This window comes from Vibrio sp. 10N.286.51.E5 (assembly GCF_041469125.1).
GTDB lineage: Bacteria > Pseudomonadota > Gammaproteobacteria > Enterobacterales > Vibrionaceae > Vibrio > Vibrio crassostreae_C.
Genome location: NZ_JBFRJZ010000018.1, coordinates 1 through 42,572 on the forward strand (window position 1 = coordinate 1; position 42,572 = coordinate 42,572).

Annotated in this window: 32 protein-coding genes; 20 read left to right on the forward strand and 12 right to left on the reverse strand. The window is 44.6% G+C overall.

Translation table 11 applies throughout. The annotated features are described in order from the left end of the window. Positions 1-155: 155 nt before the first annotated feature. The 4 genes from pstB to AB4161_RS05820 form a co-directional block, all read right to left on the reverse strand. Positions 156-905: a phosphate ABC transporter ATP-binding protein PstB gene (gene pstB, locus AB4161_RS05805; RefSeq protein ID WP_004737715.1), complete on the reverse strand. Its 750-nt coding sequence runs from the start codon at positions 903-905 to the stop codon at positions 156-158. A 90-nt stretch (positions 906-995) separates the two neighbouring features. Next, a complete protein-coding gene (gene pstA / locus AB4161_RS05810; protein ID WP_017064256.1) occupies positions 996-1,859 on the reverse strand; it encodes a phosphate ABC transporter permease PstA in 864 nt (287 codons plus the stop codon). A gap of 15 nt (positions 1,860-1,874) precedes the next feature. Next, positions 1,875-2,804, reverse strand: coding sequence for a phosphate ABC transporter permease subunit PstC (gene pstC, locus AB4161_RS05815; RefSeq protein WP_017064255.1), 930 nt, complete (start codon positions 2,802-2,804; stop codon positions 1,875-1,877). A gap of 111 nt (positions 2,805-2,915) precedes the next feature. Then, the gene (locus AB4161_RS05820; protein ID WP_017064254.1) at positions 2,916-3,737 is read right to left on the reverse strand and encodes a phosphate ABC transporter substrate-binding protein; all 822 of its coding nucleotides are present in this window, start codon (positions 3,735-3,737) and stop codon (positions 2,916-2,918) included. 479 nt (positions 3,738-4,216) lie between these two features. On the opposite strand from AB4161_RS05820, the gene AB4161_RS05825 reads away from it, so the two are divergent. Further along, on the forward strand, positions 4,217-5,860 hold the full coding sequence (locus tag AB4161_RS05825) for a methyl-accepting chemotaxis protein (RefSeq protein ID WP_372082996.1): 1,644 nt from the start codon (positions 4,217-4,219) through the stop codon (positions 5,858-5,860). Between the two features lie 107 nt (positions 5,861-5,967). Here the strand turns inward: AB4161_RS05825 and AB4161_RS05830 are convergent, their stop codons facing one another. Both AB4161_RS05830 and AB4161_RS05835 read right to left on the reverse strand, forming a co-directional pair. Beyond that, entirely contained in the window at positions 5,968-6,855 is an 888-nt protein-coding gene (locus AB4161_RS05830; RefSeq protein ID WP_372082997.1) for a lipase secretion chaperone, read from the reverse strand. A gap of 38 nt (positions 6,856-6,893) precedes the next feature. Continuing rightward, positions 6,894-7,835, reverse strand: coding sequence for a triacylglycerol lipase (locus AB4161_RS05835; RefSeq protein WP_137001439.1), 942 nt, complete (start codon positions 7,833-7,835; stop codon positions 6,894-6,896). A 482-nt stretch (positions 7,836-8,317) separates the two neighbouring features. Between AB4161_RS05835 and AB4161_RS05840 the strand changes: the two genes are divergently transcribed. Continuing rightward, positions 8,318-9,565 (forward strand): SGNH/GDSL hydrolase family protein, encoded by a 1,248-nt coding sequence (locus AB4161_RS05840; protein WP_372083027.1) that lies wholly within the window; start codon positions 8,318-8,320, stop codon positions 9,563-9,565. Positions 9,566-9,680: 115 nt separating this feature from the next. Here the strand turns inward: AB4161_RS05840 and AB4161_RS05845 are convergent, their stop codons facing one another. Further along, the gene (locus AB4161_RS05845; RefSeq protein ID WP_017061883.1) at positions 9,681-11,012 is read right to left on the reverse strand and encodes a DEAD/DEAH box helicase; all 1,332 of its coding nucleotides are present in this window, start codon (positions 11,010-11,012) and stop codon (positions 9,681-9,683) included. 361 nt (positions 11,013-11,373) lie between these two features. Here AB4161_RS05845 and AB4161_RS05850 point away from each other — a divergent pair, with 361 nt between their 5' ends. After that, complete coding sequence (locus AB4161_RS05850; RefSeq protein ID WP_017061882.1) at positions 11,374-11,640, forward strand: Lpp/OprI family alanine-zipper lipoprotein; 267 nt, start codon at positions 11,374-11,376, stop codon at positions 11,638-11,640. Positions 11,641-11,797: 157 nt separating this feature from the next. On the opposite strand, the gene AB4161_RS05855 is transcribed toward AB4161_RS05850, so the two are convergent. Next, positions 11,798-12,772 (reverse strand): L,D-transpeptidase family protein, encoded by a 975-nt coding sequence (locus AB4161_RS05855; RefSeq protein ID WP_029235199.1) that lies wholly within the window; start codon positions 12,770-12,772, stop codon positions 11,798-11,800. Positions 12,773-13,118: 346 nt separating this feature from the next. Here AB4161_RS05855 and deoD point away from each other — a divergent pair, with 346 nt between their 5' ends. The 4 genes from deoD to AB4161_RS05875 all read left to right on the forward strand — a co-directional run bounded on the left by deoD (position 13,119) and on the right by AB4161_RS05875 (position 18,617). After that, a complete protein-coding gene (gene deoD / locus AB4161_RS05860; RefSeq protein ID WP_017061880.1) occupies positions 13,119-13,829 on the forward strand; it encodes a purine-nucleoside phosphorylase in 711 nt (236 codons plus the stop codon). 82 nt (positions 13,830-13,911) lie between these two features. Next, a complete protein-coding gene (locus tag AB4161_RS05865) occupies positions 13,912-15,381 on the forward strand; it encodes a lactate dehydrogenase (RefSeq protein WP_372082998.1) in 1,470 nt (489 codons plus the stop codon). 186 nt (positions 15,382-15,567) lie between these two features. After that, the gene (locus AB4161_RS05870; protein ID WP_102321116.1) at positions 15,568-17,037 is read left to right on the forward strand and encodes a hypothetical protein; all 1,470 of its coding nucleotides are present in this window, start codon (positions 15,568-15,570) and stop codon (positions 17,035-17,037) included. Continuing rightward, positions 17,037-18,617: a GGDEF domain-containing protein gene (locus AB4161_RS05875; protein ID WP_017072413.1), complete on the forward strand. Its 1,581-nt coding sequence runs from the start codon at positions 17,037-17,039 to the stop codon at positions 18,615-18,617. Before AB4161_RS05870 ends, AB4161_RS05875 begins: the two co-directional genes overlap by 1 nt. A gap of 32 nt (positions 18,618-18,649) precedes the next feature. Here the strand turns inward: AB4161_RS05875 and AB4161_RS05880 are convergent, their stop codons facing one another. Next, entirely contained in the window at positions 18,650-19,552 is a 903-nt protein-coding gene (locus tag AB4161_RS05880; RefSeq protein WP_017061876.1) for a DMT family transporter, read from the reverse strand. 250 nt (positions 19,553-19,802) lie between these two features. On the opposite strand from AB4161_RS05880, the gene AB4161_RS05885 reads away from it, so the two are divergent. The 6 genes from AB4161_RS05885 (at position 19,803) to AB4161_RS05910 (ending at position 25,410) form a co-directional block, all read left to right on the forward strand. Then, positions 19,803-20,198 carry a DUF3302 domain-containing protein gene (locus AB4161_RS05885; RefSeq protein WP_017061875.1) on the forward strand — a complete coding sequence of 132 codons (396 nt, stop codon included), beginning with the start codon at positions 19,803-19,805 and terminating at the stop codon, positions 20,196-20,198. Continuing rightward, positions 20,198-21,328, forward strand: coding sequence for an HlyD family secretion protein (locus AB4161_RS05890; protein ID WP_017061874.1), 1,131 nt, complete (start codon positions 20,198-20,200; stop codon positions 21,326-21,328). Before AB4161_RS05885 ends, AB4161_RS05890 begins: the two co-directional genes overlap by 1 nt. A 302-nt stretch (positions 21,329-21,630) precedes the next feature. After that, the gene (locus AB4161_RS05895; protein WP_372082999.1) at positions 21,631-22,179 is read left to right on the forward strand and encodes an ECF-type riboflavin transporter substrate-binding protein; all 549 of its coding nucleotides are present in this window, start codon (positions 21,631-21,633) and stop codon (positions 22,177-22,179) included. 6 nt (positions 22,180-22,185) lie between these two features. Beyond that, positions 22,186-23,880 carry an ABC transporter ATP-binding protein gene (locus AB4161_RS05900; RefSeq protein ID WP_017064242.1) on the forward strand — a complete coding sequence of 565 codons (1,695 nt, stop codon included), beginning with the start codon at positions 22,186-22,188 and terminating at the stop codon, positions 23,878-23,880. Next, entirely contained in the window at positions 23,877-24,716 is an 840-nt protein-coding gene (locus AB4161_RS05905; protein ID WP_017064241.1) for an energy-coupling factor transporter transmembrane protein EcfT, read from the forward strand. Before AB4161_RS05900 ends, AB4161_RS05905 begins: the two co-directional genes overlap by 4 nt. 223 nt (positions 24,717-24,939) lie before the next feature. After that, a complete protein-coding gene (locus AB4161_RS05910; RefSeq protein ID WP_372083000.1) occupies positions 24,940-25,410 on the forward strand; it encodes a TetR/AcrR family transcriptional regulator in 471 nt (156 codons plus the stop codon). Positions 25,411-25,490: 80 nt separating this feature from the next. Here AB4161_RS05910 and glgB read toward each other — a convergent pair whose 3' ends face one another. From glgB to AB4161_RS05925, 3 genes are all read right to left on the reverse strand, one after another. Further along, complete coding sequence (gene glgB, locus AB4161_RS05915; protein WP_017064240.1) at positions 25,491-27,671, reverse strand: 1,4-alpha-glucan branching protein GlgB; 2,181 nt, start codon at positions 27,669-27,671, stop codon at positions 25,491-25,493. Positions 27,672-27,845: 174 nt separating this feature from the next. After that, the gene (gene malQ, locus AB4161_RS05920; RefSeq protein WP_017067441.1) at positions 27,846-30,026 is read right to left on the reverse strand and encodes a 4-alpha-glucanotransferase; all 2,181 of its coding nucleotides are present in this window, start codon (positions 30,024-30,026) and stop codon (positions 27,846-27,848) included. A gap of 185 nt (positions 30,027-30,211) precedes the next feature. After that, on the reverse strand, positions 30,212-32,665 hold the full coding sequence (locus AB4161_RS05925; protein WP_102394044.1) for a glycogen/starch/alpha-glucan phosphorylase: 2,454 nt from the start codon (positions 32,663-32,665) through the stop codon (positions 30,212-30,214). A 567-nt stretch (positions 32,666-33,232) separates the two neighbouring features. Between AB4161_RS05925 and malT the strand changes: the two genes are divergently transcribed. The 7 genes from malT to sstT all read left to right on the forward strand — a co-directional run bounded on the left by malT (position 33,233) and on the right by sstT (position 42,531). Beyond that, positions 33,233-35,941 (forward strand): HTH-type transcriptional regulator MalT, encoded by a 2,709-nt coding sequence (gene malT / locus AB4161_RS05930; protein WP_017061867.1) that lies wholly within the window; start codon positions 33,233-33,235, stop codon positions 35,939-35,941. A 625-nt stretch (positions 35,942-36,566) separates the two neighbouring features. Next, a complete protein-coding gene (locus AB4161_RS05935) occupies positions 36,567-37,487 on the forward strand; it encodes a DUF368 domain-containing protein (RefSeq protein ID WP_372083001.1) in 921 nt (306 codons plus the stop codon). Between the two features lie 203 nt (positions 37,488-37,690). Further along, the gene (locus AB4161_RS05940) at positions 37,691-38,131 is read left to right on the forward strand and encodes a hypothetical protein (RefSeq protein ID WP_017061864.1); all 441 of its coding nucleotides are present in this window, start codon (positions 37,691-37,693) and stop codon (positions 38,129-38,131) included. Further along, positions 38,128-38,724, forward strand: coding sequence for an SCO family protein (locus AB4161_RS05945; protein WP_004732104.1), 597 nt, complete (start codon positions 38,128-38,130; stop codon positions 38,722-38,724). Before AB4161_RS05940 ends, AB4161_RS05945 begins: the two co-directional genes overlap by 4 nt. Before the next feature lie 83 nt (positions 38,725-38,807). Continuing rightward, a complete protein-coding gene (locus tag AB4161_RS05950) occupies positions 38,808-39,266 on the forward strand; it encodes a copper chaperone PCu(A)C (protein ID WP_017068936.1) in 459 nt (152 codons plus the stop codon). A 507-nt stretch (positions 39,267-39,773) separates the two neighbouring features. Continuing rightward, on the forward strand, positions 39,774-40,838 hold the full coding sequence (gene rsgA / locus AB4161_RS05955; protein WP_372083002.1) for a ribosome small subunit-dependent GTPase A: 1,065 nt from the start codon (positions 39,774-39,776) through the stop codon (positions 40,836-40,838). A 478-nt stretch (positions 40,839-41,316) separates the two neighbouring features. Then, positions 41,317-42,531 (forward strand): serine/threonine transporter SstT, encoded by a 1,215-nt coding sequence (gene sstT / locus AB4161_RS05960; RefSeq protein WP_004732110.1) that lies wholly within the window; start codon positions 41,317-41,319, stop codon positions 42,529-42,531. Positions 42,532-42,572 lie beyond the last annotated feature (41 nt).

Below are 42,572 nucleotides of genomic sequence, written 5' to 3' on the forward strand. Positions count from 1 at the left end.
GGCGCACCATAAAAAAGCCCCACCTATAGTGGGGCAAAACTTCCATCGCTTATAGTTATAGTGATAATTCTGTTGTTCTATTCGATTATCTAACCTGCGTTTCAGTTAGTGTGTAAAGGTATCTAATCGCTTAAATACCACACGTAAATCGTCGATTAACCGAAGTCACCGTTTACGTAACCTTTAGTACGATCATCTTTTGGTTCACTGAAGATAACGCTGGTTTCGTTATGCTCTACAAGCTCTCCCATTAGGAAGAAAGCCGTGCGGTCTGAGATACGACGCGCTTGCTGCATTGAGTGCGTTACGATAACGATAGTGAAGTCTTTCTTCAGATCTTCCATCAATTCTTCAATCTTGTGTGTCGCGATTGGGTCTAGAGCCGATGTTGGTTCATCCATCAGGATTACATCTGGTTCCATTGCAATGGTACGTGCGATACATAGACGCTGTTGTTGACCACCAGACAGACCAAATGCATGCGCTTTAAGACGGTCTTTTACTTCATCCCACAGTGCAGCACTGCGTAGCGAGCGCTCAACCACTTCATCGATGTGTTTTTTGTCTTTGATACCTTGAGCACGTAGGCCGTATGCCACGTTCTCGTAGATGCTCATTGGGAACGGGTTTGGCTTTTGGAATACCATGCCTACGCGGATACGTAGGTCAGCGACATCGATATTACCGTAGATGTCAGTGCCATCCATATCCAGCTTACCCTTAATCGTAACGCCTTCAATTAGGTCATTCATGCGGTTCAAACAACGCAATAGTGTTGATTTACCACAGCCAGACGGGCCAATCAGAGCAGTAACCTGGCGAGTTGGAATTGGCAGGTTGATAGATTTAAGCGCTTGGTTGTCGCCGTAAAACAGATCTAGGTTCTCAATATCAAATTTATTCATGTTCGTAATCTCTAAATTCTTAAATTCGTGTCTAACTTGATGCTTTCTTTATCACGGGGGCTCGCTTTATTTATGAGCCAGCTAATGAGCTTAGTAAGTTGCCGTGTTGAAGCGTCTCGCAATCAGTTTTGTAACCATGTTGATCAAGAGAACCAGTACGATTAGGACTGTCGCCGTGCCGTAGGCTTGGTTCCACTCATCGATAGTAAATAGCTCTGTTGTCAGCTTATATAGGTGAACCGTTAGTGTACGGCCAGAATCGAATACCGACTCAGGAACACGTGCCACCATACCTGCTGTTAAAAATACAGGTGCTGATTCGCCAATTACACGACCAATACTAAGAATGACCGAAGTTAAGATACCTGGCATTGCGCTTGGTAAGATCAAACGCCAGATAGTGTAGATTTTTGAAGCGCCAAGGCCGTATGAGCCTTCGCGGTAAGTTTGTGGCACTGCCATCAATGCTTCTTCTGTAGTACGAATGATTACAGGAAGAATCAGGATACTTAGCGTTAGTGCACCCGACAGAATCGAGAAGCCAAGACCAAGAATCGAAACAAAGAAGGTCATACCGAACAGACCAAAGATGATCGATGGGATACCAGCTAACGACTCAGTACAGAATCGAATCACTTTCACCAATCGGCTACCTACTTTCGCATATTCAGTTAAGTATATCGCCGTCATGATGCCCAGTGGCGCGGCTACCGCAATCGATGCGATTACCATGTAGATCGTGGCAATGATCATTGGGAAAATACCACGTTCTTCACCAGTACGAGTGTAATCGTCAGTGATGAAGTTCCAATCTACGTATTGCAGACCGTTCGATAGGATGTACCAAATAATCCAGAATAAGAAACCAACGGTTACAGCTGCAGCTGCCCAGATAAAACCTTTTAGGATGTTATCTTTGGTTTGACGTGCTTGTTTTAGTTTTACGCGATCCATATTACTTATCCTCGCCTACTTCGCTTTTTCACGGTTAAGATAAAGTAGAGCACCATTTAACATCATGATGAACACTAGAAGTACAACACCTGTTGCGTACAGTGCGTTAGCGTGAACGCCACTTGCGTAAGACATTTCAATTGCAATGTTTGCTGTTAGCGTACGAGCAGAGTCCAAAATGCCTTCTGGCATTGCTGGCGCGTTACCCATAACCATGATGATTGCCATCGTTTCGCCAAGTGCGCGGCCGATACCCAAAATCACACCAGTCATAATGCCTGAACGTGCAGCAGGAACGAGTAGCTTAAAAATCGTGTAGATTTTCGAAGCACCCAGTGCAAGTGAACCTTCTTTGTATGTGCGAGGTACAGCACGAATCGAAGTTTCAGAAACCGTGATAACGGTAGGAAGAATCATGATACCCAGAACAATGATACCCGCCAGGATAGTGTTACCCGCTGGTACTTGGAAAACGTTCTGAATCATTGGAACGATAATTACTAGACCGAAGAAGCCGTAAACTACCGACGGGATACCCGCTAGAAGCTCAACTGCTGGTCGAATAATATCTGCAAGACGCTTTGGAGCAATCTCAGCAATAAAAATAGCGGTTAATACACCAACTGGTACACCAACAACTACAGCTCCAAGTGTCGAAACAATCGATGCAACAATCATAGTTGCAACACCGAATAGAGCTGGAGGTAACCAGTCAACACCCAGAACGATGCCAGAAACACCGGCCTCTTGGAATGCAGGGATACTCTCTGCAACGATAAAGTAAGCGATAACGGCTAGTGATACGATGCCGATTACAGCACTCGATAAGAACAAGCCGTGGAAGATTCTTTCTCTCCAGTCGATGCGCTTCTTAGCACGTAGACTTGGCTTGTTGATTTGAGTCGCTTCAGTATTCATAAGCTTTTCACTATTTGCGATGGTCATATATAAAATCTCAAACTTTGTGGCTCAATAAGAGCTCGAAATAAACAAAGTTGAAAGAAAAGGCTCAGCCTAAAGCAGGCTGAGCAATAATTAAGATTGAGTCAGTTAAGATTAGTTAACTGTGATGTAGCCTTTCTTACCAGCGATAGCTTGAGCTTCATCTGCAACCATCCAATCTAGGAATTGTTGAGTTTCAGCTGTTGGAGCGCCTGCTTTGTAAAGAACTAGGAATGGACGAGCAACTTTGTAAGAACCGTTCTTAACGTTGTCTACAGTCGCAGCAGCGCCGTCGATAGTTAGAGCTTGAACAGATTCGTCAACTGTACCTAGAGAGATAAAGCCGATAGCGTATGGGTTGCTTGCTACAGAAACTTTAAGTGCGCCGTTACCGTTTGCAACTTGTGCACGTTGAGAGATAGCCGATACTTTCTTATCGCCAATCTTCTTCTTAAGCTTCATGATGTCTTCGAATGCACCACGTGTACCTGATGCAGTATCACGAGTGATTGCTACGATTGGCTTGTCAGCACCGCCAACATCTTTCCAGTTAGTGATGTCGCCTTTGTAGATTGAAGTGATTTGCTCAGCAGTAAGAGCAGATACTTCGTTGTTCGGGTTAACAACAACTGCGATACCGTCACGAGCGATAACTAGCTCTTTCAGGTCAGCTGTTTTCTCTTCTTCTTTTAGGTCACGAGAAGAGATACCAAGGTCAGCACTTCCATTTTTTGCTGCTTTGATGCCTGCAGAAGAACCTGGTGCTTGAATTTCGATGAACACTGGTTCGCCTTTATTCATGTAGGTTTCTGCAAAAACTTCAACCAGTGGAGAAGCACTGTTAGAGCCAACTACAGAGATAGTTTCTTTAGCTGAAGCTGTATTCACTGTTAGAGCGCCTAGTAGTGCGATTGCACCGATAACTGTCTTTTTCATCACAAATTTCCTTTAGTGGCGTTATTGCCGTAATGTTTTGCTTGAACGAGGCCTACTTTAGAATCCGAATGTGACAGTTGTGTTTCACTTAATTGAAGCCTATATGACAACTACAAATTAATGGATAATTTCTCTCCTACTCGATGAATTGATAGTCGCGCCCCCATCAGATGCAGTTAGTGAATGCAGGTCTCACCATCGTTTGAGCACCAAAAAGCTAGATTTCCTTCCCTATTTATATCGAATACTAACCAATATATTTCTCTATTTATCAATCAATTAGCCCTAACACGATGGATAAAAAGATCCACCTTTATCGCCATTTAGAACAATAAACAACCATCTATATCAAATACCTATCGCATATAACGAAATCAAAGCCGTTATTGATTGAATTGTCAGTCTCATTAGTTAGAATCGCCAATTAATTCTAATAATAATAATTCTCATCTATTTGTTTTATTCAAGAAGGACATTACATGCGCCAACTTCTCAGTGGCTTATCAATCAAAATACAAATTCTTATACCCGTACTATTTTCCGTCGTTTTACTTTTAGCCGGTGTCATTATCGGTAGTGAAAAGCTAGAAAGTGCATTCAAAGATGTATCAGTAGCGACCGACCAATTAATCTTACATAAAGAAGAACTAAGCGAAATCGTCGACAACAGCTATGGCATGCGCATCAAAGCGATTTACAGTCTATTCAATGCTGATGACGTAAAAACACTGGTTGAAACACTAAACCAAAAACGCGACCAAAATACTCGCCTACTGAATTCATTAGACACAGTGCCAGGCATGCAAGATGAAGTGGCCGCGATGAACAAAGCGATGAATCACTATGTCGATTTTTCTCGCACCACCATGCTTCCTCTATTAAGAGCGAAACACGGCGATGCATCACTCTCGTCAGATTTTGAAAACCGCTACCAGATCGCAATCGACCAATACCGACATGCGGGTAATGAAATGGTGCAAGCGATCAACACTCTGTCTAAGAAGCTGAACTTGCTTGCCACTCAAGAAGTCGACATCAACGGCCAGCAACACGCTAGCACACTGACTACTGCGACCATTGCACTGTTGGTGATCCTGTCTGTAGCACTAATTATCAGTTGGACGCTGGCTGGCATCATTGTTAAGCCGATCAGCAACATTCAAGAAACCATGCGAGAAGTAGCAAAAGGTAATTTGTTGGTTAAAGCAGAAGAGTATGGCGACAACGAAATCTCACGCCTAGCGCAAGACGTAAACCAGTCTGTTGAACAATTGCGTGACACGGTAAGCTCGCTGTCTCGAATCAGTATCGAAGTGGCTTCTGCGTCGACAGAATTAGCGGCTGTAATGACACAATCGAGCGTTAACTCAGACCAAGAGAAGCAAGAGGTGGAGCAAGTCGCTTCTGCTGTGAACCAACTTGAAAGTACTGCATCGCACGTTAATGAGAATGCAGTACAAGCTGACTCAGCGTCTAAGCAAGCTGACGAAATGGCAACACACAGCATGAGCTTGTTTAATGAAAGCAACAAAGCAAACGAACAGATGGCGATTCAGCTAAGCGAAGCTGCAAATGTTGTGGGTACGCTAAAAGAGCACTCTGAACAGATTGGTAAAGTGATTGAGGTGATTCAAAGTATCTCTGAACAAACTAACCTGTTGGCGCTTAACGCAGCAATTGAAGCCGCTCGCGCGGGTGAAAGCGGTCGTGGTTTCGCAGTGGTTGCTGATGAAGTTCGAATGCTAGCGGCACGTACACAAGATTCAACCAAAGAGATCCAAACCATCATAGAAGGTTTGCAGGTTCAATCCGGTAACGCGAATGAAAGCATGAGCAGCTCACTGGCTATGCTGGAACACAACCAAACTCTTGCAGGTGAAGTAAGCGCGGCGCTTTCAGGCATTGCTAACTCGGTAACGGACATGACTGAGATTAATACTCAGGTTGCCTCTGCCGCTGAAGAGCAAAGCCAAGTAACCTCAGACATCAACCGTAATATCTCAAATATCTACAGCTTAGTAAGCCAAAACGTAACCGGCATTACTCAAGCCGCTGCAGCAAGCCACGAGCTATCTAACCTAGCAGAACAACAGAAGCAGCAGTTGGATTACTTTAAGGTATAGGCTTCAAGGTACGAAGTTCAAGGCAAACAGATTCAGGCTGTATGCTCTTTAGAACTCGCCGATAAACAAAAAGCCAGCCATCATGGCTGGTTTTTCGCTTTTAGACACTACTGGCGAGATTCAGCCGCTCGAATTCTTTCAATCGCTTCTACCCTTCTAAGCTGTTCTGGTAGGAAATGTTCAGTCCTAAGTTGCGCAATCTTCTCTTGTTGTTCGGTTTTTGATAGGAATGAATCTTTCAAGACATCATTTCGTTCTGCGAAGTAGACCTCTAACGAGTCTTCAAAGGCCGCTCTTTGTTTATCAAGTGCTTCAAGTCTCTGGGTTGCTTCTTCACCGACAAGTTCGCTTCTCTTTAAGTATTTACCCTGTTCATCGAGACCTTCAGAGCTAGAGAGCTGTTGGAGTAACACCTGATTCTGGTGACTCGACTGAACATAATCAGGTTGCTCAGATAGATAGGATTCGAGTCTTTGTTGGTATTCTTCATCCTCTAATCCCTCCTGTTTCAGAAGTAACTTTTCTAAGGCGATTTCTCTCATTCTGTTGTCGTGCGTAAACAGAATACTTATCTCGCTCTCACTGAAAAACTGAGCTTGGAGGTCAAGGAGCGCTTGATTGAGTGCACGTAGATCATCAGCGGAAATGGATGTGGTACCGAACTGCACGTCCAACGATGTCAGTGCCGACTTATACTCAAGATATTTGGCAAACAGTGCTTCATCAACCACGGTTGTTGATGCTTGTTCGTGGTGTTTCGCCACGTTGTCTCGAATATCTTCAAGGGTTAATTCTGCATTACCTGACACGAAATATTCCATCATGTCTTTTGCTGATGCGTTATCGATGTCGGTATCTTGCTGAGAGGTGACTTTCAATGAGGAGACGCGTTGTTCGTCGTCAGTATGTGTATATTGATTATTTAGATATAAAAAGACCGCCGCTGTGCTCATCAGGGCTATCGTGGTTATCGACAAAATGGCGGTCTTTTTCATCATACTTCCCTTGTTTTCTTGTTAAACGGCTTTGCAGACTACAAGCCAGCCAACTTCAATCGATTGGCATGCTGACGATATAGAGTTACAGGATCTGTCTCAAACAAGTGGTGAATTCCCAATAACCCATTAATCTCATCTAGGTGGTTCATTTTGTAATCATCACCAATCACTTTGCCCAAATGCGCGCTGCATGCTCCTACTAAGCCATCATTAGGTTCGTTGAAGGCTAAGCCTAGGATTGTCATCGCTCCGTCGGTAGGATCAAGAAGGTTGGTAAAAGTGGAAGACCCTGTCCATGAATAGTAATAAACGCCGTTACTTGCTTGCCACTCACCATCGCCACACTCAGACGTCGGAACGCCCTCAGGGTAAAACTGGTTGAAGGCTAGCGAGCCTTCTGTGGTCAATGCTTCAAGAGAAGCGAGGCCGTCTTGGTCGAGATCCGTTCCACCAGATAAAAGGTTAATCAGTGTCGTTAATCCACCTGCTAATTTAACCGCGATACCTTCTGTGACAGAGCCTTCAGATACGTTCCCTCGAACGAGATCAGCGACCTTAGAACCTTTATGTACACCGCCAATACTGGTCACTGAAGCAACAAGATCAGGTCGAACTGACGCAACATAACGAGCCGTAGGCCCACCGTGGCTATGACCAACCAGATTCACCTTACTTGCTCCTGTTGCAGCTAACAGCGTTTCAACTTGGCTGAGTAACTGTTCACCACGGACCTCTGAACTGTTGGTTGCAGAGATCTGAGCGACATATACGTTCGCGCCATCTTTGGTTAGGGATTCAGGTACGCCATAGAAATAGTCAACGCCCGCTAATGTATCGAAACCAAACAGACCATGTACCAACATAATGGGGTATTTCGTTTCAGTGTATCCGCTGGCTTCTAATGCTGATGCGCTCGTTCCGGCATATACGCCAAAACTGGATAGGCAGGCTATCGTCCAAATTAATATCTTTTTCAATGCTCTTTCCTTAAACAGATTAGACCTCTGATGAGTAAAAGAACCGTAGATGATGATTTTATAAAACAGAAAGTAACGACTTCATATTTGTGATGGCGAACTTGAATTAAACAGGTGCGATGAACATCAGGCAAACAGAATCAGGAGAAAAAACATAAGCAATTGATTAAATTAACATTTAACTAAGGTTGATGAGATTGTTCTTTCAATATCCCGACTCAAATATCAATTCAACATTCTCAATAAACCAAAATTATTCGACAAATAACCGTTTGGAAACAGGTATTTTTCAACCAAAAACTCGTTGATAACTTGATGCTTATTCCATTAACGACACACCATAACCCTGAATATATTGACGCTAATTATTGATTTTAGATATAGGTCGTACCAGTTATTTACTTATCCACTTATCCACTTATCCACTTATCAAGCAACAGCGTTTCTGTTTGGCTCATCTAAATATAAAAGAGAATACAGTGATGAAAAATACGGCTTTAATACTCACGTTAGCCCTGCCTTTTGGCGCTTATGCCGCTGAAGACTCAATACCAACACCTGAATCGATTACATCTGCACAAGTACTCAGTGCACAAGGCTCAGAGACCTATTCATATGTTAGATGTTGGTATCGAACCGATGCCTCTCATGACTCCCCAGCCACCGACTGGAAGTGGGCAAAGAAAGAGAATGGTGATTACTACACGATCAACGGATATTGGTGGTCTTCCGTTTCATTCAAAAACATGTTCTACAGCGATGCCCCGCAATCGGAAATTAAACAACGTTGCGAACAGACGCTCGACATCCAACATGACGCCGCTGACATCACCTACTTTGCCGCAGATAATCGCTTCTCTTACAACCACTCAATCTGGACCAACGACAACGCTTTTCAAGCCAGTAGCATCAATCGTATTGTCACCTTTGGTGATAGCCTGTCCGACACTGGTAATCTATTTAATAGCTCACAATGGGTTTTTCCGAACGCAGATTCGTGGTTTTTAGGGCACTTTTCGAATGGTTTAGTCTGGACGGAGTATTTAGCAAAAGCGAAAGATGTCCCTCTGTATAACTGGGCTGTGGGTGGCGCCGCAGGTACCAACCAATACGTGGCATTGACTGGTGTTTATGATCAAGTCACCTCTTATCTGACCTACATGAAAGTCGCCAAAAACTATCGTCCGGAAAACTCACTGTTTACTTTAGAGTTTGGCCTCAATGACTTCATGAATTACAACCGAGAAGTCGCCGATGTAAAGGCTGACTTTAGCAGCGCGCTGATCCGCTTAACAGAATCTGGTGCGAACAATATCCTGCTGTTCACCTTACCCGATGCAACCAAAGCCCCTCAATTCAAATACTCTACCGAACAAGAGATAATAAAAGTTCGTGGCAAGATCTTAGAATTCAACCAGTTCATCAAAGCTCAAGCCGAGTATTACCAAGGTATGGGGAAAAACGTGGTGTTGTTCGATGCAAGTGCGTTGTTCGCCAGCATTACCGATAACCCAGAACAACATGGCTTTCGAAACGCGAGTGATGCTTGTCTTAATATCAATCGAAGCTCAGCCGCGGACTACTTGCGAAGCCACAGCTTAACCAATGACTGTGCCACCTATGGTTCAGACAGTTATGTATTTTGGGGCGTGACACACCCAACTACAGCTACTCATAAATACATTGCCGACCACATCTTGGCGTATTCGTTCTCGACGTTCAATTTCTAACTAAATATCGAAAAGTAATGGCTGAGCCAAGGTCGAGATACAAAAAAACCGCCTAATATTGGCGGTTTTTATTTATGTCAGTTTTACTAGCAAACGCTTTAAAACTGGCTGGTGATTACTCGTCGTCCACTTTTGGTGCGACTTTCTTCTTAGGGATAAACACGGTATCACCCACGGCCACATTTTGGTGGAAGCTCTTATCGCGCTTAACTGGTTTCTTCGGCGTTTTCTTCGCTTGAGTGTTGGTCTTCTTCTTAGCAGGACCGCCTTTAGCAAACGCAGGTTTACGTGGCTTAATGCCTTTGAATTTACCTTTTAGGCCTTCAAGTACAGAGAAGGTCAAATCTTGTTGAAGGTAAAGTTCAACACGCTTGAAGCTGTCCCAGTCTTTTGGACCAACCAAAGAAATCGCATCGCCTTTGTTACCCGCACGGCCAGTACGACCTACACGGTGCACGTACTCTTCCGTATGCTTAGGCATATCAAAGTTGATAACGTGGCTCACGTTTGGAATATCAATACCACGTGAAGCAACATCGGTAGTTACCAAGATCTTGTAAACCGCACGCTCGAACTGGCTCATAATAGCATTACGTTGCGTTTGGTTTAGGTTACCACTCAGTGCTACCGCTTTAAGCTTCTTCTCGTTCAACTTATCTGTTAAACGGTCAGTATCAGCGCGTGTTGCTGTGAAGATCATTACCTGACGGTATTCAGCTTCTTCCAGTACACGGTCTAAAATCGCTTCTTTGTGATCTAGGTGATCACATAAGTAGAATTTCTGTGTGATATCTAAGTGTTGCTCGTTAGAAACACCAACAGAGATACGCTTAGGTGCGTCTAGCATTTCATTTGCAATGCCATTTACTTCAGCGTGATCTAACGTTGCAGAGAACATCAACGTTTGACGACGACGGTGTTTAGCTGCATTGGCAATGCGACGAAGTTCTGGAGCGAAACCCAGATCAAGCATACGGTCCGCTTCATCAAGGATTAGCGTTTCAACACCATCTAGGAACAATGAACGATGTTCTAGGTGGTCAGCAAGACGGCCTGGAGTCGCAACGATAAAACGAGGGTACTTACGCAGTGCTTTAACTTGGTCGTTAAAGTTCTCACCACCTAAGATAAGCGCCGCTTCATAAGACAGACCACCAAGCATGCTACGCAGTTCGCCGTAAACTTGCTTCGCTAGCTCACGAGTAGGAGCCAAAATTACACCACGAGGATCTTTAGCAGAAAACGCTTTTGTTTTTAATGCTTTATGTATCATTGGCAACACAAACGCCAATGTTTTTCCTGATCCCGTTTTTGATGAAGCCAATAGATCCTTACCAGCAATAGCAACAGGGATCGCTTTTGATTGGATCTCTGTCGCCTTCTTGAAGTCGTAATGTTTTAAGTTCTTCAGTAAGCGGTTATCTAAGCCTAAATCTTTAAAGTGCAAAGGACTCTCCAGTCATGATGGTATTGAATAAAATTAATTTAACGTGACATGATACCGCGAAAGTACTTTATAAGGATAGAGATCACAGTAAATTTATCCCTTTATCTATCTTTAGCTAGAACAACGTATGCATTGCTAGCAAAGGGATAGCTCTCCAAAAACACCTTCAAGTCGTCTCTAAATCCTTCATCTCATAAATGAGACACAACGTGATACTTAGCTAATTAACTCAAAAATTTAGCAATTTCTTTAGTTATTGTTTTTGCAGTTAAAAAATTAGTCGCTACAATCATTAATGAAGCGACTATATGATAAAGAATGTATAGCGCATCTTTTGATGATAAATAAGCAAGGAGTTCTTATGAATAAGACGTTAATCGCAGCTGCAGCATCAGTTTTCATTTTAGCCGGTTGTTCTTCAGAACCAGAAGAAGCTGCAGTGTCAGAAATGGATCAACTAACTAACCAAGTGGCTCAACTTACAAGCGAAGTTGAAGCACTTAAGAGTGACAAAGCAGCCGCAGAAATGAAGGCTCAAGAAGCAGAAGCAGCCGCTATGGCAGCGAAAGAAGAAGCGGATCGTGCTAACGAACGCATCGACAACATCGCTGAGTCTTACACTAAGTAGTTTGAGATCTAATCGCGATTAAGCTGTAGATTAAATAAGTCGCAAAAAGCAGTATATAGACAGCACCACTTCTTATCGGATGTGGTGCTTTTTTTGGGTGACACTAATGCGAGTAAACAAGATAAAACCGCCCCTTGTTGCAGAAGAGGCAATCGAATTAAAACTCAATCACAGGTGGTGCTATCTCTACAGGTACGCCGTTTTGAGCAAAGATAACCGCTTTCGCCTTTGAATTTGGCAGTTCTGCGTCTTCAAGCCACCATTTTAGTTCCACAGGGATCTGTAATGATTTCTTTGAACCATCACTTCGAGTTAATGGCTCGTGCGCTTCTACAAACACACTTCTATCAGGCTCTAATGACACCTTAATCGGCTCATTGATAATGGTGACCTGTTCACCACGGTTCACTTGCTCAAACAGCCACTCAATGTCTTTAGGTTCCATTCGGATACAACCAGAGCTAACTCGTAAACCTATCCCGAAATCCTTGTTTGTACCATGGATCAAATAGTCGCCAGCGCCATAAGCAAGCCTCAAAGCGTACTCTCCCAATGGATTTTCCGGCCCGGCAGGAACCACTCTCGGTAATTCAATGCCCTTTTCAAGATACTCGTTGCGGATTGAATTTGGTGGCGTCCATGTTGGATTCGGTCTTTTTTGGCTTATCTTGGTGATCATCTCGGGAGTATCACGCCCCACTCGACCAATGCCGACAGGGAAAACATGCACCTGATTTTTCTCAGGCTCAAAGTAATACAACCTTAACTCAGCAAGATTGATGACAATCCCCTTTCTTGGGGTGTCAGGCAAAATCAAGCGGCTTGGAATGCTTAACACATAGCCTTCCGCGGGAAGAAAAGGATCCACCCCTTTGTTGGCTGCCATTAAAGAGAGAAAACCAATATCGTATTGCTTGGCAATGATGGCCAAGGTTTCGCCCGCCGCCACTTCATGCTGCTGGATTCTGCCCACAATGCGGCTTTCCGTTGGTGGCAATTCAAAGGTTGCAGCAGACACCCACGATGAAGCTATCCCGCTGGCAAGCAAAGTAGTTCTTACAACAAGCGACGCCGCCCTGTGGAGTCGTGTTTTCATTGACTGCAAAGGCGTCGAGTTAACGCAATACGACATACAAATCCTTGGTTTGTCTTTTATCAAAGTTTAGATTATCTCTGATCAAACGTCTCTACAACGTATTGTTGTCTCGAAACTAATAGGCAACAAGTTTATATGTAAGCCTTTTCTTCTCATTCACTTGCAATTTACCCATACAAAATCGATTGCCTTTACGCTTTCAACATATTTGGTTATCAATATTAATAAAACTATAATGGCAGACCTATTTTGTGACTAAAGTCTCATGGAGCCACGTTCTAACTCGCTAATATTGCCTCAACAAAACGAATTCAATTCAACAGAATCGGTAATTGATTAAATCCTGTTCCTATAATTACCGTTTAAACTTTGGAGAACGACCATGGCTACACCTCATATTAATGCTCAAGCTGGTGATTTCGCAGAAACAGTACTTATGCCGGGCGACCCGCTTCGCGCAAAATACATTGCAGAAACATTCCTTGATGACGTGAAGCAAGTTTGTGACGTTCGCAACATGTTTGGCTACACAGGCACTTACAAAGGTAAGAAAGTTTCTGTAATGGGCCACGGTATGGGTATCCCATCATGCTGCATCTACGTACACGAGCTAATCGCTGAGTTCGGCGTGAAAAACGTTATTCGTGTAGGTAGCTGTGGCGCGGTACGTGACGACGTTAAACTAATGGACGTTGTTATCGGCATGGGTGCATCTACTGACTCAAAAGTAAACCGCATTCGTTTCAACAACCACGACTTCGCTGCTATCGCTGATTTCGGTCTTCTAGAAGAAGCAGTAAACCAAGCTCGTGCACAAGAAGTTCCAGTTAAAGTTGGTAACGTATTCTCTGCAGACCTTTTCTACACTCCAGAAGCTGACCTTTTCGAAAAAATGGAAAAGCTAGGCATCCTAGGTGTTGATATGGAAGCGGCTGGTATCTACGGCGTTGCTGCAGACCTTGGTGCTAAAGCACTAACTATCCTAACAGTATCTGACCACATCATCCGTGGTGAAAAACTAAGTTCTGAAGAGCGTCAAAAGTCTTTCAACGACATGATGAAAGTTGCTCTAGAGACAGCAATCAACATCTAACGATTTGATAAAAGATACATTGAAAAGCGTTACCCCGCAGCCAGGCTCGCTTGGCTGCTCAAATAATCCCGAGGGGGAGATCGTGTCTAACGACAAGCTGCCAAAAGATGCGGATGGTTTGCAACTCAACTTTTGTAAAACATTGGCGTGTGACAACTTTGGCTTGAGCGATGCGAAACGGTATGTTTTGCAACACGCGAACCCTAAGCGTCCAGCGATGGTTTGTCGTGAATGTGGAGCTTTCCCCCCCTTACTTAACAATCGTGAAGTGTTAAGCGAACTTCATCGCCTAAGACAACTTCACAGCGACGGGCTCCCTGCTTGTCGTAATGATGATTGCGATAACTTCGGCTTATCGGTTCATACCCATAAACATCTTTATCATGCCTTCGGCTACAGTGGCGACAGACAGCGTTATCGATGCAAAGACTGCCAATCAACCTTCGTTGATAAATGGTCTGGATCCAATAAAAAACTCCAATTTCAAGAGAACCTCATGGGCTTACTGTTCATGGGCTATTCCGTACGTGAAATCTGCCGAAAATTAGAGATCAACCCAAAGACTTTCTATGATCATGTTGACCATATCGCGAGCCGTTGTCGTCGTAAATTAGCGATGATCGATGCACGATGGGTTAACCATGCGAAAGATTACGAGTTCGCATCTCACTACCAGCGTCTGCAACCACAAAGTAACAACGGTGTGGTGTGGATAGCGACGGGCGAGGCGCATTCTGGCTATATACTTTGCCAACACGTTAACTACTCTCAAAATGAAGAACCATCAGGAAACGTCGACCATAACCCTTATGATGATGTGGCACGATTTGTATCCAAAGAGCACTCTTCAGAAGCAAATCTCGAACTGCCTCAGCCCTCTGACAAACTAAAAGAGCGCATTGAACAGCAGTACCAAGTGATTCTTGCGAGAGGTAACGTTGAGGACCCTATGGGTAACCTCACCACATTTAGTTACCCTTCAAAAGGCGCTCTCATTCGACCGCCTTATACCTCTTATGCTCACTTCTTACATGTGTTGGATATGTGTAACGAAGACAAGCATGTCGCCATCTATATGCCACAAGATCCATTACTAAGATCTGCCGCTTTAAGTGTATGTTTGCCGCGCATTCAGAGTCAAAATATTGACCTCATGTATGTCGAAGAAGATTCAGGCTGGCAAGACGACCAAAGTTTTGAAAAGATCGACATCGTTCACATGAGTTGGTGGCGAGATCGCTGGGCTATTGCCAATCAGGGTGATAACCAGAAAGGTATCTGCTACCTAACCGGTAACAATCCAGAACCAAAACAGTGGTTTAACACAGCCTCAATTCAACAAACTAAGTTCTATCAACAGCGCTTTCAGTTGTTATTTGATAGCTTTATTAATGAGCCCAGACGTAAGCTTCGTCCTGGGGGCATTCTTCCATTGCTCGACATATTTAGAGCTTGGCACAATCTGTGCTACCAAGATAAGCAAGGGCTCACGGCAGCACAACGCTTAGGCGTAGGGGAGCTGCCATTAACTCTAAAGCAACTACTTTCATAGCAACAAAGCCTCTAGGTAATTATTCGGGAACTCATTGATTTTAAAGCGACAACATGAGGTAACACCCATAATTAGAAAAGATCGATGTTCCTTTGACGCTCTACGAAAGATAATTGGTGCTTATCTCAAATTACACTCTTATAATGATTGTGTTATCAATATGTTCGATAATCATGGATGTAAGTCTTGGACAAAAATCAGTACCTTCTTGAAACAGAATTAGAAAAACTCAAAACTCGTGTCGACTCTGAGCCATCGGTGATCCTAGAGATTGCCCAACAGTGCCTAGTCCGATCAGAGCAAGTTCTGTTTGAAGAGGGTGCCATCCAGTCATTAATGTTAATGGCAAGATGTAGCTGGAACCTGATGGATTACCAAAAAGGTTTAAAATACATCAAGGAAGCCTACAAGCGCCAAAGCCGATTAGATACCGACCTTTTTCTCCCTGAAATCCTCCATTTACACGCGCTCCAGTTCTGGGGACAAGCCAAGTACTATTCCGCCCAACAGTTCTGGATCAATGCTTTAGAGCAGTCCGCGTTGGTTGATGAAGTCGAAATTCAAATTGAATGCCTCATTGGCCTTGGCAATATTTGGCGGATGACCCACGAATATAAACTTGCACGTTCTACCCACCAGCTTGCCGTTAAAGTTGCTAACAACAGCCGCATTGGTTGGTTAGAGGGTAAAGCCAGAATACTGCTTGCGTGGGATTACTACCTGCTCAACAACTATGTTGAAATGCTGTCGGTATTGGACGGTGCAGAAGAAGCATTAAAAGACCATAAAGATAACACTTGGCATGCAGAGGTATGGGACTTTCGAGGCCTTGCCCTACTTGGTCTTGAACGCTTAGATGACGCGGAGCGCGCCACGGCCAAAGCGCACAATCTGGCAGTTGAACACAACCTAGTTTGGATGAAGGCGCACTCATACATCAGCCGAGCTAGATTGGAGCTCCTGAGAAAAAGACCAGAACAAGCGGCGGAATTACTGAGGCTCGCAGAACAATCCGCAAACGAGTTCGATAATGGCGAGTTGCTGAGCCAAATCTGTTACCAACAATCCTTGGTGGCGGAAGAAAACCAAGACTTCCAAGCCGCGCTCGTCGCCTTTAAAAAGTACCGTCAATATTCTATCGGCATGCTCAAAGAGCAAACGACACGTGTCGGTTTGGACAAAGCACGCAGTTCAAAACGCCAACTTGAACAGAGAGCACGAAAACTGATTAATCGTATTCGCGGTCAGCACGAGTACGATCCTGAAAAGCACCTCTCTTACGTTGTCTCTGAAACCTTTTGGTGGGAAAAGTTGGTGCTGTTCAAGACAGAGCTTAAACGTTCAAACCACAGCATCATTATGTTCCATCATGTCGATACTGATTACTTAGATGTCTGTACCGAGATTGCTCATGCTTTATGTAACCAGAATGACTTCATCGCAAGGCTAAGTTCTGAACGTGTGGCCCTTATGCTTTCCGAAAAAGGCGAAGCCGCAGAGAAAACCTTCCAAACTCTCAGCACCATGCTCGATATCTATCCATGGCATAGAAAAGGATTAAAAGGTTCGAAACCAAGCGTCAGCCTCAATGATATTTTGACGTTCCCGTTCACGCTTGAACAACTCGAAGAAGACGATGCTGAGGTAATAGAATAATGGAAACTCTATTAAGCAAGATCACAGACGCCGGTTTAGACCCTTCATCAGTATCAGGTGAAGAAGCGATCATCTTCTGGAACCACATTCGTCAGCACGTTTCGACAACGCAAACAGAGCAAGCGCACTGCTATATCATTAGCTCTGAATACCGTGCCGAGTTACAACAAAATCAAACCAGTATCGAAGAGTTGAGACGAGCACTCGATCTGCTCCACCTTCCTGCCGATATCGAAGATATTCTGACAGTCAAAACCAGTTTAAGTGACCGCTTAGTTGAAACTGGTGATTACACCTCAGCACTCAATGAATTCGTCAGTTCATCGACTATCGCGGTTGAACACGGTCATATCGATGAGTATGTATTAGCTATTTTAGGCATGGGCAACCTGTGTGATTCCTATGGCGATCACAACAGAGCACTTCGTTACTACCAAAAAATCAGCAGCATAGACCATGCGATAAGCAGTCGCTCACTTCGCCTCAAATTCAAGCTGCATATGGTAGCAAGCCTACTTCTACTCAATCGCATTACAGCAGCCAGCGATTTACTGAATGAGTGCGAAGAACTGAGTATTTTGGTCAGTGACAAGTTGCTCACAGCTCAAATACTGCTTTACCAAGCAAAGGTGCTGCGCGCTAAGAAAAAACACCATGAAGCGCTACGCTGTCTGTCTAAGGTTCAATACCCAGCCAACAGCACTCAAGCAAGCTGGCTTGCAACCATGACTCGTCTAGAGCTCGCACATTGCCTAAGTGCAACCGGCAAGCAAGACTACGCGAGCATGATTTTGTCGAGCACAGACAAACGCGTGAAAGCCTACTCGTCGCCAGTACTTGCAAAACGATTCTACGATTCGCTGAGTGATGTGTGTATGAATCAAGGGCGTTTTCAAGAAGCGCTAAGCTATGAGAAAAAAGGCTACCGAATTGAAACCGATCTGATGAAGCAGATCCCGATCAGTGAACTCGGTGCAAGCCAACTACGCCGCCTGTCCCGTTTTGAATTACAACTCAAACTCATTCTCTCTGAACAAGAGAACAAAGAGCTCAAAGAGACAACGGAACAACACAAGAATGCGGTTGCTCAGCTTCAACAAGACGTATTCACCGATCCATTGACAGGGTTACACAACCGCCGCTGGTTAGATGTGAAACTGAAAGACATGCTGCTGCACGATACCTCTTTCGCGCTGATGGTTATTGATATTGACCACTTCAAGTCTATCAATGATGAACTGAGTCACTTAGTGGGCGATAAAGCGATTGTTAGTGTGTCTCAAGAGCTACGTTCATACTTTAAGTTTAGAGGCGCGTCATGTGTCAGATTTGGTGGAGAAGAGTTCCTCGTCATTCTAGAGAACACTGATCTTCCGAAGGCAGAAATGCACTCTGAAAATTATCGAGAGCGCATCTTCCAATTTGGATGGCATGAAATACTTGGGGAGCGTGGTTTGACCGTGAGTATTGGTATCACTTTGCATCGTGACGGAGAGAATACTCAACGCACCTTCTACCGTGCGGATAAAGCGCTATACCGAGCTAAAGCCAACGGCCGGAATCAAGTGTGTACAGAGTAGTGGCATATAGCTCTGTAGCTTAGGCCAACTGCTTATTGATAAAAGAACAGAGAAATACCAGCAAGGGCGGCAAGTGTGCCTATGATACTTTGCTTTGACACCTTCTCCCCTTTCAGCGCATAAATCACCAAAATAAAGACCGGGCTGGTCGCTATCAACGTTTGTGCAATCGCAGGGTTAGCATTCTTCAACGCCACTTGTTGAAGCCATAGAGCGAGAAACGTCCCGACAAAGATTGCTCCTAATAACCACAGTTTATCGAGCTTGGTCATTTCCCATAAATCTCTTTTTATCGATGAATACGGCTTCTTTTCAACAAAAGGGATAATCAGCATCACAGCAAACACGCCAATCGTCAGGCGAATCAAAGCACCTAACAATGGTGGGATATCACCCGCCACTAACGCGTAATGAGAAATAACCACACCAGATGCCTGACAGACACTCGCCACAAGCCCATAACCAATGCCACCCCACTGCGCTTTGTTATTCGATTCACCGCTCGCCGATTTTGATGGCTGGAAGACAACGAAGGTCACCGCTAGTGTTGTAATCACGACACCGAGCCAACTTTGCACTGTCAATACAGCGCCCAGGAACATTAATGCCAGCACACCAGAAAGAGGCGGGGCTAAAGATTCCAGTAACAGCGTCTTATTGGCACCGATTCTTTTCAACGCCGCAAAATAGGCGCTATCTCCAATCGCAATGCCAATCACACCTGAAATTGCCAATATCAGAAAATGGTTGGTACTCAGTTCAAACTCCGGCATCGGAATAAGAGGCATCACCAGCAACATCATCCCTGACGCCACTACACCCTTAACAATGTTCAATTGCATCGCAGAGAAGCGATGACCAAACTGTCCATAAATCCATGTCGCACACGCCCACACAATCGCAGCACCAATAGCCGCCAATTCACCTATATACATCCGTGTTTATCCTTTGTGGTTGTGCACGTCATTTAGAATCGTAGCTGTCATCATTTCAGCTAAAATACCAACCAGAAAGCCGAAATAGCCTCTTCAAACGCGATGAGATTTTATAAGATTCGTCAATGGTTTTGCTCACATTAGAAGCGAATACTCATTATTTATAACTCAGTAAATCATTTTTATAACAATTACTTGGATGATAGCGTACTATATTTATAACTAACATCTAACATTACAAGGATCTGTTATGTTTTTAGACTACTTTGCACTCGGCTTACTCATTTTCGTTGCTCTAGTCATCTTTTACGGCATCATCGTTATTCACGATATCCCTTATGAAATAGCCAAAGAACGTAATCATCCTCACCAAGACGCAATTCACGTCTCAGGCTGGGTTAGCCTATTCACTTTGCACACAATTTGGCCCTTTCTATGGATTTGGGCAACATTATGGCGGAAAGACCGAGGCTGGGGCTTCGAAAAACTCGAAGAAGAGCAGCACGATATTCATCACCGAGTGGATGTTTTAATCGATCAAGTTAGCACCCTTCAAGAAGAGATCGCACAGCTCAAACAAGCAAATACTAAACAAAGCAGCACAAAAAAAGAGTCAAACAACGTTCAAGATCAGGAGGCTAAGTAATGGATTTACTACTGATAATGACCTACGCGGCACTTTGTATCACTATTTTCAAAGTATTTAATATCCCACTAAACAAATGGACAGTGCCTACCGCAGTGCTCGGTGGTGTGGTCATCGTAGGAACATTGATCCTATTAATGAACTACAACCATCCTTTCACACAACTTGGCAACCAAGTTTACTCAACGACTCCAATTGTTTCAGGCGTTAGAGGTAAAGTCATTGAGGTTCCTGTTGAGGCGAATTCTCCTTTAAAGAAAGGAGACATCCTCTTTAAAATTGACCCTATCCCTTTTGAAGCAGAAGTCGCTAAGCTCGAAGCGAAAGTAAAAGAAGCAAGCCAAGGAGCACTTGGGCTTGAATCTCAAGTTGCTGAAGCTGAAGCTGCTAAAATCAAAGCGATTGCAGAAAGAGACAAAGCGCAACGCGAATTTTCTCGTTATAAGCGTGGCTTTGAAAGTGGTGCGTTTACCGAACAACAATTGGATACTCGTAGACAAGCTTATAAGGCATCGGAAGCAGCAGTAAAAGTAGCAGAAGCAAGTCAACAACAAGCTCAGATCGCTCTAAATTCTGAAATTGGTGGCGAGAACACCGCAGTGGCAGGATTACTTGCAGACTTACGTAAGGCTCAATTCAACCTTGACCAAACGGTCGTGAGAGCACCAACGGATGGATATGTTACACAACTAGCACTGCGTCCAGGCGTAATGGCTGTACCGCTACCTCTTGCTCCTGTCATGACATTTGTCCATACGGAAGAAAAATACTACATCGCAGCATTCAGACAAAACTCATTGCAACGACTGCATCCTGGTTTCGAAGCTGAATTTTTATTCAGAGCACTACCAGGCAAGATTTTCAAAGGACGCATTGATGAAATAATCCCAGCTATTGGTGAGAGTCAAATTCAAGCGCGCGGAACACTTATTGGTACCAATGCACTTCGTACTAATGGACGCGTATTTGCTAAAATGACCATCACTGATGACCTGTCTGACTACCATTTACCTATGGGTACCGCGGTTGAAGTTGCCGTTTATTCTGACAGCTTCACCCACGTTTCAATCATGCGCAAGGTCCTTATTCGCATGAAGAGTTGGCAAAACTATCTATACCTAGACCACTAAACGGTCAAAGGTACGTGACGAACCCGCTTAACACATTGTTAAGACGAATGAAAAAGTCAGACTCGCTCTGGCTTTTTTGTTGCTGGATTAACCGTAAAATTACGCTTTTTACACGATATTTAGGTGTTCAGATGGAATTTTAGACATCTAGACACTTACCTTCCCTTATGGAAGGGTTCTACTGTATAATGCGCGCCTTATTTTTTATATTTGCCCAAAAAACGTTCTCATTGAGACGCATATTAATAATGGTGAATATTCGTTCTTTATTAAGCTTTATCTTTCAGTATTCGAGGTTATCTATGAACTTTTCAGCTAAAACAGTGGTCGTTATCGCCATTGGCGCGGCACTGTACGGCATTGGTGGTTTACCTATGTTTGGTGTCCCAGTGTTTGCTAACACGACATTGAAACCAGCAATGGCAGTTCTAGCACTGTTTTCTGTTTTGTTCGGCCCTATTGTTGGCTTCTTAGTTGGCTTTATCGGTCACTGGGTAACGGATCTGTTCGCAGGCTGGGGTGTGTGGTTAACTTGGGTTTTAGGCTCAGGTGTCGTAGGCATGGTTATCGGCTTATTCCCGATGTTGACCAAGAACCGCCTTCAGCAAGGTGAGTTGCCTATGAAGGACTTCGCGCTGTTTGTGGTACTTGCCCTTGCCGGTAATGTGGTTGGTTACGGCTGCTCTGCATTCCTAGATACCATCCTTTATGCAGAACCGTTTACTAAAGTCTTCACTCAACTCTCTATCATTGCTGCGGGTAACACCGTTCTGATCGCTGTTGTTGGCTTACTGATCCTAAAATCAGTCGCTAAACGCAACAAACAAAGCCGTAACCTGACTGAGGCATAAGCGATAATGACTATAGCATTTTCGAACTTCTCTTTTAGATATGAGTCGCTGGATAAACCGACGCTAAAAAATATCAATCTAAGGATAGAGAAAGGAGAGAAAATCGTCATTATTGGACCAAGCGGTAGTGGTAAATCTACCCTAGGTCAATGCCTTAACGGTCTGATTCCTCATGCTATCAAAGGTGAGGTGACTGGCTCTCTAGAGATCAACGGTAAGAACATTTCTGATTTTTCTATGCACGACTATACCGAGCAGGTTGGCACAGTATTACAAGATACTGATAGCCAATTTGTCGGTTTGAGTATTGGCGAAGACATCGCGTTCGCACTGGAAAATCAGTTAGTGTCGAACATTGATATGTACCCTCTGGTTAAGTCGACAGCAAAAATGGTCGACTTAGCAGATATGCTTGATCGCTCGCCACATGATTTATCCGGCGGCCAGAAACAACGCGTGTCATTAGCGGGCATCTTAGTTGATGACGTTGACATCCTGTTGTTTGATGAACCTTTGGCTAGCCTTGACCCGAAAACGGGTAAAGCGACTATCGAAATCATCGACCAACTTCATAAAGAAACCAACAAGACTATAGTCATCATCGAGCATCGCCTTGAAGATGTACTACATCGCGATATCGATCGAGTGATCTTGATGGAGCGCGGTGAAATTGTCGCGGACATGACACCCGATGAAATCTTAGCTTCTGAACTGCTTGAAACACACGGTATTCGTGAACCACTTTATTTATCTGCTCTGAAGGCAGCGAAAGCACCTTTGACCAGTGAAGATAAGCTATCAAACCTCAAAGCTCTCGATTACAAAAGATTCCGCCCTGCGGTTCAGGCTTGGTTTGCAGAGCGCCCGACTCCAGTTGCCGAGAAGCAGTACCAACCTTTGCTTGAGGTCCACGGCCTGACTTACTCTTACGATGGTGAAAAGAACGCTCTCGAAGATGTCAGCTTTAAGATTGGTAAGGGTGAGTTCGTTTCAATCTTAGGCAAAAACGGTTCAGGCAAATCTACCATCACTAAACTCATCATGGGTGTGATCGATGCCGATTCAGGCTCTTCCTATCTAAATGGTGAAGACCTATCTGAGCTTTCTATCTTTGAAAGAAGCCAGAAAGTCGGTGTCGTGATGCAGAACCCAAATCATATGATCTCTCATCATATGATTTTTGATGAAGTTGCATTCGGTCTGCGTAATCGTGGGGTTGCAGAGCAGGAAATCAAAGAGAAGGTGGAAAACGTTCTTGAGCTGTGTGGCTTGAGCAAGTTCCGCCACTGGCCAATCGAAGCGCTAAGCTACGGTCAGAAAAAACGCGTAACGATCGCTTCTATCTTAGTATTGGAGCCAGAGCTTCTGATCTTGGATGAACCAACAGCGGGTCAAGATTACCGCAACTACACCTCAATGCTGGCGTTTATCCAAAAGCTTAACCGCGAGTTAGGTATCACCGTCGTGATCATTTCACACGACATGCACCTTGTTCTAGAGTACACCACACGCTCAATTGTCATTGCTGACAGCAAGCTGATTGCCAATGCCGCGATGACGGAAGTATTCAGTCAGCCATCGCTGTTAGAACGCGCAAATCTTTGTACCACCAGCATTTATGAACTCGCGACTATGATGAAAATCGACGACACCAACGCATTCATGCAGTACTTCATCGACTACGAGAGAAGCGCTCAATGAACGTATCAAAAGTAAAATTCGGCATCAATTACATTGATACAAAATCACCGCTTCATGCACTTAACGGCATCACCAAATTTGCGCTCTTCTTAGCTTGGGTAACCGTGGTCTTAACTACGTTCGACCTAAGATTGATTGCACTGCTTATTGTGACTGGTTTATACCTGCTAAAGCTGACCAATGTGCCTGTACGCGTATATAAGCCTCTGTTATTGGGTACGGCGAGTGTATTGAGCCTAAATGCTTTGTTCATGTATCTGCTGGCTCCACAGCAAGGTACTGAGCTCATCGGCAGCAAAACCTTATTGCTGACATTGCCGGGTAACTACTCGTTGAGCCAAGAGACTCTGTTTTACTTGGTTACTGTGACGCTCAAATACATGAGCATGTTCCCGATAGCGTTGATTTTTGTCTTCACAACGCATCCGACTGAGTTTGCAGCTAGCCTCAACCGTATCGGTGTTCCTTACAAGATCGCCTATGCGGTCAGCTTAACACTGCGTTACTTGCCAGAAGTTAAGAAAGACTTCATCAATATCATGCATGCTCAACAGGCTCGTGGTGTAGAGCTCTCAAAGAAAGCGCCTCTAATTACTCGAATCAAAAATGTGGCTAAGGTTCTAGGCCCGCTCATTTTCTCTAGCTTGGACCGAGCAGACGAGATCTCTAACGCAATGACGTTACGAGGTTTTGGCCGACACAAAGCTCGCACTTGGTATAGCTATGCACCTTTGAAACGTATCGACTTTGTTTGTTTAGGTGTCATCGCTTTTATCGTGGTGTTAGCCATTGCGAAACGCATTCTAGAGCCGCAGTTATTTTGGTATCCGTTCTAGTCATCTGAATTAGCATAGATAAACAAAGACTTTAAATAACACACCGCTCAATAGGGCGGTGTTTTTGTTTATGCCAAAATCTGATTGATAATTTAACCAATGACACAATACTGACTATATTTAACGATAAATTGACCAGTTATTTACCCTTGGAGTTTGAGATTTAATTCATAAGCTCTTAATATACTCGTTTACAGAATGTTACAATCAGTAGAGATTTGTAATGGCTCGAATTACTCAAGTACAAAAACTAGAAAATCAAAAAAACTACGATGAGATCGTACTAAACCTTTTTCTGGCTGAAGGACATGAAGCACTAACTTATGCAAGGATTGCTCAAGAGATTGGCATTAGTTTAACGACGCTTCAGGGCTATTATCCGTCGACCCGCGCTATCCGATCAGCGTTACACCAACACATGCTATCAATTGTTATAGAGAATCTAGAGTTCTCATCGGAAGAGGTATTCATTCAATCTTGGCAAAACGCTCTAGATAATGATCAATTTCGATTCGTGATCAAATTGATGTTTTTCCATGCCTCCCAGGTCAAGAGCCCTGAACAGTTTAACATCAGTTCAGATGGTCAATTCCGCGAGATAATGTTTAATAGCTTTGGGCTTGATACCGTTCGAATCCTTGAGACTGTCGTAGGACGTTCAATGTTCTATCTCACAAACTTCAAGCAGCATTAAACCAAGCGTTAGAAATACAAAAATGGGAGCCTTTCGGCTCCCATTTTCTTTTTAGTTATCGCTTACTTCAACTTATAGACCTAATTTAGCTTGTAAAAAACGGTCGATAACGGTGGTAAACGCAGCTCAATCGATGTGTCTAGCCCTTCGCTCTCTACAGATTCAATCTCAGCAGTCTGCTTCACTTCAAAACCGCTGCCTGCATAGTCGACAGAGTCTGTATTCAACAACAATGCGTATTCACCTTTTGCAGGAACACCTAAGCGGAAATGCTCGTGAGGCACTGGCGTAAAGTTAGACACTATCAATACTCGCTCACCAGATTCACTGATGCGCTCGTGCGCAAGAATGCTCGCTTCAGCAGAGTCCTGTAGACGCCATTCAAAGCCTTTCGGATCAAAATCAAGATCGTGCATTGCAGCTTCAGAGCGGTACAGATTGTTCAGGTCTTTCGTTAAACGCTGAACACCTTGATGACGCTCGTAATCCAGCAAGAACCATTGCAGTTGGTCGTCATGATTCCATTCAGCCGTCTGACCAAATTCAGCCCCCATGAAGTTAAGCTTCTTGCCCGGCTGCGCGTACATGTAGCCCATGTAAGCACGTAAATTAGCCGTTTGCTGCCATTCATCACCAGGCATCTTGTTGTGGATAGAACCTTTACCGTAAACCACCTCATCGTGAGACAGAGACAATACATAATTCTCACTGTGTGCGTAAACCAGTGGGAAGGTAATCGTATCGTGGTGATATTTACGGTTGATTGGGTCTTCTTGAATGTAAGACAAGCTGTCGTGCATCCAACCCATGTTCCACTTAAAGCCAAAGCCTAAGCCGCCCATAAAAGTCGGTGCTGAAACACCAGGGAAAGCCGTTGATTCTTCAGCAATCGTCATCGCATTCGGAAAGTGTTTATACACTTCTTCGTTCATCCACTTAAGGGTTGCGATAGCGTCGTAGTTTTCGTTGCCGCCATCCGCATTCGGGATCCATTGGTCATGGCTACGCGAATAGTCGAGGTACAACATCGAAGCAACCGCATCAACACGGATGCCATCAATGTGGAATTGCTCGAACCAGTACAGTGCATTAGAAACTAAGAAACGACGAACATGCTCTTTGCCTAAATCGTAAATGTACGAGTTCCAATCTTGATGCCAACCACGACGTGGATCTGGATCATGGAACAATGGCGTACCATCGAAGTTTGCTAGGCCGTGATCATCACTTGGGAAGTGAGCAGGAACCCAGTCCAGAACAACGCCAAGACCCGCTTGGTGACATTGATCGACGAAGTATTTGAAATCATCTGGAGAGCCAAAACGGCTAGTCGGTGCAAAAAGACCAACAGGCTGATAGCCCCAAGAACCGTAGAATGGATGTTCTGAAACTGGCATTAGTTCAACGTGCGTGTAGCCAAGATCCGTTAGGTATGGGATTAGCTCTGCCGCTAGCTCACGGTAATTTAAGAATTCACCTTCAGCGTTACGCTTCCAAGAACCTGCATGCAATTCATAGAACGAAAGCGCTTCTTTGCGCTTTTGCGTTACCGGGCGATTTTGCCATTGAGTATCTTGCCACTGGTAACGAGCGTGATCGTAAGTTACAGATGAGAACGATGGGTATTGCTCAGAGTAGAAACCCCATGGGTCAGCTTTGTGTGGTAAGCCTTCGCCATTTGGTCCTTTTAATTCAAACTTGTATTGAGCGCCTTCTTCCAGTTCAGGAATGAATAAGCCCCACATACCGTAATCTAGGCGTTGCATTGGGTGGCGGCGACCATCCCAAGCGTTGAAGTTACCCACCAAGCTTACCGCAGTTGCATGCGGTGCGTACACCAAGAAACGCGTACCTGAAATCGTCTGTCCATCACGCTCTAGCGTAATAAACTGAGCCCCCATGTGATGATACATATCTTTCGGTGTATGAAGATCTTCATAACTCGCGTACAGATCGTGGTACTGGTAAGGATCATCGATGATCTGTTCTACGCCAGCCCAATCAACCGCAAGCTTATAGTGAGTAAAACGTAAGTCTCTCTCTTGCTTAAGAATGAAACCACTTTCACCCTCTCGCGCTAACTCAATACGAGGTTCCTTTCCAACAATCAACTCGACTTTATCTGCCCCAGGAATCCACACACGTAATGCACCTTGCTCAGAAGGTAGGTATGGCCCTAAAAACGCGAATGGGTCTGTGAAACAAGCCTGTGATAGTTGGGTATATATTTGTTTTTGCTTTGAAATCGAACTTAGTTCCAAAACGTTTCTCCCTAACCAAACATCCAAAAAACATAATACAAAAATGCCCGCTATTAGTGCGGGCAATATAACGACGGTTTATTCTACCAGATGAGCATTCATTATTGAGTGACCGAGGTTGTAGTTTCGTACGGCGTAAGCAAAAAACCACCTAATTTCAAGTCACTCACGTCATTACTTACCGGCTTTTTCTCGAACGTCAGTCAGCTTAGAAGCGATACGATTAACGCCTTCGTGAGCAAATATTTCGTCCAAGTTCATTGATAGTTTACGACGCCAGTTAGGGTATTCATCAACCGTGCCAGGAATGTTTACTGGCTTGTCCATCTCTAGCCAATCTTCTAGCTGAACGCTCAGTAGTGTTGAACCACCAGCCGCTACGTGCAGTTGAAGTGCCTCAGCAAGGTAAGAGTCCATCGGTACTTGGCTCGCATCGCGGCCCACACCTTCTGGTAGGAAACCATGCCATGCTACTGAATCTAAGATACCTTGCTTGCACTCTAGGCGGTCATCGAACAAGGTTTCTAATTGTTCTGCATCTGGGTATAAGCCAATCTCTTGGCCCATTTTCAGGTCATCACAGTGCCAGAAGCCACGAAGCGTTGGCATATCGTGAGTACACAGTGCCGCCATCGATTGTGATGCGTAGTGTTTTGGTGAGATGAAACCACCGTCATCTTCTGATGTTTCGAAGAAGAACACTTTGTAAGAGTGCACGCCAGCATCTGCAAGGATGTCGACAATCTCATCCGGTACCGTTCCTAAATCTTCACCGATAACGCTACATTGGTAACGGTGAGATTCAAGCGCCAGAATAGACAGCATATCTTGTACTGGGTAGTAGATGTACGCGCCCTTAGTTGCGTTCTCACCCTTTGGAATCCACCACAAGCGCAGTAGACCTAAAACGTGGTCGATACGCAGTGCACCACAGTGCTTCATGTTCGCACGAAGTAGCTTGATGTAAGCGTCGTAGCTTGTTTCTTGAAGCACTTCTGGGTTTAACGGAGGTAGACCCCAGTTCTGACCCAAAGGACCAAGAATATCAGGTGGAGCACCAATGCTCGCATCCATCACTAGGTTGCCTTCGTCAGCCCAAGTCTCGCTGCCTGAATCTGCAACACCTACCGCTAAGTCACGGTACAGGCCAACAGCCATGCCCTTCTCTTCTGCAAGAGACTGTGCATCGTTGATCTGGCAATCTGCTAGCCATTGCAGGTACATGTACAGATGAACGTTTTCTAAGTTCTCTTTGATGTATTTCTGTGTCGCTGGGCTGTCGAATGTACGGTACTTCTCAGGGAATACCGGCCATCCCCACATGCCAGAATCTTCTGCATGCAGTTCACCATGTAGAGCATCAAACGCCGCTTGATGCATCAGGCTATCGCCACCCTCTTCTACGAAGGCTAAGAACGCTTGTGCACGGTCGCTGTTTTTGTCTAGATGACGAGTCTTAAATTCTGCGAATAGCAGAGGCAAGATGCTCATCTTAAGCTCAGACACTTCGGTGTAGTTTACCCAGTGTGCTTCACGCGCTTTTTGTAGACGCTGTTGGAACTCTGCGCTGCCGACTGTTTGTTGTGCTTCTGCACTTAATGCGAATTCAGGAACTGAACTCACATCAATGTATAAGATGTTCAACCAGCGACGAGAAGATGGGCTATATGGGCTCGCACCTTCAGGGTTCGCAGGGAACAATGAGTGAATGGGGTTTAGACCAACGAAGTCACCACCACGAGAAGCGATATCCGCAACAAGCTGTTTTAGGTCTCCGAAATCACCAATACCCCAGTTATGCTGAGTTCTTAGGGTATAAAGTTGAACACTGGGTCCCCAAAGCTTTTTGCCTTGCTCGATTGGTGACTGCTTGAAACACGCTTTTGGCGTAATAATCAGTGTCATCTCGTAAGGCTTCTTACGGCGCTTACGGCTCACAATGAGCTTGTGATAACCCCATGCCAAATCACTTGGCAATGCAAACACTAAAGGGCCACCCTCGGCACGCTCGTCACGAATGACTTGAGATTGAAGATAGCCTTCAAGTACCTCTCCTTGCTCGGTTTCTAAGCGCCAGCTGAACTCACTTTCACGAGCACTTACACCTAGATTAAGCGCCACTTCTACTGGCTCACCGTCACGCAAGACAAGAACTGGGTCTAGTACATCTTTTTTGTGTTTTCTTTCTGCTGACTTAAGCAGTGCATCATCGCTGCTTGTATCGTAGCCCAACGAAGCCAATAGAGACGTGATCGTCTCGTCTGATACTTGTGCTTCATCGCCCCACGCACTAACGTAACTGTCGGCAATGTTTGCCATTTCTGCGACTTGTTTTAATACGGTCTGTTCTTTCATCGCTCTCTCCGAAAACGTTCTGACGCTTTCTATTTTGTAGGGTTGTTAATTTAATTTTTACTAATCAATTAGCTTGTGACAATCGGTTTGTAAGCAGCTTGTTTATAAACGAAACCTTTAAGCCTTTCGTTTGCTCACAAGCTAATTGAGCCAAGGCAGAAACTGCCTTGGCTACTTTGGAAGTATTAACGGTTAACCGCTTCAAGTTTCCAGATGTTGTTCACGTAGTCGCGGATAGAGCGGTCTGATGTGAACTTACCAACCAATGCTGTGTTAAGAATTGCTTTCTTAGCCCAACCTGCTTGGTCTTTGTATTGCGTGCCCATGTCTTCGTGCGCTTTCACGTAAGATGCGAAGTCAGCAAGACATAGGTAAGGGTCACCACCGTCTAGCAGGCTATCAAACGTTGCACGTAGAAGGCCTGGTTGACCTGGAGTGAACTCATCGCCAGTCAGTAGGTCTAGAGATGCTTTCAGTAGTGGGTCTGCATTGTAGTAGTCGTATGGGTTGTAGCCTTGAGCTTTCAGAGCTTGAACACCATCAACGTCTAGGCCGAAGATGTAGATGTTTTCATCACCCACTTCTTCACGAATCTCAACGTTTGCACCATCCATCGTACCGATAGTTAGCGCGCCGTTTAGAGCCATCTTCATGTTGCCCGTACCAGATGCTTCTTTACCCGCTAGTGAGATTTGCTGAGAAACGTCTGCTGCAGGGATGATGATTTCAGCCATGCTTACACGGTAGTCAGGAATGAATACCACTTTCAGTTTGTTACCGATGCGAGGGTCGTTGTTGATCTTCTCTGCAATCTTGTTAACCGCGAAGATGATCTCTTTCGCTAGGTGGTAACCCGGTGCTGCTTTCGCTGCGAAGAAACATACGCGTGGCTCACACTCGAAACCAGGTTCGTTAAGAATACGGTGGTACAGAGATAGAATGTGTAGCAAATCTAGGTGCTGACGCTTGTATTCGTGAAGACGTTTGATTTGAACGTCAAAGATAGCGTTAGTATCTAGCTCGATACCCATGTTCTCTTGAACCCAATCAGCTAGGCGCTGTTTGTTTTCTTTCTTAACAGCCATGAATTCTTTTTGGAATTTCGCGTCTGTTGCAAACTTAGCGATGCCTTCTAGCTGCTCAAGTTTTGCTGGCCATTCAGTGCCGATCTTACCCGTGATTAGCGTAGATAGACCTGGGTTACAGAACTTCAACCAACGACGTGGCGTGATGCCGTTCGTTACGTTAGTCAGTTTACCTGGGAAGATTTCGTTGAACTCAGGGAACAAGTCTTTCTTAACCAGTTGTGAGTGAAGCGCAGCTACACCGTTTACTTTGTAAGAACCAATCACACATAGGTTTGCCATGCGAACCATGCGGTGGAAACCTTCTTGGATGATAGAAAGCTTCGCTTGCTTCTCACCGTCACCAGGCCACATCTTGCGAACTTCTTGCATGAAGCGGTGGTTGATTTCAAAGATGATTTCCATGTGACGTGGAAGAAGACGATTGATCAGTGATTCAGACCAAGTCTCTAGCGCTTCTGGAAGTAGTGTGTGGTTCGTGTAAGCGAACGTGTGAGCACTGATTTCCCATGCTTGATCCCAAGATAGACCTTTCTCGTCAATCAGGATGCGCATTAGCTCAGGAATCGCGATCGTTGGGTGTGTATCGTTCAGCTGAATCGTTTCTTGCTTAGGCAGATCTTCTAGAGAGAAACCTGCTGCTTCGTGGCGACGTAGAATATCGCGAACCGATGCTGCTGAATGGAAGTACTGCTGCATTAGACGCAGTGTCTTACCTTTCTCGTGGTTATCGTTCGGGTAAAGAACCTTAGTGATGTTACCTGCATCGATTAGCGAGTGTTGCGCTTCGAAGTAATCACCGTTGTTGAAGCTTGCTAGTGAGAATGGTGCAATTGCCTGACATTCCCAAAGGCGCAGTGGGTAAACCGTGCTTGACTCGTAACCTACGATAGGTAGATCCCAAGGCATTGCTTTCACTTCCATACCTGGAACCCAAGTACGTACTTCTTTACCGTCGATGAATTCAACTTCTACATGACCGTAAAAACCAATGTGTTGTGCTAGTTCTGGACGAGCCACTTCCCATGGGTAACCTTCAACACCGCGCCATGCGTCAGGTGCTTCTTGTTGGCGACCGTCTTGGAAAGACTGCTTGAATAAACCGTATTCGTAGTGAAGACCGTAGCCTACTGTTGGGTATTCTTGAGCGGCACAAGAATCCATGAAACAAGCAGCTAGACGACCAAGACCACCATTACCTAGTGATGGGTCACGTTCTTCTTCTAGAAGGTCAGTTAGGTTTTGACCTAGCTCTTCCATTGCATGAGTGATCTGTTCGTATAGACCCATGCTGATCAGGTTGTTACCTGTTAGACGGCCAATCAAAAACTCAAGTGATAGGTAGTTAACGCTCTTCGCGTTCTTAATTTTTTCGTCATTTTCAGTTTCTAACAGATCAAATGTTGTGAGTTCTGCTAGCGCACGCCCCATTGCTAGGTACCATGCGCGGCTATCTGCGTTTTCAATCGTTGTTGCGTAGGTTGCAGATAAATGTTTCTTAACACTCTCTTGGAATGACACTTTATCGAAAGTTTTTTGCTGAGTTGGTTTCATTTCAGAAATCTCGCTTTTAATAGTTCTAATTCATCTGTGACATATCGTGCATGGTCACCATAAACTAAACATCCTCCCGCTAATGCAACTGACTAGGAGTAGATGGGAGGGCGTAGGGGGCGTACCGACTTAGGGTTAGTGATCTGACTCTCATGTTCTGACTGCGAACAAAAACTTGGAGTGACTAAGATCACAAGCTCCCGTTCGATAACTTAACTTCAATTGATGTGACTTTTATTTAACCCATTTAAAGTCATTGCCAAATCTGAGTTTCAGATCACGAAAATAATTTCCAACTCTCATCTTTTGCATTGATTCCCGTGTAGGGATGAACGAAGTCACATTCACAAACCAACCCGCAACGTGAGCAAAGTCTCAAATAAAGGGCGTAGACACCCAAAAACATGCAGGAGTGCAAGGTTTCTGAGGAGGATCGTAGTCGGTAACGTTTGGCTTCACGTAATATGAGTAAAGACTTAAGTAATTAGGCTCATGTCATTGGAGTGCACTCAACGATAGATTGGGATATTCCAGAACATAGCCACGGAATAGGTGTAAAACTTCGATATGTGGATCCCTTCGAAACTGACTCGTCCCGGCCGCTTACATAATGCAATCCTACGACCTAGGGTTCTCGATCTGCTTCACAATGCAGATTGCTATAAGCTTGTGTTGTTCCGCTCTCCAGCGGGCTACGGCAAAACCACCATGGCTGCACAATGGTTGGTAGATAAACCTAATGTGGGTTGGTACAGCATTGATGATAGCGACAATGATGCCTTCCGCTTTATCAACTACCTACTTCAATCACTTAATAAAGCGACTCAAAATGCCTGTCCGAATGCCCAAAAACTGGCAGAAAAGCGACAGTTTTCATCGCTGCATTCTTTATTAAGTGAAGTATTTGCCGAGATGTCGGAATTCCATCACGAGTGCTTTCTGGTGTTGGATGACTATCACTTGGTCAACAATGACGACATCCACGAAGCCATGCGCTTCTTCCTCAAACACATGCCCGATAACCTAACGTTGGTTGTCACCAGTCGTGGTACGCCACCACTTGGTACAGCAAACCTGCGCGTTCGTGACTTAATGATCGAATTAGGTAATGACTCGTTGGCGTTTGATACCGAAGAAACCACACGCTTTTTCAACCAACGCGTAGCCGACGGCATTGATGACACCACGGCAGATAGCATTTGTAGTTATGTAGAAGGTTGGCCTTCTGCACTACAACTTATCGCGCTACAAGCACAACACCAAAAACGCACTCTTGCACAGTCCGCAGAGTCATTCTCTCACTTTAACCACGCCCATCTTTGGGACTACTTGGTTGAAGAAGTATTCGACCTGCTAGACAAAGAAACCCGACAGTTCTTGATGCAATGTTCTGTGCTTGATCACTTCAACGATGAGCTTGTGTGTGCACTTACACAGCGTGAAGATGCGTTAGGTATGATCGAATCACTCAACCGTTTTGGTTTGTTCATCTACCCGCTTGAAGGTGAAAAGAACTGGTATCGCTTCCATAACTTGTTTGGTGAATTCCTCGCACATGAGCGCCAAGCTCGAATTCCTCAGCAAGAAGCTGAACTGCATCGAAGTGCTGCAAAAGCGTGGATCAAGCAAAACACACCACACCAAGCACTACGTCACGCACAGCGTGCTGAAGATCCAGAACTGATCATTCAAATCCTGACTGAGCACGGTTGGCCGATGTTCAACCAAGGTGAGCTTTCGTCATTAGAAATGGCGATCAAACAGCTAACCACAGATCAACTATACAGTGAGCCAAAGCTTTCGATGTTGCGCGCTTGGCTTGCACAAAGTCAGCACCGTTATGACCAAGTGGGTACTTTGTTGGAAGAGGCTGAGACTCAATATCAAGCGCGAAACATTGAACTCGATACTCAGCAGCAAGGCCAATACAACGCCTTACGCGCACAAGTTGCCATCAACAGCAATGAGCCTGAGAAAGCATTGGAATTGGCTGAGCTTTCGTTGAGTCAGTTGAACACCACCGTTTATCGTAGCCGCATTGTCGCAACCTCGGTTGTGGGCGAAGTGAATCACGTAATGGGTAACCTAAGCCGTGCGCTACCGATGATGCAACAAACAGAAAAACTGGCACGTCAGTATCAGGTTTACCATCAGGCCCTGTGGGCGATTCTGCAACAAAGCGAAATCTTGATTGCTCAAGGTTATGTTCAAGCTGCATTTGAGCTACAAGACAGTGCATTCAAATTGATTGAAGAACATCAGCTGCAATACGTACCTCTGCACGAATTCTTGCTGCGTGTTCGTGCTCAGATCTTCTGGTGTTGGAACCGACTAGATGAAGCGGAAGAGTGTTGCTACAAAGGCTTAGATATCCTTGGTCACCACTCTCCGAGTAAACACCTGCACAGCTATTCTATGTTGGCTCGTATTTCATTGAGCCGTGGTGAGATTGATAAAGCGTCGAAATTTATCGACCAGATTCAGCACCTATTGCGTCAATCGACTTACCACGTAGATTGGACGGCAAATGCTTCTCTTTCTTTGATTCTGTTCTGGCAAGTAAAAGGCGATAAAGAAGCTATCCGTGATTGGCTGAGTGTGGCTGTTCGACCTGAATCGGCAAGTAACCACTTCTGCCAACTTCAGTGGCGAAACATCGTTCGTGCTCACATCATCCTTGAGCAGTATGAAGACGCAGAAGAAGCGCTGACTTTCCTTAAGAGTGAAGCCCAGCGTTCGCACCTGATTACAGACACCAACCGCAACTTGATCGTTGAAGCCGTGTTACGTACACAAATTAACGATGAAGACAGCGCACGAATACTACTCGAAGAAGCGCTTCATATGACTAACCAAACCGGTATGGTCGGTAACTTCTTGGTAGACGGTGGGACTATCGGGCATATCTTGGATAAGTTGAGCAACAAGCCAGGCTTAGGTGATTTAGAACGTCACCGCGCACAACAAATCATGAAAGATATTTCCGCGACCCAACGCAGCCGCTCGGTTCACTTCGATGAAGACTTTGTTGAGAACTTGGTTAATCACCCGAACATTCCTGAGCTTGTGCGTACTAGCCCACTCACCCAGCGTGAATGGCAAGTACTTGGTCTGATCTACTCAGGATTCAGTAATGAGCAGATCGCTCAAGAACTCGATGTAGCGGGTACCACAATCAAGACTCACATCCGTAACCTTTACCAAAAGCTCAACATTGCTAACCGTAAAGAAGCAATCAGCACAGCGGAGAACTTGCTGCAGTTGATGGGGTACTAAAACGGATTCGAGATTCGAGATTCGAGATTGATTCGAGATTCGAGATTCGAGATTCGAGATTGATTCGAGATTGATTCGAGAAAACATAAGCTAGTCACCGATGGTGGCTGGCTTTTTTTTCATCTGAAGTTTAGAACCTAAAAATGTAGGAATGGGAAAAGTAAAAAGACGATCACCAAACGACAGGCAAAAAAATAGCCAACCGCAATAATCGCGATTGGCTCTATATATTTGTGAACAAATCATAAGTTCACTAACAACGTCAGTTGGCTAGGTGACCCTCGGCTTAAGAAGGGTCAATGTATATAATGCAGTTAGCGTGCCAACTTTTATTCGACGTTTTATAAGCCCTGCACCGCATAAAAACCATGAATTTGTCATGCGAATTGCAAAGTGCATTTGCATATTGCAACCAAGATGCAATATCGATAAGGGATCAGTTTCATCTCTGCTCTTAATGACAAATCACTAAGTGGTTGTTATCTAAATGTTAGGCAAATATTCACTTCAACTTATTGCCTTACAATTAATAGAGTAATAAAAGCCCTTCCCCAAAAGCATATTCATACTTTTTTTACACTAAAGTTTGTATACTGCACAAAATCATCCTCAACTCTATGAAGCAATGAACTACTTAAGTACTTTTTTCAAAGGCATGGCAATGGGCGCAGCAGACGTTGTACCTGGCGTGTCGGGCGGAACCATCGCATTCATCACTGGTATCTACGATACGCTGCTAGAAAGCATTCGCAGAATTAACCCTAGCGTACTTGGCTTATGGAAACTCGAAGGCTTCAAAGCCGCGTTTAATCACATCAATGGTTTCTTCCTAATTTCACTGTTCGCGGGCGTATTAACGAGCATTGCGACATTCGCAAAATTGATTTCTTGGTTATTAGTCACCCACCCTGTTCCACTGTGGTCTTTCTTCTTCGGCCTGATCTTGGTCTCGGTTTTCCATATTCTTAAGCAAGTAGAGAAACGCGATATGATTCGCTTCGTGTTTTTGCTGCTTGGCGTTGCTTTCGCTTATAGCATTACCGTGCTTAAACCGCTGCAAATGGAACCAACCAGCATCAACGTATTGATTGCGGGTGCGATTGCTATCTGCGCGATGATTTTACCCGGTATTTCAGGCAGCTTTATTCTGCTCCTGATTGGCATGTATGGCCCCGTGCTTGGCGCCGTTAAATCATTTCAAGTCGATGTACTTGCGCTATTCCTTGCGGGCTGTGTGATCGGACTGCTGACTTTCTCACATGTACTGTCTTGGCTATTGCGTTCATTCCGCGACTTCACATTGGTATTCTTAACCGGTTTGATGATCGGTACGCTGCCTAAGATCTGGCCTTGGAAAGAGACCATCAGCTGGCGCACAAACTCAAAAGGTGAACAAGTTCCTCTGATTCAAGAAAACCTATCACCGTTTGATTTTGAAGCGGTAACCTCTCAGCCTTCTCAGTTGGTCATGGCGATTGTGATGATGTTTGCTGCGATTGCATTGGTTTTAGGCCTGGAGAAGTTCGCAGAGCGTAACGCTGACTAATCATTCAACGTATTTCTGGAACATGTTCAGAATGGATAGAACTTAGAAATACTAAGCTCACATATCTATTAAACAGACAAAAGCGAAGCCAATGGCTTCGCTTTTTTAGTTCTACCATACGCACAAAATTGCTTTTTGATACAAGCACGTATTGAGGGGTGTGATAACATCGCCGCTCTTATAAAATTAAATGAGAACACGACATGCACTCTGCATTAAAGGTTGCTGCTGTTGGGATCGCTCTCGTGGCAGGCTTTTATGGGCCGCAAGCAATTCAGCAATTTAAATCTGCGATGGAGCACTCAACTGCCGACGTCAGCTTGGATGATTACTGCATGCTTTCAACCACATCGTGTGAGCAGGAATCCATTTCAATGTCGCTTGACCGAGAAACCGCGCAACCTCTTCTACCCACAAAGATAAAGGTAGTTTGGGAAGGTGCTGCATCTGAGACACTGGTGTTATCGCTCACAGGTTTAGAAATGGAAATGGGATCAGCGCGTTTTCAATTAAAGAGCATTGGCAACAATACCTATGAAGGTGATGTGATTTTACCTGTATGTACTTTAGATAAAATGACATGGATCGGTGAACTCACTGATGGTGTCGATACTGTAAACCCTGCAATAAGGATGGCAAGATGAGTAGAAATTGGTCGTTAGCATTGGTTGTCGCTTTTGTACTTGGCTTTGGTGTCAAAAGCTATCTTGATGGGCAAAACGAAGTTCAAGAACAACACGCTGCAAAACAAGAGTTCTCCGCAACGACTCTTTTCGGCAAAGACAACCAACCAACGGAAATCTTTGACCAAACCGATGACAGAATTCGTATCGTTTACTTCGGTTTCACACGCTGCCCAGATGTGTGCCCCACTTCTTTGGCTATGTTGGCCGGAGCACTTAACCAAGTCTCTGATGAAGCAAAAGCCAAGATTCGCCCGATGTTTGTCTCTCTCGACCCTGAGCGTGATGCAGCAGAAGCCTCATACGAATACGCACAATACTTCCACCCAATGATGGAAGGATTAAGTGGTCCTTTGGATGTGACAACCACGCTTGCACACAACTACGGTGTTATTTTCAGAAAGACCAAGCTGGAAGGTTCAGAGTTGGAATACACCCTAGACCACAGCTCATATTTTTATTTTTTAAAGCCCGACGGTACCTTGATTACCAAAGTACCGCACACGTTGACGCCAGCGCCAATTGTTGAGGCTATCAACAAGCTGACGCAGTAAAACGTAAAAACAAAGAACTTACTCAATAAAGTTCAAAAAAAGTCAGGTCCCAGACCAAAAACATAAAAATTAAGGACAACAACATGAAGTTAAAAGCACTTGCTCTAGCAGGCTTATTGCTCACCCCTTTTGCTCAGGCTAGTAGCGATATTATGGTTCATGACGCGTACGCTCGTGCAACCCCGCCTTCAGCAGTGAACAGCGCGGTGTTCACGACTCTGATGAACCACAGCGATAAAGATCGCGCTATTGTTTCTGCAACAACACCTGCAGCAGGTAAAGTAGAACTTCATGATGTAATCATGGATGGCGATGTTATGAAAATGCGCCAAGTTCAAGAGATCACCATCCCTGCAAACGGTGAAGCGGTACTTAAACCTGGTAGCCTACACATCATGTTGTTCGACCTAAAAAGTAGCCTAAAAGAAGGTGAGCAAATCGAGATGACTCTGACCTTTGCCAATGGTGAAACACAGACCTTCGACGCACCAGTGAAGAAAGTGATGAGCGGCATGAAGAAGATGAACCACGACCATCATTAATCGTATTCACAATTGATAAAATAATTTAAGCCACGATGACTTCTCGCCATCGTGGCTTTTTGTTAAACTGAGCGCGCTTTTTATTCAAAGCCTGAACACATAAATAAACCAAGGAGAATAGAAGATGATTGTAATGAAAACACTAAAACTGGCAGTAAAAGTAACGCGTTAATTTGTTTGGTTAATCAAACTTTAATCTCGAACTACCAACATTAAGCCATCAGCTGACTACCGCACACTTTTACCCGGTTTACTGTTGATCGTAAGTGATCAATATCTGCATGCCTGTAAAGCATGACTCAAATCCGGGGTCCTATCGATTTTGAGTTCGACCCAAGCTCAAACATTTTTGACGTCTCGACGCTTTTTGAACTGACCAACGCTTTTCGATCTCATCGACAACCTGAGATCTTACAAGACGTTAATGCTCTCATAAGACTTTAATGCACTGATAAGACTTTAATGCTCTCACAAGAAAAGAAAGCTCGCACGTCTGGGTAAATAGACATGAATTCACAAAACGCATTTTCTCATCCAATGTCACTTCAACAACTTGGATGGCAACCTGTATTCCAACAACAACTGACACTTGAAGACTACGACCATTCAGTGATCGCCCGTATCACCGCGCACCATCGCAGTGGCTACACATTTGCGTCTGAACAAGGCGAAATCACTCTACCTATTCATCACAACCAACCTGCAATGACCGTTGGCGATTGGGTAATATTGAACTCTGAACTGCAATTCGATCGCTTACTAGAACGCCAATCGCTCTTTAGCCGAAAAGCTGCAGGCAGTCGTGTGGCTGAACAATATATTTCAGCCAATATCGACACAGTGTTTATCGTGGTTTCATTGAACAACGACTTTAATCTGAGTCGCATTGAACGCTACCTGGCACTCGCAAATGAAGCACAAGTTGAAGCGGTTATCGTCCTGACTAAGAAAGACTTGTGTGACGACTACGAAGGCAAAGTACAACAGGTACAAAGCTTAGACCCGATGCTCATGATCGAAGCGGTCAATAGCCTAGATCAAGGCTCAACCCAAGTACTGTCACCTTGGTGTAAAACCGGCAAAACCGTCGCGCTAATGGGGTCTTCTGGTGTGGGTAAGTCGACTTTGGTTAACTCATTGCTAGGTGAAGCATCGCAGGCAACTGGTGGTATTCGTGAAGACGACAGTAAAGGTCGTCATACAACCACATCACGATCACTCCACTTGCTCGCATCAGGTGGCTTGCTTCTCGACACTCCAGGAATGCGAGAGCTCCAACTTGCAGACTGCGCTGAAGGCGTGAGTGAAACTTTTTCAGACGTCGAAGAGTTAGCAATGCACTGCCGCTTCTCTGATTGTCATCATGAATCAGAGCCAGGATGCAAGATAAGGGCTGCCATTGAGAGTGGTGAACTGTCTGAAAGACGATTTACTAATTATCAAAAGCTACTGAGAGAACAAGCAAGAAACGGCGCTTCTCTTGCAGAGCAACGCGCTAACAATAAGCAGCTTTCCAAAATGTACCGAAACGTACAGTCAGAGAGCCGTAATATCAAGAAATCGTCTAAATAGCCGATTATTGGATTAGGTTTACAACACGTAAATAAGCCCCATGTCCCTATCGCGTATTAGCTCATTAATTCCTGAGCTCTTTAATGCATTGGGCTGGGGCTTTTTTGTATCAGCGAGGCTTTTTTGTATCAGCGAGGCTTCTTTGTATTAACAGGTCTTCTTTATATCAACAGGAACCCAATGGGATCATTTCTGCACACAATGATCTTGCTAATCGACTCTGACGGCACCAGAACCAGAACATTGACCCGAATGAGTATTATCATGCAGATTTATATCTCAACAAAAGCACAAAAATTTAACATTTAGCTCTAAAAACACCACGCAGCGCAAACAATCACCCTAAAAGTAAACTATTCCTAGACACCTTCTTAGATCCCGCTAATATGACCGCCCATTCCACTAGTGTATAGTTGGATTTGGTACAACTTTATAAAAAAATACATCACTATAATAAATTAACAATTGCAGGTATTTTATGCAAAATCACAACATGCTCGCCCGCATCGCTCGTGGAAATCTCGTTCTACAGATCCTTGCTGGTATTGTTTTCGGTGTCGTTCTCGCCATGGTTTCTCCTTCAGCAGCTCAAGATGCAGGCCTATTAGGTAGTCTGTTTGTTGGTGCTCTGAAAGCTGTTGCCCCAATTTTAGTATTCATTCTTGTTGCAGCTTCTATCGCAAACCAAAAGAAAGGTCAGCATACTCATATGCGTCCAATCATTGTGCTTTACCTGATTGGTACGTTCTCTGCAGCACTGACTGCTGTAGTACTGAGCTTCATGTTCCCAACCACTTTGACACTGGTTGCTGGCGCTGAAGGTGCTAACCCTCCTCAAGGTATTGCAGAAGTTCTTCATACGCTTCTATTCAAGCTTGTAGATAACCCAGTTAGCGCACTAATGAACGCTAACTACATCGGTATTCTTGCTTGGGCTATCGGTCTTGGTCTTGCACTGCACCACGCATCTGCAACAACCAAAGCGGTTTTCGAAGACCTTAGCCACAGTGTTTCACACATTGTTCGCTTCATTATTCGTCTTGCGCCATTCGGTATCTTCGGCCTTGTTTCGACTACATTCGCAACAACGGGCTTCGATGCACTAGCAAGCTACGGTCAACTACTAGCGGTTCTACTAAGCTCAATGCTGATCATTGCTCTTGTCGTTAACCCACTGCTTGTCTTTGTAAAGACAAAACAGAATCCATACCCACTTGTACTGCAATGTATTCGTGAATCTGGTGTAACAGCATTCTTCACTCGTTCAAGCGCTGCAAACATCCCAGTGAACATGAACCTTTGTAAGAAGCTAGAGCTAGATGAAGATACTTACTCTGTATCAATCCCTCTAGGCGCAACCATCAACATGGCAGGTGCTGCAATCACCATCACTGTGTTAACGCTTGCAGCTGTACACACAATGGGTATTGAGATTGATATCTTCACTGCGATTCTACTAAGCCTTGTTGCTGCAATTTCAGCATGTGGTGCATCAGGCGTTGCCGGTGGCTCACTGCTACTGATTCCTCTAGCTTGTGGCCTATTCGGTATCTCAAACGATGTAGCGATGCAGGTTGTAGCGGTTGGTTTCATCATTGGTGTGATTCAAGATTCGGCTGAAACAGCACTTAACAGCTCAACTGACGTAGTGTTCACTGCGGCTGTATGTAAAGCTGAGCAAAACAAAGCTTAACAGCTCTTGGTATTAGGCTTTAGCTCTAAGCTCTAAGCTCT

Coding starts and splice junctions, on each gene's coding strand:
- pstB (WP_004737715.1), bottom strand. CDS start 905: ATGAATAAATTTGATATTGAGAACCTAGATCTGTTTTACGGCGACAAC.
- pstA (WP_017064256.1), bottom strand. CDS start 1,859: ATGGATCGCGTAAAACTAAAACAAGCACGTCAAACCAAAGATAACATC.
- pstC (WP_017064255.1), bottom strand. CDS start 2,804: ATGACCATCGCAAATAGTGAAAAGCTTATGAATACTGAAGCGACTCAA.
- AB4161_RS05820 (WP_017064254.1), bottom strand. CDS start 3,737: ATGAAAAAGACAGTTATCGGTGCAATCGCACTACTAGGCGCTCTAACA.
- AB4161_RS05825 (WP_372082996.1), top strand. CDS start 4,217: ATGCGCCAACTTCTCAGTGGCTTATCAATCAAAATACAAATTCTTATA.
- AB4161_RS05830 (WP_372082997.1), bottom strand. CDS start 6,855: ATGAAAAAGACCGCCATTTTGTCGATAACCACGATAGCCCTGATGAGC.
- AB4161_RS05840 (WP_372083027.1), top strand. CDS start 8,318: ATGAAAAATACGGCTTTAATACTCACGTTAGCCCTGCCTTTTGGCGCT.
- AB4161_RS05850 (WP_017061882.1), top strand. CDS start 11,374: ATGAATAAGACGTTAATCGCAGCTGCAGCATCAGTTTTCATTTTAGCC.
- AB4161_RS05855 (WP_029235199.1), bottom strand. CDS start 12,772: ATGTCGTATTGCGTTAACTCGACGCCTTTGCAGTCAATGAAAACACGA.
- deoD (WP_017061880.1), top strand. CDS start 13,119: ATGGCTACACCTCATATTAATGCTCAAGCTGGTGATTTCGCAGAAACA.
- AB4161_RS05875 (WP_017072413.1), top strand. CDS start 17,037: ATGGAAACTCTATTAAGCAAGATCACAGACGCCGGTTTAGACCCTTCA.
- AB4161_RS05880 (WP_017061876.1), bottom strand. CDS start 19,552: ATGTATATAGGTGAATTGGCGGCTATTGGTGCTGCGATTGTGTGGGCG.
- AB4161_RS05885 (WP_017061875.1), top strand. CDS start 19,803: ATGTTTTTAGACTACTTTGCACTCGGCTTACTCATTTTCGTTGCTCTA.
- AB4161_RS05890 (WP_017061874.1), top strand. CDS start 20,198: ATGGATTTACTACTGATAATGACCTACGCGGCACTTTGTATCACTATT.
- AB4161_RS05895 (WP_372082999.1), top strand. CDS start 21,631: ATGAACTTTTCAGCTAAAACAGTGGTCGTTATCGCCATTGGCGCGGCA.
- AB4161_RS05900 (WP_017064242.1), top strand. CDS start 22,186: ATGACTATAGCATTTTCGAACTTCTCTTTTAGATATGAGTCGCTGGAT.
- AB4161_RS05905 (WP_017064241.1), top strand. CDS start 23,877: ATGAACGTATCAAAAGTAAAATTCGGCATCAATTACATTGATACAAAA.
- AB4161_RS05910 (WP_372083000.1), top strand. CDS start 24,940: ATGGCTCGAATTACTCAAGTACAAAAACTAGAAAATCAAAAAAACTAC.
- malQ (WP_017067441.1), bottom strand. CDS start 30,026: ATGAAAGAACAGACCGTATTAAAACAAGTCGCAGAAATGGCAAACATT.
- AB4161_RS05925 (WP_102394044.1), bottom strand. CDS start 32,665: ATGAAACCAACTCAGCAAAAAACTTTCGATAAAGTGTCATTCCAAGAG.
- malT (WP_017061867.1), top strand. CDS start 33,233: ATGTGGATCCCTTCGAAACTGACTCGTCCCGGCCGCTTACATAATGCA.
- AB4161_RS05935 (WP_372083001.1), top strand. CDS start 36,567: ATGAACTACTTAAGTACTTTTTTCAAAGGCATGGCAATGGGCGCAGCA.
- AB4161_RS05940 (WP_017061864.1), top strand. CDS start 37,691: ATGCACTCTGCATTAAAGGTTGCTGCTGTTGGGATCGCTCTCGTGGCA.
- AB4161_RS05945 (WP_004732104.1), top strand. CDS start 38,128: ATGAGTAGAAATTGGTCGTTAGCATTGGTTGTCGCTTTTGTACTTGGC.
- AB4161_RS05950 (WP_017068936.1), top strand. CDS start 38,808: ATGAAGTTAAAAGCACTTGCTCTAGCAGGCTTATTGCTCACCCCTTTT.
- rsgA (WP_372083002.1), top strand. CDS start 39,774: ATGAATTCACAAAACGCATTTTCTCATCCAATGTCACTTCAACAACTT.
- sstT (WP_004732110.1), top strand. CDS start 41,317: ATGCAAAATCACAACATGCTCGCCCGCATCGCTCGTGGAAATCTCGTT.